Origin of the sequence: Microscilla marina ATCC 23134, assembly GCF_000169175.1 — a bacterium.
Taxonomy (GTDB): domain Bacteria; phylum Bacteroidota; class Bacteroidia; order Cytophagales; family Microscillaceae; genus Microscilla; species Microscilla marina.
Window position 1 is genome coordinate 1 of the sequence record NZ_AAWS01000063.1, and the last position, 50,559, is coordinate 50,559.

Here is a 50,559-nt window from a genome sequence, read left to right on the forward strand (position 1 = left end):
TCATTCAGAAATTGATAACAGTCAGGTGCATAAAACTTTCTGAATATATTTAACCCTATCATTCAAAACACCAACCTAAATACTTTTGATTTTAATCCTTGTCTTTAGCTACTATTTTACCTTTGTAATTAACTAAAGCCTAAATAAAGACTTTATACTATCCTCAAATCCCACCTAGCTTGAGAGCAAAAACATCTCATGAAAATCTACGAGTTTGCCCTCAAAATGCGGGACCTGGCAAGTTCCAAAGTTGATAAATTAAACAAGCTTGCCGGAAAAGCCAGGTCTAAGGTAGAGCAACTGGGTGCACAAGCAAGCAAAGCAGCGGGCAAGTTTCAGGAGCGTTTCCCGGTGGCAAGCCGTGCGGTAGCTGCCGTGGGCAACGCCATTTCAAGGGTCATCCGCAAAATGGGCAAGCTTCGTGGGGTCGTAGTTTCGGGAGTGAGCACTGCCTTCAAAGGACTCAAAAAGACCTTGCTTGCCATGGGGGCAGCCGCCACCCTTGCCTTTGGAGTGGCGGTCAAAGAAAGTATGGGCTTCAACGCCCAGATGAGCCGGGTGCAAGCCATTAGTAATGCAAACGCCGAAGAGTTTCAAGTACTGCGTAACAAGGCGCTTGAAATGGGTAAAACGACCCGGTTTAGCGCCAGGGAAGCGGGGCAAGGTTTAGAGTACCTGGGGATGGCGGGCTTTTCGGCAAAGGATGCGGCGAGTGCCTTGGGGGGAGTGCTTGACCTGGCGGCGGCTTCGGGAATGGACTTGGGACGCACCGCCGACATTGCCTCCAATGCCATTTCTGCCTTTGGGCTCAGCGCTGACCAAAGCGACCGGGTAGCCGATGTATTTGCCAAAACGATTACTTCCAGTAATACCAACCTCGAAATGCTCGCCGAAAGTATGAAGTACCTGGCACCTACAGCAAGGGCTTTGGGAGTAAGCCTGGAAGAATCGGCGTCAGCCATTGGTATTTTGGGCGACAATGGTTTGCAGGGTTCGGTAGCCACCACTACCCTGGCTTCGGGTTTCAATCGCCTGGCCAAACCCACCCGTCAAATGCGTACCCTCATGAAAGGCTTAGGCATTGAAATGTTTGATGCCAAGGGCAAGTTCAAAGGCATCGCCGGGATGATTCAGGAACTCAACCGAGTCACGGTCAATATGACCGACAAGCAAAAGCAAGCCACCATTGCCACCCTTTATGGTTCTGAGGCCACCAAAAATATGCTCTCGCTACTCAACGGAGAAAAGAAGCTAAAAATTGATGCGGCCAATGCCACCCAGGTAGCCCTGATGAAGCGACTCCTTGGGGAAAAGCGTTTGCAGGCTGCCCTCAAAAAAGGAGGTGAAATTACCCTCAAAGGAGCTGAAGCCATCAAGGGCTACGACATTGTGCTCAATACCGCAGCGGGCACCGCCAAAAAAATGGCCAAAACGATGGAAGACAACCTGGCGGGGGATGTCACCAAGGCAAAGTCGGCTTTTAGTGGACTAATGATTGAAATTGGTGACCGCTTTGATCCTTTCCTGCGCCAAATGACCCAATCAATGACGGGGGTGCTCAGTGATTTGGGCGAAAACTTTGGACAGTATTACAAAATACTCAGCGATGCTTTTGCTCCCTTGCGTCAAGCCTTTGGGCAGTTCAAACGCGATTTGTTGGGGGCAAAGGGCAGCCTACACGCGTTTGGCAATGCTTCGCTGGGCGTAAAAGAGGTGGTGCAGGGCATTGCCCAGGCAGTCAGCTTTGTCTCTCCTTTTATTGCCACAATGCTTGCTAATATCTCAGGGTTGATTGGTCGCCTGGCCACCACCTTTGCCCCCATGAAAGATCATATTCAGCAGCTGCTTGGTGGGTTACGCACCAACCTGCTGATGGTCAGCCAGGATGTATGGAACATCGCGGGCAACCTGATTGGGGCACTATCGCCTCTCATTGAGGTAGTGCTCAATGTGGCAAATACGATTATGGACAATTTTGGGCATATCTGGAAGACAATTACCGGAGTGGTAAATATGGTGTTGCCTTTTGTCTATCAGCTTGCCGATTCGTTTCGGGCAAACGTAGATGTGGGGGGCTTGCTAGGGAATGTCATGGCAGGAGTTACTGCCGTGATTAATGGTTTGCGCCCGGTGCTTCGGGTGATTTTACGCCTGCTTACCCCACTGGGCAAACTCTTTTTGTGGATTGGAGGCATTTTGCTTAAAGTGGTAGGTACAGCTTTTGAAGGTTTGGGTACCATTGTGGGCAAAGTATTTGGTGGCATTGGCGATTTGTTCAACTGGTTGATTGACAAGTTTAGCTGGGTATTCAACAAAATCAAACAAGGGCTGCGCCTGATTGGGGTGATGTCGAAAGAGGCAGACAGCCTGAGTCAAAAACAAAAAGATCAAGCCCAGCAAGACAAAAAGCCCCAACCCAAGACTCCCGCCGAAGAACAACAGGAAAAGGAAGAAAAAGAGCGTAAAAAACGCCTCAAAAAACTACAGGATGAGATAGACAGGTTCAATGAAGACCGTAAGAAAAAAACGGTAGATACGATGACTGGTGCGGCTTTCAATACCTTGATTAACCCCACCAAAACGCCGGGTAAAACCAAGGCAAGTCCCACTGGTGGCAGCGATGCTACCACCAGTGCGAGTGGCATGAATAAAATCACGGGGGGAGGCAGCAAACAAGTAAACATCAACATTACCATTGGCAACATCATCGGGATGATGTAGACAGTATCAACAACCTGGATGCCAAAGGTCAAGAGGTGCAGCAATCGGCCGATTTGATTGTACAGGAGATTGTGCGCAAGATCAATGGGGCAATGATGGTGCAGGAGGGGTAGGCCAGCTTTAATAGTGAGCTATGCCTGGTACTTTTCACCTGTAACTTTGTTGACAAGAAAAAATAGTATATCAAACAAATCAGCGGTATACAAGTACGTTTGCCGTGAGGTGTGTAATATGTCAATTCTTCGCACGCATTGGTACGGTCACCACCTCTAACTTTGTACCATTGAGTGGTACAAGCAAGCTGATTTTAACTTAATCTATATTGAGTAAGACGGCGCATCCGAGGCGACTTACTCCAGCGGGGCTGAAAGAAACAAATGCATTCCCCACTCTCCGAAAAAGGCAGAGAATGCATTTTATATAATCTGGATGCTTTGCTGAGAGATGTAAAAACTAGACAGACTTATTCATAAAAAAGCTATAGACAAATGACTCGGCTTTCACTTTCTAATAATCAATATTTAGTTTGCTTCGTAACCGCATTATTAAATGCTCGTAGAAAAAAGGAACACATTAAAATGTGCACCAGTGGGGCTTTGCTTGGATAAAAGCATAAATGATATATCAATAAGTATTTAGATGTTTAAAAAATCACTATTTATATCGTTTATGCTTCAAATGTAGCATATTCGAATAAAAAGAACAGCTCTTTTCTGAAAACTCTACAGATTAGGGAAGAGTTGCAAATGTTTTAAATTTAGGGTCAAAAATGCCTACTTTACCTGCTTATTGTGAGTCATTACTAGCTCAGTTGGGTCAAACCCAAGTAAAAAAAACGCTTCCTCTTTGATAGAAAAGCTAATTTCTACGAAGAAGAGTAACCTTTATACTATTTCCGAAGACACAAATGAATACACAAGAAATCACCGTATGTTGGATGGCAGCTTAAAAACAGTTTTGGATAGTGAAAAGCTCAACATTAGCTTGTTGGCGAACAATAGCGAATATTTCAAGGATAAGGACTATGTAGTAGTATTGCATGATCCCAGTGACATTCGCAAAAAATATAGCCAAGAGGCTGACCACCTGTGTAAAGTATTGGACTTGGACAAAAAACTGATTAATGGCTACCGTTCCCTGAGCAGTGCTTGTGTCGACATTCGTGGCAAAAACCTTCGTTTGCTTAGGTGTAGCCCCTACAGCACAACCGACGCTAACTATTTAAAGGTAGAGGAGCTTCGGCTTTATGAAGATAATAAGCTTAAGGATCAAAATAGGGCAAAAGAAATAAAGTTAGCTCTTACTTCGGGGCAAGGTTATAACCTCAAGAGCTTGGTCAAGGATCATACCAGTCAAATTACTGGGCAAATTCGTGCTTCTAATCCCAATGCTGTCATTGTAGATGTATATGACCGAGGTTTCGATGATACGGAGGTATTTGAACATGAAACGGATTTGGGTAACCTGTTTGTAGTTCGCAGCAAGCTCAATAGGGTCTCCAATGAATTACAAGTGTGTAGTAGCGGGAAGGAAAAGAACATCAAACTGAGGCATCAGCAGTTTTTTCAAGGGGATGAAGTTCATTATCAGAAAATGACTTTACAGGGCAAGACCTATCAGGATGCAAAGGGGGTTTTTGAGTGGAACGAAGTAGAAATCAAAGGTAGGATATATAGTGTAGTAAAGATTCGCTTTTTTGACCGTGCTGGACGGAATATTTTTAAAAACCCCATGTTGCTTATCACCAATATGCAGGTTGATCAGCTTCAAATGGCGCAAATGGTGTTTGAGTTATACTGCAAGAGAGCCAAGATTGAAGGGGTATTTAAGTTTTGTAAGGAGGTTTTAGGTTGGGAAGATAACAGGATACCTGACTACAATGTGGTTAAAAACCTTATTTCTCTCATTTACTTTGTCGCAGGCTACTTTTATGAAATAGAGGATCAGCTTACTCAGGATAAAACTATTGAGTGGATTGCACAACTGGGAGGAGGAAAAGGGAAAATAACAAGGCATTTTATATTAAATGGCTTTGCACAACTCATTAACTACAAACTTGCTCAGCGATTTTTTGAACAACAAGACATCTCTCCAGAACAAGTCAATGATGCCCTAAACAGGTTTTCATTTGGTAACGAATAATCTGTAGAGTTTTAAGCTCTTTTACTATTTTGATGTAGCAGATAAGTATTGTATTTTTGATAAACAATTAATTTATACGCTTTTTTAATAGCATTTACGATATGTCTTTTGGTGAAAATGTAGCAGTAGAACGCAAAAAAAAGGACTTTTCACAAGGAGAATTGGCCAAACAAGTGGGAATAACTGCGGTAACAATTGGTCGTTACGAACGCGATGAAATTAAACCTTCAATTGACATTGCGACCAAAATTGCTAATGCTCTCGAGGTATCTTTAGATTATTTGGTAGGCAACTCGGAAACAGTTTTAGATAAACCTCTGATATTCAAAAACTTCCTGAAGAAGAGAAAACCTGTGTAATAAAGATGCTTGATGCTTTTTTGAGAGATTTTAAAACTAGACAAGCTTATTTATAATGATACTGAAGCCATTACAATTCAAAGAAGAGTATGAGTATACCCCATTAGTCATTTTGAACGCCGAAGAAGGGACTTTTAAAATGAAAGGTGATGTTTTGCCTGATGATCAGACTTTTTGTGATTCAATCCTAGATTGGTTGACAGAATACGTTAAAAAACCTAATCCTTTTACTACTTTCCGTTTTTACCTTCATTACATAAATGAAGAGGGGGGAAAATTAATTATCAACATTATAAAAATTTTGAAGGTACTGCCTAATATGACAATTGAATGGTATCACCATGTTGATGATGAAGACTTAAAGGAATATGGAGAAGAACTATCAGAAGAGCTTGACATCCCATTCAAATATTTACCTGTGTCAGAATATTATTAGTGTAGTGAGCGGTGAAGCTTAATTTAACCTCAACTTCACCACTCACTATAACTTACTTAAATTTGTTTGCTGCTATATCTCCTATATATTTTATACCGTAAGTTTGCTCGACTTCCTGCTTGGATAAAATTCTAGTAACTCCATTTTCCTTTTTGATAAACCCAGTGTTTTCAAACCATTTTTTATTTCGTACAATATTAGCTATTTCCATATCAGTGATTCTAGTTTGATGAAATGGATTACCTTTATTTTTTAGTGCTGTATTAATTACTTTGGAACTGTTAGGATTACCATACATGGCATGCATAGCATTGAATATATTGTAATCCTCCAGATTGATGTAAACTTTACCTTTTAGTTTTTTACCATTTACAACTAAATTCCACGTCTTAATTCTTGCTGCTGTTTCACAAGCTTGAACAACATTGTCAAGAAAGTTTCCTGGTAAAACTTTTGGTAAGATAATACCCCACTTTCGCCAAGAAGGATCATGTATAAAAAGCTGGTTCGTAGTTTTCATTACGTCATCAAACTCCTTGGTAATTTCATAGGCTGGTCTCCTACCAAAGACAACCCCAATTTCTTCAACTACTCTTCCTTTCTTCGCTTGCATATCTTGAGCAGCAGTAGTCATCTTATTCTTTCTGTATTCTAAAAGTTCGCTTTTTGATAGATTAGCTTGTTTCTTGTCGAATGTTTTTAACCATCTATTATTTACATCATTCCACCACTCAGGCTTAATTTTAATGCCTTGTTCTCGCATAACACTTGCTTCTACAAAAGCCTTATTTTTCAAAATTTTTAAATTATTTTCTGCGGAAAGTTTATGAGTTTTTAGAAGTTTTACAGTTTCACTCAATCTAGGCAACAAATCAGGTGTATTCCTATACAAACTCAAAATTTGATTCGCTTGTATTTGATCTCCTAATAATTCTCTTAACTCTCGCTTTAAGCTCACTACCAAACGATTACGCGCCCATTTTGCCGCAGACCACCAATTATTTAGTAAGCTTGGATTATCAAAAACTTTTTTTCTAAACGACTGGGGCGATAAACCTTCCATAAAAGCTTTTTCGGCATCTGCACCTAAACTTTGCACCTTTTCATAAACTGCTTTTAAGTTAGGGTGGTCAAGCACCTCGTGAGGAATATCTCGCCAAACATCATTTTTAAGCATTTTTTCATAAATACCCTTGTTTTGGATGACGAGGTCAATGTTTTTGTTTAGATCAAAGATTTTGGCTTCGCTTAAGTCTAACCCCATTTCTTCCAGTTCTTTGATCATTCGCTTAGTTTCTGCCACATTGGGTTGGTAATGTCCTGATTTATTAGTCAAACTTCGTACTTTACCATTCACAACTACAAATTCTCCTGCACCTCTCACGGGGAATTCATCAGCCATTTTGCCGTGTTTCCGTCCGACAATGAGCTTGCCCTCTCTTGTAATGACAAAATCAACCATCACCGTCTGGTCTTTATAAGATACTTGCTTTTTAGGGTTGAAAATATCAAGCAATCCATTTTTTAGTTGATGTTCATAAGGGCGACCCATTTTGGCTTTGGCTCTGGCAAATTCTTTACAAGGGATTAATTCAGGGTTATTAGCTACTCGATGTTTGTTAAACCACTGTTTAATCTCACCTACTACACCTATTCTTGGATTAGGTTGGTTAATTTGATTTTTAAAAGAAGAGTTGGCACGTAACTCCTTAGCAAAAGCTGTAAATTCCACTTCACTAATTTTACTAGTAGTTAGTAAGTCATCTAATTCTTTGTAGGCATTGCTATTAAGTAAACTTTTTACTTTCCACTTGCTGTAGCCGATTTTCTTAACTTCTGCTAAATTATCTGTTATCTTTTGTAATTCCCCAACATTCTTTCTAAGTGCAGTTTCCCCAGCATCATCCAACAACTTCTTCCAAGCTTCAACCAACTCAGGCTTCGCCTCAAACTTAGCCAAAACATCGTCGGAAGCATTTTTAAAGTCATCTAAAAACTTTGACTTGCCATCGCCCAAGGCGTTAATTTTATCCTTGAGTGCCTGGCTGTTGGTACGGGCAAGCAAATCTCCACAACCATTCGAGTTATGTACCAATACCCTGTTTTGCCCCACAAAATAGTTATGATTATCAGCTACGGCAAAGTTGTAAACAGTAACAGAGGTATCAATTTTAATGAGGTGATTCAGGGCTATTTTACGACTCTGAAAGAGGTGCAAACGATCACCTTGGCTCAGGTTACCCGCTTTTACCCACTTACCCTCCAGATAAAATGGATGGTCAGAAGTAGCGTAGATTTGTTCGTTGCTAAACTTAAGCAAAATCAAAGCACTCGCCTTAAGTTCTATAGTAGAAGTTACTTGTTTTAGCTCTTGCTTATTTGTTTGCTCATTATAACTCCATACCCAATCACCTGCCTTGATGTCTTCTATTTTTTTGTAGCCTTTGTTAGTCAGTATAAGGGTGCCTGCTACAAAGCAAGCTTTGCCTTGGCGGTTACAAACCCCATACTCCCCCTTTTCATTTTTGGCAATAAACTTCCCATCCGGGCTATTGTCCATCGACTTGGGGTGCAGTATTTTATCTTGGGTAGTGTTGATCCAACGCTTGACTTTGATCTTTCCTCCCTGCAAAGTAGCGATCACCTTGCCCGAAGCCACTATGTCGTAAGCTTGGGTCGTTTTGCGGTAGACAAAGTTGACTTGCCCCGCCAATTGTCGGCGTAATACCCGGAAGCTGTTTTGCGCCACCGTAAGCGCCGCTTTGCCCCCTTTCACGGCTCCATTGAGCCCTTGCCCCAACTTGGCCAGCTTGCCTCCTTTGGCAAACAAGCCCAGCTCGCCTGCCCCGGTCGCCATCGACAGAATAAAGATGATGTCTTCGCCCAGGAGGTAAAAAGATTTGTGGTTGATTTTGGCCAAAGCATTAAAATGCTTGCCAAACTGCTCGCCGATGAGGTTAAAAAAGCCCTTGTCTTTGAGCGTTTTAAACATTCCATCCATCTGACTGCGTAGTTTAGGGTCAGACACATAGCCCGTAAACATCGCCACCAGCCCTGTAATATCGCCCACCGTTTTGAGGGTGCCATTCCACAACCCACAACTCAGGGCAAAGTAACGGGTGGCCAGCTCGCCCCCGCTAAAATCCATGGCAACAATGGCCAGCACCCAGCGCATGCTTTTTACATAATCTTTGTGTTCCCGGTTCCAATACTTTTCGGGTATCTGCCCTGCTTTTATGCAGTTAGTCAGCATTCGGGTCACATAGTGTACCGCCCCGCATACCTGGGTCAGACTTTTGCCCATCTCGTCTACCCCCCGGCGCATCATATCTTCAAAGAGCCTGCGGACTCCCTGGTCAGCCTTGAGTTTTTGCAGGGCTTCTTCTACTTGCGGGCTGTACCAAAAAGTAGCCGTGTGGTGACGGGCATCGGTGTAATGTACCCAAAACACCATTTCATCGTCCCCCGGATTAAATCGTCCTTTGCGGTTGGCAATGTCAAACAAGGTGCTACGGGAAGTATGGGAGTTGGTGACCACCAACACAATTTTCTTGACAAATTCTGCCCTCATTTTATCGTCTTCGGTGGCTGCCCAGCGAAAACCCTTCGCCTTGAGCCCGGTGTAGTTCCAGACCTCTACCTTGCCCGCCAGCTCCGATTGGGCTTGGGTAGGCACCTGGCTTTGCATGGCTTCTACTTTGGCGGCTTGGTGGGTAATGGTCAGGAGCTTGGGCATTTCGGCGTTCAAGTCAATCTTCGCCGGATTTTTTACCGGGTGGTAATTGCCCAATTGGGCAAGCAAGGCTTCTACCAGCTTTTGGGTGGCTTGTGCCCTTCGTTGGCGCGCTTCGGTGGGGGTAAGCTGGGGCTGTTCCTTGATCACAGCTTTCATATAAGAACGCATTTGGCTGCGCAACACGGGAGCAATGGCGCCATCGGTTTTGCTGAGCGAGGCATTGGGCAATATGCCGTGGATGCCCGCGACCAATACTTCGTTGGGTTTCAAAGCTATTTTTTCGGGGTATACATCGAGGTACATGGCCAGCCCCGCCAGCATTTGGTAGCTAGATTTTTGAAAGGCCGCCGGGGCACTTTTCATGATCCCCTTCAGTACTTGGTATTCTTTTCGGAGGGCGGTTTGGTATTGGGTATATTCATACAAGCGGCGGTCACCCTCCCGTTTCATCCGGGCAATGGTTTGGGCGATGGTTTCATTTTTGGCGGGTTTGGGGGCTTTAAACCCCTGAATGCCCCCCAGGTAGACATACAACTTTACCGCATTGTAGACATAGGGCTTGCCCCCAGCAGCTTGTTCGTTGTATTTTACCAACAAGGCGTTGATCGCTTCTGCCGCCGGGTTGTCAATGGCTTGTTGGTGTACCTTGATCCACTTGGTATTGCCAAACACATAGCGGTTGAGGTGCGACAAACCGTGGGCATTGTTCCAGGCATTTTGGGCAATGATTGTCTTTAATTCTTTAGTGCCTGTGGCTATCCGGCGTTGTATTTCGGGGTCGGTTTCTTTTGCCTGCCCACTCAGGCTTGCCAAAAGCAAACAAAGCAGCAAAGTGTATTTTTTGAGAAAGGTATACAACATAGTATCCAAAGTTTTGTGTTGAATCATCCACATATTTGCTTATTTTTTTAACCCGTTTTCTTCTAAAAACGGAGTGACTACGGCTTGGTTGATAAACTGGGCTACCAGCTCCTTCAAACCGTTAATGATCTCTAATTCGTTTTTACCTGCCTTTTTGAGGCGGCTATATTCCTCCACTATATTTGTTGCTTTGTCTTTGATTTGCTTCACCACCAAGGCCATTTTATCGGCTTTTTGGAGCAATTCTACCAACAACACCAAGCGGATTTTCTTTTGACCATGCTGAACATTCACTACTGCATATTTTTGTCGGGCTTCCAGGTAGACTTTGGTCACCGGATACTGCGAGGTAGCCGATGCTACATTGGTATTTACCACCAGCCAGGCGGTAGAGTCTGCTTGTGGTGTGGGGGCGTTTTCGGGGGCAATGGTAGGGCTTAGCCTGGCTACCTCCCGGTCAATGGTTACACTTAAGCTATCCATTTGTCCGGAAAGTTGCTTTTGCCGGGCATCGTCATCGCCTTTGATTGCCTGAACAATTTTTCTAAACAAATCACTCAATTCTTGCCATAACCTTTCCAGGGCTTCTTTGGCCAGCTTGCCCGCTACTTTAAGAATCTTCCCACCCCCATCCTTCAGTTTTTTGGTGGCTTCAGTTATCTTTCCATCCTTCCAATCTTTCTTCCCGTCCTCAATCGTCTTTTTACCAATTTGGATCGTTTCCAGTAGTTCGGTTTTGTCGGGACCATTGTAGTTTTTTACCCACTGTTCTACCTTTTTGAGTACTTGGTCTATTTTGCCCACCACCTGGTCTAGCTTGTCCAGCCCGCGTTCTATTTCGTCAAATAAATTGTTGATTTCGCCCATAAAGCTCAAATACTGGTCGCGCCACTCGTCGGGTATAATTTGGGTGCCTGCCCCATCAGTGGTCAGCTCTCCGTCGATGAGGCGCTTGTCGGTGTTTATCTTGATGCGGTCGAACCGGGCAAACACCCTGGCTCCCTGAAAAAACTTGATGTGGGTGTAGGCTCGCCCGGCAAACCAACCTCCTCCCAAGGGTTTGACCTCTACCAGGGTAAATTCAAAGTCGGCTGCCATGATCTTATCGCCTACTCGCAAACCTGAGATAGGGCGTTGGTTGCTCAGGTCTACCACCAGGGGCTTGCCGCATTGTACTCCGGTGGGCTTGGGAGTGGGCATCCTGAAATCTACGGTGGCGGTTTCTTCACTGCCAAAGGCGTTACAATCGGCGGTAAGTTTGAACGAATAGGACACTCCAGGTTCCATGTCGTTGATTTGGACGCGGTTGGAGAGGGCACGTTTGGTATGCCACTTGTAGGCATCGCCTTCGCGTTTGAAGTGGACAGTATAGCCTGTGTGGTCGTTTTGAGCATCCCAATCGAGTTGTACCTGGTAGGGGTTGAGGGCTTTTGCCTGAAGGCGGGCGGGCACGGGGCAGGGTTTGCCATAGCGAAACACTCGAATCTGGCTCACCCCATCGTTGATAAACAAGGTTCTGCCTTGGGGGTCGCGCGCCTGGATGCGAATGGCGTACCATTTACCCAAGCCCAACACAGGTTCGGCTTGCATGCCGTAGTTGTAAGCTAGGCTAGTTGTGGTGGCACGAAATATCTCTGGCCCCAGGCAATTGAATATTTCGCCTTGAGATATTCGGCTGGCGGTTGGGTTATTTGCGTTTATATTCGCATATTGGTTCTGACAATTGGGGCGTAGCTCGTTCAATATCAATTCATACTCAGGATTAAAGGGCGTGTTAGCAGGACGAGCCCAGTTGATAGAAATTGGAACATTTCCACTATTCTGGCTGTTTAGGGTAGAGAAATGAATAGGGGTATTTACGATTACTGGTTGCAAAGCAAATACCCGCAACGTTTTCTGCGACAAAATGTCTACATTGGACACCAATACATTAGTCCGGAATCTATCCACGAAAGAAAATGATATTCGGTAAATTCCGTCAGGCACTCTTTTCGTCTTCAAATATTGCTGCCGGGAGTACCCAGAGAATGACAGATTGTTAGCCGAGAAATAATCCGATAATTCCGAGCCGCTCAGGGTCTGGCTAGGTCCCAGGTCGAGCAAGGGTCGGTAACTATCCCTCGTTTGTATGACAATTCCCCGCCCATCGATGCTTTCCAATTTAATTCGCAAGTAACCAGCGTACGAGGTCAAGCCGTTGAGCACCATGGTCAATTGAAGTGAGTGGTTATATCCGAAGTTTGAGAGATAAGGAGAAACTGGCCGGGCTACGGTAGCAATGATCTTTACGCTGTAATTTTGTTGGGCGGTGGTATAACCACTCGCTCCTAAGAGCAAAACTCCCGCAATAATAAGGCACTTGAATAAATGGATGCGCATTACCTTGGTTTGGTTTAAGTAGTTGGTTTTGAGCTTTAGCTTTTTTGTTCTTCGAGTAGCTTAGCCTTTAGCTTTTTTGTTCCTGGCTTTTGGGCTTTGTTGGCCTTTAGCTGTTAGCTTTTAGCCTTTTCTTTATCTTGGCTATCAATTAGATATACCCATCTCAGCGGCTGGTAAGGCTTAAGCAAACGGCACTGGGCTATAGACTAGATATACCCATTTCAGCGGTCGACTTTGGACACTTTTAACAAGAAATATTTTGAAAATGTGGAAAGGCAGGTGTTCTTTCCTCAAAGATAGTTATTTTCAAGCAGGTTTACTCGACTAATTTACGCTTGAAACTTTCGGGGTAAGGTTTAGTTGGTTTTCTTAGTTTTTGGAGGATTCCAGACAAAACCAATGCTGTTGAGTAAATTTATTTTGACTGTAGATAAAGTTCCTTTTTTGAAACAATCCCTTTGGTGATCCACCCAATGACTAAGCATTTTTTGCCTGGGTTGTTTTTTAGATAGCCTAAAATGTCCGTGTTCTTCGTTAAATGCCTTGAGTGCTTCAAAACTTTGTTTCCAGGCTGCCCCCACTGGAATCGCTCTGCTACTTTGCACCCACACAAAACCAAGGCTGTTGAGTAAGTCTACCCGGTTTTGAGGCAGCCGCCCTTTTTTAAAGCGGTCTCTTTGAAAATGTACCCAACGACCTAAAGAATTTGACTGAGTCCTGGTTACGTTGCAATGTCCATGTTCGGTCTTAAACTGCTTGAGTTCTTCAAATCTTTTTGCCCACTGGTCTTTGCGTCTTCCTATGTCTGCTACCTTGCCTTTTCTTGACCACTCAAAACCAAGGCCATTCAGTAGGTCCACCCGATAAGGAAGGATTGTCCCTTTTTTGTAGCGTTGTCTTTGGTGTCCTACCCACCCTGCCAATTTTTTTGTTTGCTCATTGCTATGGGGCACGTTACAATGCCCATGGCTGGCTCGAAATGCCTTAAGTTCTTCAAAACTTTCCATCCAATCTTGCTCATGGGCTTCAGTATAAATAACCTTCCCTTCTCTTGACCATTCAAAATGAAGGCTATCCAGCAAATGTATCCGTTCCTGTGCAAGTTTGCTCTCCTTACGTTCTTTCCTTTGCCTGGTTATCCAACTATTCAGTTTTTTTGTTTGCCCGGTATTTCTGGGGGGATTGCAATGTCCATGTTCCGCCTCGAACGACTTTAATCGCTTAAACATTTCCATCCATTGTTCGTCAAGCCTTTCGTTTCCTTCCCAGCTAAAATTTATGCTGTCAAAGAGCTCTACCTTTTCGGGGGCAAGCTTACCCCTATTGTATTTAAGTCTTTGGTTACTCACCCACTGCCCCAACTTTTTTAATTCTTCGGTATTTCTTACTATCCGAAAATGCCCATGGGTAGCCTGAAATGCCTTTAACTTTTGAAACATGGCAGTCCATTTAGACTCAGCCAAGGCTGCTCCACCCCAATCGAAGCCTATGTTTTCCAACAGTGTTGCCCTCGCTTTAGACAATGTACCCCTTTTATGATAAAGTCTTTGGTTAGACACCCACTCCCCCAACTTCTTCATTTCTTTTGACTCGCTTCGCGGTACATAACAATGCCCCTGTGCCTCCTGAAATAATTTAAGTTGCTCAAACATCTCCATCCACTTTTTTTCATGCTCCCCTAGTGTGGTTCTGGACAAATGACTGTCTCTTACCCACTCAAACCCAATGCTATTGAGCAAGTCAGTACGTTCCTGCGAAAGCGTTTGTTTTTTGAAGCATGTTCTTTGGGTAGAAACCCAGGCATTTAATTTGGTTTGCTCAGGAGGCACCTCACAATGCCCCTGAGTAGCTGTCAGCTGCTTAAGCTCCTCGAAGCAGGCCATCCATTGTTGTTCAAAATGCTTTTGCAGAAAGGGGTGTTCTTTACGAGATACCTCCCAGTCGAAGTTTAATTGATTGAGCAACTCTAACTGTTTAGGACTTAATTTATCTTTGTGTCTGCGTTGATGCCTTACCCAATAACCAAGCGAGCTGGTATTCTGGTCGGTGGTGGTTACCCGGCAATGCCCGTGCAAGGCGTGAAAATCTTCTAAAAGCGCATAAGAAATCATCCAATTACTTTCCCGCGCGCTCCACGAAAAACCGATGGCTTCCAGTCGTTGTCTTCTTTCGGGTGCCAAGCTATTGTCTTTGTATTTATTTCTTTGGGTATTGACCCAAAAACCTAGTTTTTTATTGAATGACTTTGTAACATTGCAATGTCCATGCTTTTTTTTGAAATCTATTAACTCCTCATAATGAACCTCCCAGGCAACCTTAGAAGGTCTTATTGCCCAGGTAAAGCCTAATTGGTTTAACAGCTCTACTCGCCACGAAACCATCTTTTTTTTGTTGCTCCTTTGTTCCTTTACCCAACCAGCAAGTGCTTGATTCTTCTCCCATCCTCTGGGCACCCTACAATCTCCATACATTTTTTTATACGCCTTCAGCTCCAGATAACGCATATACCATTGCTCATCGCGCCAGTCCCAACTATGGGGTTTGTCAAAAGGATAAGTCCATTCTTTGTCTTCCATAAGACCTAAAATACATAATATTTTGGAAATACTCAGATTTTGGGGAGTGTTTTCATCGCTGATTTTAGCTTCAAAAAAAAGCCTGTAACCAAGGCTACAGGCTTTTCTTAAGCTATCTTCAAGTAGTAAAATACCAACTACTTCCTGTTGATCATTTAAAGTAACATAATCTCTCTTTATTTCACCACTACCTTCAACATTTTCTGGCTGGTAGGGGTTTGTACCCGTACTACATACACCCCTTGGGTCATTTCGGGAATGTGGAGCAACCAATGGTAATCGGTTTGCCCACTGCCTTTGATCGGTTGCTTGTAACGCCAACGGTTGCCCGAAGAAATGTTGAAAATCTCTACCGATACCGGGGCGGCTTGCGCCAAAGAAACGGCAATATTTACCTTGCCACCAGTCACTGGGTTAGGCGATACCTGGGCAGTAATTTGTTGGCCTGCTTTGCCTGACTGGGCAAAACGCTTGTCTTCGGCTTTCACCACGGTTACCTGGCGTTCGAACACGTCCTGGCAACCCCCTAGCGAGGCGTACAAACGCACGGTATAAGTGCCTTCTTTGGGCACCAGTAAATGTTGCTTAGGATTGGTCACAGTACTCTCCAGCAAAAATACGTCTTGGTCGAGCCCTTCAATATCCCAAAACAAGGTGGTAGGCGCCGGGCGGCAAATCTCAATGAGCACCACCGTATCGCCCACCACGGCGTCGGAAGGCATCAGAAAATCGGCTTCGAAGGCACTGGCTGAATTTGCCAGTTTGTACTGCCCGCTGCCACTGCAACCTGCCGCAGTGGTCACGGTCAGGAAGTAAGTATCGGCGGTGTTTACGGTTACTTCGCTCGCACTGCTGCTAAAATTCCCACTCGCCGAAGTCCAGGCGTAGGTAGCAATGGTATTGCCCGCCGGAATCGTGGGCTTTAAGGTTACACTCTGCCCGGCACATACGGTGCTGCCAACGCCCAGGTCTACACTGATAGGCAAGGGGTTTTGTAAGATAAAACTCGCCTGTCTGGTACAACCTTTAGCATCGGTCACTGCTACAGTGTAGGTGCCCGCGCTGAGGTTATCAAAAGAAGTGGCTCCCGCAGCCAGTCCGTTGTCCCACTGAATAGTATAAGGGGCAGTACCTCCACTGATCGCAATTGCCAAGCCACCATTGGTGCTGTTGTGGCAAGTAGGGTCTTGGCTCGTTTGGCGGGTAATAAGCAAAGGTTCGGGACCCGGCACGAGCACCCGCTCAAAACGGATACAACCTTTGGCATCCTGGGTTTGGAAATCGTGGTAACCCTTGGCAAGCCCACTGAGCTTGAGGGTAGTGGCGTTTTGCCAGGTAATTTGCCCGGTCTCGTTGCCGTTTACCCAACTTACCTGGACAGGAAAGTTGCCCGCCACGCTAAAAGTAGCTGTGCCATTTTTTGCTTCGGCGCAAGTGACGGGGGTAATGCTTTGGTTGGTAACCCTGGCGGCATCGGCATTGGACAATTGTACCACTTGGGTCACCGAACAACCCAAAGCATCGGTTACAATCATTTCGTAAGCGCCGCCTTCAGCATTCGTTAATTGGGCGGAGGTGCTCCAGGTTTTTAAGGTCCCCAAGGCCTCCTCGTATTTTTTCCAGGTATAACTATAGGGAGTAGTTCCTCCGGTGGCCATCACGGTGGCACTGCCGTTAGGCAAACCACAAGTAGCGGTAGTAATGTTGGTTACGCTTGCCGCTAATTGGGTGGGTTCGGTAATGGTAAAGCTTAAAGTTTGCTGGCAACCTTTGTAGTCAGTTGCCTGAATAGTATAACTGGCTGCTGCCAAACCCCTGAGGGCAATTTGACGGTTACTGGTCCAATGGAACCAATCGGTTTCGGCGTAAGGGGCTCCATTGACCAGGATAGTATAGGGTTGACTACCTGCATCATTGCCTCCTTTGGCTTCAAAAATATAGGTGCCGTTGTAGCCTCCTTTGCAACTCACCTGGGTGATTTTTTGCTGGGTAAGCGTGAGTAATAGTGGTTCTTTAATCGTAACTACAGTACTGATCGTACAGTTTTCGGCGTCACGGGCGTACAGGGTATGGTCTCCTGCGCCAAAGCCACTAAAAGCCGCTGAAGCCTGGAAGTTGGTGCCGTCTTTGGAATAGGTATAGCCACCCCAACCGCCTGCTACAGCGAGGGTCACGCGGCCATCGCTGCCTCCGTGACAAGACACCGAGTCTATAGCAAAAGAAGCTACTTCAAAGGCAAAGGCTACCGAAGGTTCGTCTATGGTAGTAGAAATTTCGTACCAACCTCCGGTCACAAAGTTGTGGCAACCTTGAGCGTCTTTTACCCGGAGCTTGTAGGCTCCCGCCGGACGGTTGCTCAAGGTAACTGTGTTTTCGGTCGCCCCCAAGGTAATCTCAGCGGTTACCGGGCTATTGGCTCCATCTACCCACTGGATCGTATAAGGCTTGACTCCTCCGCCAATGGTGGCGGCAATACTGCCATTACTTTCGCCTTTACAAGTGACCCGCTCAGGAGTGAGCGATACTGTAAGCACGGGAGGTGCCTGTAGTTGAATGGGCAAACTGATGTATTCACAGGTTTTGTCGTCCACTACCCGAATGCTATACACTACGGTGCCCCCCTGGAAATTAGTTGGGCGCAAGCCCGTAAACAAAGCCGAGGTGCCCGTTTGGGTAGCGATTTTGGCGCCGTTTTCGTTGAGTTCTATAGTATAGTTGCCATTGCCTCCGGTCACATTGTCTACCCTGATTTGCCCATCTTCACCATCGGCACAAGTGACGTGGTAGGTAGCAAAACGGAGCACTGGGGTAATCGTGGCGGTTAGAGTAGCCGGAGCGGTCAAGCTGACGCTTCCCAATACCTTGGCTGGTTGGGGACAATTATTTTGACTAATTTCTACGCTGTAGTTCGCCTCAGAAAGCCCAGTAAATACCACCGAATCGCCTACAGTGACCCCGCTAAGCGAGGTGGTACCAAAACCCACAAAAGCCGGGGTATTTACCACTGTTCCGCCTTGCTTGAGCACCAAAGTATAAGCCGTATTAGGGGCAATGGTGTTGCCTGCAGTAACTTTCACCCCCAACTTGCCATCGGTGCCTCCTTTACAGGAAATGGCGTGGGTGCTGCCCGTTTGTGGAATGCCCGCCAGGGTACCCGCTACAGGCACCAGATTAGTCAGGGTTTGAGGAGTGGTAATGTCATAGTTGCCTCCGCTACTGCAAGAGTGCTTCACCTTAAAAGTATAGCCGCCCGCGGGCAAGCCCGTAAAGGTATGTCCGCCCGAAGCGTGGGTAATGCCGTTGGCGGTGGCATGGGCGGCGGCAGCTCCATCTTTGTAGGCTTCTATAGTATAGGTGCCACTCGCGTTGCCTTGGGTAAAACTCACTCGAATGCTGCCCGTGCCACCTTCACAAATAATGGGTGCCGAAACTGTCGAAGTAGCCACCGTAGTGGGCGGATTGGACAAGGTAATGACCCCAGGGTTGGGCAAAGTAACCAAAGTGCTGGCGCCACAACCGGATTCTCTAATTTCAAAATGGTAGCCTGCGGCATCCAACCCCCCAAAGGTATGGGGTCCCGGCGACAAATTGGGGCGGGTTTCCGTTAGGGCACCATTGCGGTATTTGAGAATAGTATATTTGTAAGTACTGGACTGCGCTGCAGCTCCTCCACCTGCGGTGAGTACAATTTGTCCATCGGCCGCACCAATGCAGCTGGGGTTGCGTCTTTGGGCGGTTTGCTCGGTGAGGGTGACCAAGCTGGGGGATTTGACTCTAATAAAATACCTTTCCAGGCAATTTCTAAGTGCAGGACTCTGGCTTCTATCTACTGCCTCTATCATTAAAGTATACTCTCCGGCACCTAATACATCTCCGGGGCTACCAAACGCATCATCAGGGAAAGTACTGGTTTGGGATGGGTTGGGGATATTCCACGCTCCATCCGGGATGGTACCTGACAAAGTCATTTCAGGAGCTAGGCTATAGTAATAATTCCCTGCAATATTTTCATTAAATTTGACAGCAACCTTTGCTTTGAATTCATTCCGACAAACAAGGTGAGTGACTTCAATATTGCCTTTTAATACCCCTCCTATTGTAATTGGTATAATGTCTTTTGTTCTCCAGGTATTGTCTTGGTAGAATATATGGTTGCCCAGGTTATCTTTGTATGCATCGGGTGGCGCAGAAAAGATATAAACGGGCAGTGCCCCACCCGCAGGCGCTACCAACTTGCCATAACGCAAGCCCCTTGCCCGGTACAGCATATTTTGTGCACTCACCACTTTGGGAGCATTGACCACTAAGGAAGGGCTGGTGGTATAAGCCGTCCCTCCGCTGGTGTGGGTAGCATCTGTCCAGGTAGCCCCTCCATCGGTAGATTGTTGCCAATGGTATTGGTCAATTCTGTCGTTGTTGTGCTTAGGAACCCACAGAGTGAAACTGGCACCAGCGCATATCGTACTGTTATCAGTCCGAGGAGTATGCATACTTAAAGGCGTCCACCTAAAGGCAAAGACCCGATTACTACACGAGTTTACCGGGACAGGCACCACGGTTTGGTTATGAAGCACTCCAGCATCGTAATCGGAAAGAGTCGTTATTTCGGCAGCATAAAAACAACCTCCATCTATGATGTTAGGGTCATCGTACGTGTGGTCTTTGGAAACGCCGGGTAATTTGTTTTGCCCATTGAATACTATAGTATAGGTTTCCGGGCTGCCGATGCCACTGGAAAAAACGGTAATGTTACCCGCCAGTTGTGCCTGGGCAGTCAAATGAATGCCCACTGAGAGTATAAAGAATAAAATAAAATGCCTGAATGTAATAGTTGTTATAAGTTTCATGATGGATTAAAATAGGTAATCATTGTATCGTTTGATCAAAGAAGAAAAAGCCAAAGCCAGCACCAAATGCTGGCTTTTTGCTTCTAAATATTTTTATTTGGTAGGGTCAAACTCCCATACCGAAGTCCTTGCGGTTCCTCCTTCTCTGATATAAATTTTATCTCCCACGGCAAAAGCTTCTGAATAGCTTGGAGTACTTACTCGGCTTGCCAAACCTTGTTTTTTCGCCCAAGAATCAGTGGTGGGGGTATACTCCCAAAATACGTAACCATCATCAGATGAGGAAGCAAAATAAGCTTTACCATTTAACACAATCCCACCTAGTGATATATTGGCTGGAAATTCTTTCAATGCAGTCCAGGTGTCTGCTACAGCATTATACTTCCATAGTTTCTTATCAAATGCACTTGCTAAATAAGCCACATCATTGATAACAAACACATTACTCACATTTGTGGTCGGTATAGCATTTTTCTTTGACCAAACCCCTGTATCTATTTCCCACAAGTCAGTTAACCCTCGTACACACACATAGCCTTTTCCTCCTACAGAAAAAGAAAACTTTTTCTTAAGAGAGTTATCTCCTATAAAATCATCAATTTGACTCCATTGATTAGTCGTAGGGTTGTATTGCCAAACATCTTTTTTACTTGTTGTATTTTCATCAATACCTAGACCTACAAAAGCAATTTGATTAATAACAAAAGCAATTGAGGAAGAACGTTTGCCACCAGAATAATTGGCTTTTTGTGTCCAAGTATCACTCGTAGCATTGTATTCCCATAAGTCATTTTTGGTCGTTGTTGCACGATCTTCGCCACGCCCTAAGCAAATATAACCTTTATCACCTATACTAAATCCCACTGAAAACATTCTCTCTCCACCCCCAAAATCTTTCTTCTTTGTCCAAAGTCCGCCTAAGTAAATAAAATCAATGGTAGAAGCGGCATCTAACCCTTTAATGGTTGCGGTAATTTTGTTGGCGCCTTCGGTTACTCCGCTAGGCACTACTACTTTTATTTCGGTTTCGCTTACACTAATAATGATGGCGGCGGCGGTGGTACCAAATTTAATGCTTGTTTCGGCGGTGGTGGCGTTAAAGTTGGTACCCTTGATGGTCACGGTATCGCCTTGACCTGCTTCGGTGGGGGTAAACTCGGTAATAGTGGGGCTGTTAGTAGTGCTAAAGGTTTTATCTTCGCCATACATTGTTCCTTGGGCATCGGTGGCGTAGGCGCGTACGTGGTAGGTTTTGCCCGCGGTGAGCCCAGTCACGGGGTGTTCGAATGCTCCTGCTTCGGTTTTTGCTCCCAGTGAATGTTTGCCCGCCGAGTTGAGGTCGGGGCTGGTGGTTTCGCCCCAGACAAAACCGTGGTCGGTAATGCCTCCTTCGCCCACTGTCGAAATGCTCCCTTTGAGGGTCACCGAAGTAAAATCTACCGAAGTAGGAATAAAAGTGCTCAGGCTGGTTTGGGCAGGCTGTTGAGGGTCTTCCTCTTTTTTCTTACAACCAACGGTGAACAAAAATAAAGCTGACAACAGCCAAGGTAATTGTTTTTGGATTAATCGCATGGAAATTGAATTTACAAATTCGGATTTAAGTGAAAAGCTTTCTAACAATCTATACCCAAATCATAGCGTTGATTTGGATACTTTTTTAATGAAAAAAATAAATATAGAGGCAAATATCGCCATTTGGCTATAGTTTGGACAAGGATGAAGGTCTTTTGTGGAAAGGAAAAAGGGTTAAGAGTTCAAAAATAACTCATTGAGACATAAAATTTAAGCCTTTCTGTGCCATAATATGTCAGGCGTAGGTTTTGCTTTTTTTGTAAAGAAGAGAATGACCTTATTTGGGTTTGTATAAATGGTGCTGCTTTGAAAGTTTACGATTTGTAAATAAGTTTACAAAATGCCAACACCCCATCAAGTACTCAGGCAGCTCATGGGGTGTGTTTATAATGTGTTTTTCACCCCCTCAATCCCCCGAAAAATCTCCACCACCAGTGGTACTACTACCGCGTTTCCGTAGCCTTTGATCGATTCGTTTCGGAGGCGAGGAATGGTAATTCCGTCCACAGGGGCGGGAAACCCATCATCTCCGCCACAAACCGGGGATTGAGTTTGCCAATCGGGGCGGAACCTGTAGTCTTGCCTTGGGGCGGGGTAGGTATATTGCCATTTAGGTTTTTTGCAACGGGCAATAGTTTCATGGCTGCCATCCTGCCCAGATTCAAACTGTAGCTGTTTTTGCCGTCTTTGCTTTGGCGCCGCCCGTTGGGGGTGAGCTGGCAAGGGCTGCCCGGTTCCTGGGTAGTGGGGGTAGGCAGCAGCGAATGAAACATGGCATAGTCTAGTATACTGTTGGGGCGTAGTTTGCCTGCTATTCGGCTTGTCATGGTTTTGGCTCCCATTGCCTTCAGGCGGGCTACTCTTTCGGGATGATCGTACTGCACTACGGTGGGTGTAGGCCAAAAACCAGACCCGGTCTCTTCGGTGGGGCGCTTCGACGGCACAAGCCGGAATAACCATTGGTTGGACGCTATAGCCGAGGGCTTCGAAGTCTTCACATATTCGGTGGATAACGGCTTCGGCTTCCATTGTTCGGTGTATTGTTTCGCCCTTAGCATTGGCCCCGCTTTCCAAGTGAGCAACACGCGGCTGGAGTACCATCGAGGCGATTCCATTAACATTTTCACCCAGCACCCAAGTGGGTCTGATTTCTCGTATAGCGCGAAGCATTTCCGGCCAGAGGTAACGGTCGTCAGCAGCTCCTCTGCGTTTTCCGGCCTGGCTAAACGGTTGGCAGGGAAACCCTCCGGTAAGGAGGTCGATTTGTCCGTAGTGGGGGGTAAAGTCGGTTTGTCTGATGTCTTCATAGTGAATAGTGTCTGGCCAATAGTGGCGGAGAATGGTTTGGCAAAAGGGGTTGTTTTCGACGGTGAAAACATTTGTCCAGCCCATTCTTTGGGCGGCTAAATCGAAGCCGCCTAAACCACTAAAGAGACTAGCGTGTCTCATAAATAAAAGTTGTTTGTATGGTTTACCTTGAATCTTCGGGAAGCTGACTGGTATCAGTAAAAGGAGCCGCTTTGTCCTGATTAAGCCTCAACTCCACCGCTTCGTCTGAAATGCATTCCAAGGTGTAGGGCTTAAACTCAATGCCTCCTTCGGGGTCGCCAAAGCGCGCCGATAGGATGGCAAGTTCCCGGATGCCAAAGGCGCTCAGGAGTTCATTGTTTACCTTGAGACTGCTCCGTTTTTTTATCAGCTTCATCAATTTACGCAGCTCGTCCAGGGGAGCACTGCCTGGCTGCTCACTTACCAAAAAGCCCCGAATGGTCAGCTTAAAATTGTCCAGCCCCATATCCTCTAGTACATTGGTTTCGGCGTTCACCATTTGATTGATCACAATGGACTTAGAGGTACTTACCTCTATGAGCGGCTCCAGGGGAAAAGCGTAGTCATCCAGCTTCAGCGGCATCATAATAGGGGTACTCAACAAGCTTTGTTTTTTGCCCTTGCCCAAAAATGCCGAAGGAGCATAACTATCCAGCAACTTGCCGGGTTTGGTGAGCCCTGGATACACAATAAATCGCCCGAAGGCTCTTTGGTACAATTGATTTAAGTCGTAGGTCATTTAGTCGGGAGTTAGGAGTTGGTAGTCGGGAGCCTCTACAGTTTCAAGAAACAAGCAGCGAGTCACAAGTAATCTTAAACTTGAAACACTTGCCTACTATTCACCAATTTTATAAATGGTTAAAAATCAACGTGCTATAAAATTGGTTAGTTGCCTATAACACAGCCTCAAGCTAATGGCACCGATATTCATCGGCATCTAAGGACTTGAGGCTTTAGAAGCTACCGACTATAGACTCCCGACTAACCCACTTACCGCCGTTTGTTTGCGTTCTTCGTCTCTAATGTATTCCAGCAGGGCAATTTGCCGGGCAAACTCGTCGTCTGAAAGTGAATCTATCTCGGCGCTGCTCAAAGAAAAGTAGTACCGCAAAAAGCCCTCGTGGATGGCTTCCCATTGTTCCATATCCACTTTGTCGCCTTTGATGCGGTACTCGGCTACTTTTTTACCAGCTCAACTATTTTCTGGGTTTTGAGTTCCTGAATGGCAGCCAGCATACCCATATAGGCAAAGTCGTCCTGGCGGAGCTCGTTTAAGTCACCTTCCCTCCAGATCATTTCCAGCAAATGCATTTCGGTGCCAAAAGGTTTGTTGGCGGTGTTGCGTTTTTCGGCTTGTTTGCGTTGCTTGCGGCTAGGCTTTGCCACCTTGCCCACAAAGCCTTTCACCTTCAGTTCGTAGAGATTCTCATCTGCCAAAAAACGGGTTTCTACATCAGGTATTTCTACCCAAGGCTCAAACTCGTTCAATGCCGCCTCATACAAATCTTCGCTCACAAGCCAGGCTTCATTGCCCGCCAACCAACAGCTCTTAAAGAGCAAATCTTCAAAGTCGATGGTGGTTTTGCCTTTGCGAAACTGGGCAATGGCCACCCGCATAATGGGCAAATCGGGACGGCGCAACCAAAGCTTGTGTCCTTCGCCATCGTTGGCGGCCAGCACCTCCCCAAAGGTGGTCTTCCATTGTGCTTCTTCTTCTACAGTAGGTGGGGTGGTACGGTACTTTTGCTCCCCGTGGGTGAAAAATTCGGGGGTGGTGTTTTCTTGTATCTGTGTCATGTTTTTAAAAAAAGATTGTTAAAAAAAATGCTGGGGTTATTACAATTGTTTCGCCTTTCGGCTGATTGTTCAATTGTTAAAATTGTTCGCAAAGCGACTCAGAATGGCTTCGCCCAACCATAAAACCATAAAACAATTTAACAATCAGAGCAGCACAATAATATAACCCTGTTACTGTCTGCTAATTTTCCCAATACTAATGGGCAGTTCTACCTCCATAAAGTCATCGCCTTGTTCCATTGTAAGTTCATACTCAGTTACTTCTACATTATTCAGGATGTGGGTGACTACCAGCCCATTCTCGGCATATACCAGGGTAATATCAAAAGGATCGAGGTCGGTCAGGTCAGCTCCACCGTTCTGGATCGCTGCCTTTTCCAGGGCAATCACTTCCCGAAACAACAACTTGATGCTGCCCTCGTATTCTTTTTTTCCCTTGGCACGGGCAATAGGGTCTTTGCCCCGCCCATGGATGTTTGCCTTGCTTTTTGACACCTTGTACTTAAAGCCCCTAAAGCCGTCTACAATTCGTCCAAACAGGGTGATCGTTACATCTTCCCAACCTATCTCAAAGGGGAGTTGTGAGGAGTTATTCGCCATTTTTTAAATCTTTAAATTGTTTAAGCATCCATACAAAACCACAGAACGAAGTTCAAGTTCTGTGTAGCTAATTATCAGTGGCATATTCGCACTTGCTACTTGAACCTAATCGCTTGTGGCTACTTATGATGATGGATTTACAAACCCCAGGTCAATGGTGATTTTTTGCGCCATTCCTACGGGTTCAATGTCAATTTTTACTTTGAGCTCGGCAGTAGCAATCACATCCTGGTCGGGGTCAATCAAAGGAGTAACCGAAGACACCTCTCCGTTGTTGGTCATTTGCAAATCGAGGGCTTTTTTGATGTCCTGCTCAAACGCTTTTACCTTGGCCACAGGTAGCTTGCCTTGTTCCAGCTGAAAATCGTCCAATAGCTCCTGCACATACACATTGTAGGCAATACGTGCCACTTTATCGGCTACCCTGCCTCTGCTAATGCTGTTGTAGTCGGTGGTGAGCGCAATGGCTACCGGGTCACCGTTGAGGTAATAACCCGCTCGGTTGGCAAAACTGCGGGGCACAATATAGCCGCGTTGGTGCAACAAGTTGAGGTTGCCCTGCCCGTACTGTTCTACCGTTTTTTTTGGCGTGGCAGCCGTGACAATATACGCCTGCTGAATGCCCAAGTCGCCGTCTTTTACCCGCCCAACGCTACGTTGCACGGGTACCCCGGCTACCTTTCCCAGTACCAAACCCAGCCAACTGCCTTCGTAGCTTTCGTCGTGCCAACCCAAACACACTGAGACCCGATTGGCGGTTTGAGTGCGTAAATTACTCACCGCTGAGGCATCCCCTTGAAAGTCGCGCCCTTCTATGATGATCTGCACAGGTTGGTGCAATGTCTGTTGAGCGTTGATAAGTATTTGGGCGTTTGCCAAAGCTGCGAGCACATCGGGGTCTAGTTCTTCTGTTGGGGAAGCATTATACGCCACATCGGGCACCCTGCCCACTCCCAATAGCTTGATGTTGCCCTGCTTTTGGTTGAGCAAATCAGGGGCATAGTTGCCTGCGGTGTCCAGCATTTCTGCCATCGTTACAGTTTTGGGGGCAAGCATCAAATAGAGTTCTGCCCCTTCGCCCGCCTGACGGTAAAAGTCTACACAGTGAGCGTATACTTTCAGCGAATTACTGGTGTCATACTCGGCAGTAATGCCTTTTTTCTGCACATCTTTGATTCCGAAAAAGGGACCAATGACCACCCCCAAGTCAAAACCTGCATCCCCGGAAAGGGGCACGGCAACGCCCGAAAGCAGCATGGCTGCCACTCCGTCGTTGCTAAAGCCCGCCCCGCCGAGTTGCCCATCCAGATAATTGATCGAAACGTCTGGTAAATTACTCATAGTTTTTAGTTGGTTAGTCAATAGTTGGTAGTCGGGAGTCGGGAGACGATAGTTAGTAATGCAGTCTTATTAGATTTGCAAAAGTGATTAAGCTTCAACCTGTGAACTTTATACCCATCTAAAATCAACGTGCTATAAGGTTGGTTAAATGCTTAAAAAACAGCCTCAAGCTAAAAGCTAATGGCTGTAGAAACTCCCGTCTACCAACTCTCAACTCTGGACTAATTCTACTTCTTCGCTTTCACTCCAGCCGTACCACTTTTGCGTACCGTCGTTGTCGCTTTTTTAGCCTCCGCTGCCTTTTCCTCTGCTTTTACCTGCTCTGTGAGATTTGCCGAGATGTCATCCTTATCAGCCTCAACGATGGGCTCACTCTCCACTACTTTTTTAGCAGTGGCTTTCGCCGAAGCTTTTTTTGCCCCAAGGGTTGCTTCTTCCTCTACATCTTCTATCACTCCAAAGGCTTGTTCCTGGCGGCCTTCGGCATATTCGGGGTTTTGAAACCGAAAAATGCGGGCGTGGAACTTATGCGAATGTTTGACGGCCAGGCTTCGCCCGCCAGGGTCATCGGCAAAAATGTTGGTGTCCGAGAGTACCAGCAAGGTTGCCTGATCACGGTAGCGTTGAAAGGCTTCGGGCAACATTTCCCGAAGCTCTTCTTTGTTGTATTGTTTGATTTGTGTCATTGTTTAAGTTTTTTAAAAAAATTGTTGAATTGTTGGGGCTGTTGAATTGTTCGCAAAGCGCAGTAGAATGGCTTCGCCCAACCATAAAACCATAGAGCCATAAAACCATTTAAAATGGAACAATGAGCGTAGCAACAACAATTGATTTTTACCCCACAATTGCCCCTACCGCACGGTTGGCTTTGGGCAACGCCACAAAGTACAGGCGGAAGCCTACTTCGTGTTGGCGCAAACGAGGGTTGTTTTCAGAGCGCTGCCAGTACATTTTTACCTCCCGGTCGCGTGCCTTAAACATCTCCGAGTTTACAAAACCTACGCTGGCAATGCGGTCGGTGCCAGGGTTATACAGACTGCCAAAAGCTTTCTTGATTCCGCTGGTGGCATAATAAGGCAAAGAGGTGTATTCGCCGATCATAAAGCCATACAAACGCAGGGGTTGCCCCTCGCGAATGTTTGCGTATTGGTCACGAAAGCTTTCGTGGGTAGTAATCAAATCCTGGACGTGGGCAGGCGAAAGAATCAACTCTCGGCCTTGTTTGGGTACGTTGGCATCGTCCCAACGGCGTTTGAGGTGAGCCACATCGCCGGGCACCATACGGTTCCGGGTAATCCCATCTTCGCTCACCGCTTCGCCACTGGTCACAATCACCGGAGTGCGCGCGGTATTGCTTGCCGGGGCAAAAGCGTGAATGGCCTTGTCGCCCGTTGCCTCACGCATCGATTCGGTGTGCTTGGTGGTGGTTTCGCCCATTTTATCAATCGAAATGGCGTATAGGGTGTCGTCCGATACCGAGGTGTTTTCGGTGTCAAACTTGTCCAGGCTAATGGCCACATCCGAGTCCACGTCGTTTACTGTGGCAATAGGGTAAGTACTGTTATTGATGAGTACTTTGGGGTCAGCCCCCAATTCGGTGAGGTGAATTACTTTGTTATTGACCAGATCGCTGCGATCTGGAATGCGATTCATAAATGAGGTGTCTTTTCTGAACTTGCGAATTACCTCGCCCGTCCAGATTTCCTTATGAACTCCTGCCATGATTTTTTTTAATATTTAGTGTAAATGTTTTGAAATAATCGGAAGGCTGAAAAATTGAAAAAGCTCCTGACTCCTGACTCCCGACTAAAAAACTAGCTTAAAGCACTGGCTCGGTACCGTATTCTTTGCGGAACAGCTCTTTGTAAAGCACCGGGTTTTCTTCTTTAATGAGCATCAGCTTTTCGGGAAACTGGTTGGAGAGTTCGCTGAAGCTCAACTCCTCAAAACCAGCGTTTGCTCCAGCTTCGTGGCTACTTGTACCCATAGCCTTGATCTTACTGACTAGGTTAGGGTGGGTAGGCATATCGGCAAGCGTATCACGCACCATGTCATAGTTGTCATAGGCGTGGTTAAGCCATTTTTCCTTTTTTACCGGGGCAATTTTCCCTTCTTTGATGGCATTTTCTACCAAGGCAATGGCCTCGTGTTTTTTCATTTCGGCTACCTCATCGTGTAACCTTTTCTTTTCGTTTTCCAGGTTTTCGACATTGGTTTTGTAGCTCTCAATTTTGAGGTCAAGCGATTTAAGGCGTTTGATCTCATTTCTGAGCCCTTCGACATGTCCAAGAATGCCGTCACGTCCCGCATCGGTGGGTAGCCCACAGGCATTGAGCACAGCGGTCAGGTCGCCTTTATAGCCTTGCACCTCGTTCCGGAGCTGCTCGGCTTGTTCAGGGGTTAAATCCATGGTGGTGTTTTGAATTTTAGGTGTTGTTGGTTTGGGTGAAATTTCAAAGGGGTACTCATTGAAAATATCAAAGAGGCTTGCCGCATCGTTGCCGGCCGCTGCCAAAGATGGCGCCATGCTTTTCTTTCTGGGGTGCTCAAATACCTCATCCACAAAGCCCTGGCGTTTTGCTTCGGCTGCACTTAACCAGGTAGTTTGGTTCATCATGAGCGATAAATCTTCTACCTTTTGTCCGGTGCGGGTAGCCAGCAGGGTGAGCAACATTTCTTTGACCTGCATCAAGGTCTCGTGTTGCTCTATCCCGCCATTTTGAGTACCATTTTTACCCCCAATAAAAGGGTTGTGAAGCATTAGTTTGGCAAAATTGCACATGCCCACTTTTTTGCCGCATACCGCAATCAGCCCCGCAATGCTGAGGGCAAGCCCGTCTACATAAGTATCAATGCGCACATTAGGCGTACTTTGGTTGATGTTGAGAATGGCGGCACAAATAGACAAGCCGTCAGTGATTTTGCCCCCCGGTGAGTTGATGCGCACATTGATGCGGCGAAAGCGTTTCGTTAACCGAAACAGTTCTTCGGCAAAGCGTCGTCCGGAGATACCTTTGCCTTCTTCATCTACCCCGATTTTGTCATACAGCAAAATATGAGCAACCTCTCCTGCGGCGTTCTGAATGTTAAAATATTTGTATTCTTCCATGCAGTTTTGTCTAGCTCAGTGCAGTAGCCGTATCGGTGTCAATGTTGTATGTAATCGGTTTCCAAGGGGCATCTCCATCTTCCTGGGCAGCAAGCGCGGCAAACTGTGAAGTACTCACCGCAGCGAGTTGTACTGCCCCACCCGTGGCATCGGTCACGGTGGTCAGTAGCCCAGAAGCCAAGGTGCGCATATCGGGGTTACTGCCCGTGGCGTTGGTGCCATTTTTCAAGTCCAGTATTTCGGCGCGACTGCCCACCACGTGGCAATCACCTGTGTATCTTAAAGCCATTGATTTTTTCTCCTTGTTTGGTTTGAGCGGCTATTAAGCAAGGAATGGAGAGATAAAAAAAACGGGGTTTATGAGAGTGTGGATTTGGGGGATGGAATGGAGTTTTATAAGAATTTTACTGGATATAGTTTTTTATTTAACTCGATATTTTATTGAATAACTCCCAGTCAACATTATCGCCCGAACTTATTTGAATTGATGCACTTAATAGGTAGTTAAAATAGTCAGTGTAAAACTGAACTATTTCCTTGTTTTTTATCGCTATTGTAGGGTGTTTATAACTAGTTTTATAACCACCTCCAAGGCATACTTCCTCTTCATCAATTATCATTACAGAAATAGTTCGGATGTTTGTTAGCTCTATTTTATCAAGGTAATAAATAAGGTGGTTTAGATGCTCATATTTTTGTAAGTCAGACCTAATCCAATCTTGTATATTGGGGTTGTCAGATTTGCAGTAAATTCTATGAAATGTCTTTTTAGATTTTAGAAATCCCTCAATGATATTATTATAACTTCGTTTTTCATATGACTGATCTGTAGATGATGATGGAAATGAATTAAGGTGTATTACCTTTATAACTTTAGCTTGGTTTACCCGAAAGTTTAAATAATCATCAAATTGTTCCCCAGAGTCGAACGCTTTGAATTGATAGCCTAATTGTATCTGATCTTTAATTGATTGAGTTTTTTTTATTATTTCGTCAAATTCAGATTTTTTGTAGTCTTCAAGTAATTCTATTTTTTTTATAACCTTCTCAAAGTCTGAGGAAAGGTTTATTCTAATAATAAGTATTTCAAAGCACACTATCACAATAAATGCTGGTATCAAAAAAGATTCAACTACTTGTGCAAACTTTGGAAAAAAAGGTTTACTTATTAATACAACTAACCCACCAACTACGATGGCTAATATAACCTTGTTATTATAAAGCTTTTCAATATTATTCATCATGCTATTATTCTCTGCTACTAAAGATAAAAACCTTTTCAAAACAAAACAAGGTGGAAAGCCTAAATATAAAAGAATAGAGGCTTTCGCCCCTTGTTACTCCACAAATAACTCTATCGCCAAGTCATACGCCTGGGTGATGTAGCCCCGGCTTTCTATCCAGGCAATGGGGGTTTTATCGGCTCTTTGGGCAAGGTGGTACACTTGCAGTTGATAACGCACGGAAAACTGGCGGTAAAAAGTAGCATACACTTCCTGGGGTGGTATTCCTTTGGCGAGCGCATAAGACTTGATGATGTGGTCAAAGGCACGGCGGGTATCCACAAAAAGTGCTTGTGAAGGGTCTTTGTTGATTGCCGCTAAATAAGCCTTCGCATCTGCTCGTTCTTGTTCCAAATCGCTGATCCGTTCCTCGTGATCGATCAGGGTTTCTACGCTTTCTTTGAGGATTTGAAGTTTGTTCTTGCCTTTGGTAAGCGCCTTCAATCGTTTTTCGCATTCCAAAAAATACAACCTTACTTCGCGCCCTTTTTCGGTTTGGGCAAGCATGGCAAAAGACTTGGCGCAGTCGATGGTTAGAGTGATCTGCTCTACTTGCCGCTTTACTTTTCGCTTACCTTCTTTTCGAACCTCCACCACGTTGTGGAGGTTGAAGTCTACATCTTTTGTAAAATTATTTTCCAGCGTCCTTTTTGCTGAGTCTTTTCTGGCAAAGCCACACCATTGCCAAAAGGCATCAAAGTCTACCGGAAAGGCCTGGTGGCTTTGTAGGTAAAGGGTAATCTCGTTCATTAAGTCTTCCATTAGTTTTTAATTTGATTTGTGTTGATTGATCAGTTGTTTTACTTCGTTGCCCAAGGCAGTAATTCTATAAATTTCGCTGCCAAACATTTGCAGGCGTTGGGCTTTGCGCCATAAGTCTTGCAGTTGCCCGTGAACCACGGCCAGCGTGTGGGCGGGGTAATCTTTGAACTGTTCCCGCTGAGCTTCGAGTGCCGATAATTGGTGGCATACGCCAGTGGTTTGACGGGTAAGGCTCATCAGGTTGGGCTGAGGTTGGGCGCGGGTGCCTGTGCCCTGGCTTGCTTTCTTTTTAGTGGTCAGCCACTCCTGGTATTGTTCGCCCGTTTTGGCAAACACCAAACCCTGCCAGCCATTGGCAATCGACTTCCCGATGAGTTCCAGGGCAAAGGCTTCTTCAAACCCCGCCAGCTTATCCAAAATACCTTGTACACTGAGTGCCGATTTGTAGGGCTTTTTGATCTCCGTGCGGTACCTCAGCCAATCGTCCCAGGCCTGCTTGAAAGTATCCGAAGCAAAAGGCAGCTTGACTTCTAAGGCAAGGCTTGTTTTTTTAGGCGTTGGCTTTTTGACTACCTTAACTTCTGCCGTTTTAGGCGTCTGTTTCTTTTTGGGTGGTATAGTCGCTTTTTCTTTTTTAAGCAACCCTTTCTCTTCTATAGAGATATTGTTAGTTGACTCATTACTGATACTACTATGTGGACAAATTGGCATGGTTGCTGGCTCTTTTTGGCATGGTTGTGCGGTTTGAACCTCGCCAAATTGTCCTTGAACCATGCCAGTTTGTCCCTCAACCTTGCCAATTTGTCGAGGTTCCAGCCGGGCAAAATTGACCCGAAGCTGGCGGTGGTGTCCGTTAAATCCTGACAAAATCAGGTAGTTATCTTTGACAAGCTCCGAAATATACCTGGCCGCCGAACGCTTGCTAATATTAAGGGTAGCCGCAAAATGCTCGTTAGAGGCAATGCAGCCCAAAGGCTTTTGTTGCAGCAAAGAAATTTCTACGAGCAGGTTTTTTGCCACCGGGTTGAGGTGCTTGTCCAGCCAGATGCTGGCGGGGTAAAAGAAACCTTCAAAAGTGGGAAGGTGGGCAGGATTCAGTTCTTTAATTGTAGTTGCTTTTTTTGTCAGGGTAGTTTGTTCGCTTGTTTTCATGGGAGTATAGATAAGTAAGTTGTTGTTGTTGTTGTGTTAAAAAAAACTCCCCGACAAGGTTGCTTGTCAGGGAGAAGGTAAATGGCCTTATACCACTGCCATGGCATACACTTGCCGGAGCTCATTCAGGTACTGACCCAGACTGCTGCGTTCGTGGTGTTCACAAGGAATCAAGTAAGGAATCAAGCCTTCCAGTTCACCGCTGTATTGCCAGTAACCCAGGAGCATTTCGGCTTCGTCGTGGGTAAGCTCATCGCCCCAGCCCTCCAGGTGCATGGCTTCCATATACGCCCTTCGCTCATAAAAAGAAGTGCCCGCCCCGGCAAAATCTGCCACTGACCAAATACCAGGCGTGGGTTCAAAGTCCATGCGCCAAACGGTGCCGTGGTGCACATAATAAAGCGTGTTGCCATGCCGCCCCACATAATGGTACTGCGCGTGACGCAAACGGTGGTAAGGGTAGAGTATCCCGTTAAAACTCAGGTGATTGAGCACAGACTTTTGCCAGTGTTCTACGATGCATGACTGGCGATGAGGGTCATAGCTTTGTACCTGCCCTACACCCAATGCCGGATAAGTGACATCCTCTACCCACAAACCCAACATCTGGTTTGGGTTTCTTGTGTAAATTGTTGAGTTTTGCATATTGTTTCTACTTTATAGGAACCCCGTGTTGAGTGCTTTCGGTCTCCAAACTAAAAGGCACTTTGGCGGGGCTTTTTTATTTGTAATTGTGTAGTGCAAGTATAAACAATCATAGTGGGGAATCGTAGGGAAACGAGGAGAAAGAGTGGGTGGTTTTTTGGGCGGCTAAGATGTTTTTGAATATTTTTGTTTATCAGTGATTTATAACTTTACAAAACAATCAAATATGACAGTTTCTGAAACAATCAAAAACGCCTTTAACCAACTCAAAACCTGGCAAAAAGCATTAGTTGTACTTGTGATATTTAGCCTTATTGTGTCACCGTTTATCCCAGAAGAAGAGAAAAACAAGGAGGATGAAGCTACCCGCAAGTGGAATGAAAGAAAGCAAGAGGTTACTCGACAAGTAAAAAAAGAAGAAAAACCTATGGAGAAGGCACCTGAAAAATCAACCGTTTCTGAAAAAGAAGAAACAGTGGTTCCCCTGGAGAAACCAGCTGGGTTTTCTATTATTAATCAAACCTCTATGGCAAATTACAAGCATACAATCAACATTCGTCTGGAAAAAAAGCGAACCAAAGAAGAACTTGAAAAGATTGCAAAATATTTGAAGGCTCAGGTTAAGCAAAAGTTTGAACGGGTACTGATGCTTTATTATTTGCCTGATATGCTACCAGGTGAAGGGGCTTGGGCAACCACTCACTATGAAGGAGAGAGTTTGAGTGTGAGAATCATGGATTTTATGGCAAATTAGACTGTAAATGCCAAGCTTTTTTAAGCCTGATTCATACAAAACTGAGTCAGGCTTAAAGTCAAAAGGTTATGAGTAGTAATGAATGTTATGAATAAAGTAGCTTTTTACACCTCAATTGAAACAAATAATGGTAAGTAAAGCCTGCTTTACCACTCAACAACTCAAGAAATGAAAAATCAAGACTTTATATATTTAGACAATAACGCAACTACCCCAGTAGACCCTAGAGTTTTAGAGGCAATGATGCCCTATCTTACCCGAAATTTTGCGAATGCTGCCAGTAGGCATCAACCAGGGTTAGATGCCAACCAAGCGGTAAACCAAGCCAGAGAACAAATAGCCAAACTCATAGGATCAAAACCAAGCGAGATTATCTTTACTTCAGGTGCTACCGAAGGGATTAACCTTGCCGTAAAAGGGATGGTAGAAACACAAAAGTCAAAAGGTAAACATATCATTACATTAGCGACTGAGCATAAGGCGATGCTGGATACTTATGAGTTTTTGGCTAGTAAAGGCTTTGAGGTAGAATATTTGCCTGTTCAGTCTGACGGTAGGCTAGACCTTACCTTGCTAAAAAAGGCAGTAAGAGAAGATACTGTATTAGTGTCAGTGATGCTGGCAAACAACGAAACAGGGGTGATACAACCACTCAAAGAAATATCAGCCATTGTGCATGAGGCTGGGGCTTTTTTTATGACTGATGCTACCCAAGCATTCGGCAAGTTACCTGTGAATGTAAATGATTTAGGCATCGATTTAATGACTTTCTCTGGTCATAAGATATATGCACCTAAAGGTATTGGGGGCATATATTTTAGAAGCCGGAGGCCTTTTCGAGTAAAATTAGAAGCTATTATTCATGGGGGTGGGCACGAGAAAGGTATGCGAAGTGGTACGCTCAATGTACCAGGCATCATAGCTTTGGGCAAAGCTGCAGAAGTTGCTCTTCAAGACATGGAAAAAGATGCGAAGCAAGTTCAAGAACTCAGAGACTATTTAGAACAAAATCTACTACAGATAGAAGATACTACTATTAATGGTAATACTACACACCGACTTTATAATACTAGTAACATTTTTTTTCAAGGAGTAGATAGTGATGCCTTGATTGCTAATTTAGATAGTTTGGCTTTCTCCAGTGGCTCTGCCTGTACCTCAGCGTCTGTTGAACCATCACATGTGTTGATAGCCTTGGGACTTTCAGCACAAGATGCTTATTGTTGTATGCGTTTTAGCTTGGGGAGATTCACCACTAAAGAAGAGATAAATAAAGCCATTGAGTTGCTCAAGGAAGCTATTGAAAACTTGAGAGCTCTACGGCTTTTATAAATTCTTGAGATAGTTTGCCTTTTCAGGAATGACATAACGTACTCCACCAGCAGGGTTTTCTACATCATCTTTATACCTTGGAATAAGATGGATATGTACATGAAAAATAGTTTGTCCTGCTGCTTCACCCACGTTAATGCCTATGTTGAACCCGTCAGGCTGGTATTCTTCTGCCAATATTTGTTTCATTTCTTTTGCCAATGCCCAGCAGTCATTCATTTCTTCTTTGGTGAGCTCAAAAAAGTTAGCTACGTGTCTATTTGGTATAATGAGTGTGTGCCCTGGTGAAACAGGATACTTGTCATAAATAGCAAATACATTTTGCTGAGATTTTATGGTGCTCAAATTAGCTTGACAGAAAGGACAATTATTTTTTTCCATAATTGTGCAACGATCTTACGATGTTGTTTGTTTTAGTAGTAATTTTGTCTTTTCGATGCTATTTTGTTAATAATGTTAAAATTGTTAACTTTAGTGAGCAAAAACGATTCTACAAAAATGAATATAAAAGAGCAAGTTGAACAAATAAAAAAAGAGATACTTGAGCAGTATCGTGAGGAGGATAATAACCGTCCCTGGATTATAGGGTTTAGCGGAGGGAAGGATTCTACTATGCTATTGCAATTGGTGTGGAAAACGATTCAAGATAATGTACCGCAAGATTTGCGCACACGCCCCATCCATGTAATTTGTAACAACACTTTGGTCGAAAACCCAAAAATTTTAAGTTTTGTAGAGAGAACACTTGAAAAAATTAGGGAAGCAAGCATTGCCCAAGGCATGCCAATGACTGTAGAACAAACTACTCCAAAGCTCGAAAGTAGTTTTTGGGTAAACCTCATTGGCAAAGGGTATCCTGCCCCAAACACTATCTTTCGTTGGTGTACCGAACGCCTCAAAATTAACCCTACTACCCAATATATTAAGGATAAGATAAGTAATTATGGAGAGGTTATCATCCTACTGGGTACCCGATCGGACGAAAGTTCACAAAGAGCCAAAAATATTAAGCGTCATGAAATAAAAGGGCAACGCCTAAGAACTCACTCTTTGGCAAATGCCTATGCTTTTACTCCCATCAAAGATGTACTCACTAAGGATGTTTGGACTTATTTGCAAGCAGTAAACCCACCTTGGGAAGGTGATAACAAAGAGTTGATTACCTTATACATGAGTTCTAGTGGTGGTGATTGTCCTATTATTACCGATATCTCAACTCCTTCTTGTGGCAACAGTCGTTTTGGTTGTTGGGTTTGTACTGTGGTAAAAAGAGACAAATCTATGGAGGGCTTAATTGAAAGTGGAGAGGATTGGATGGTACCACTGGTGGAAATTCGTGATTTCTTATCAAAAACAGTAGATCGGGATCACCCAGAATATGATCTGGAGAAATACCGAATGCCCATTAGAAGAAATAATCAAGAGGGACCAGGTCCCTACTGGCCAAGATGGAGAAAATACATTTTAGAGGAGGTTCTTAAGGCTCAAAGAGAAATCCAAGAAGATCAGCCTGAGATGGTGCTGATAACCCATCAGGAGTTGGCTGCCATTCAAGTAACCTGGCATAGAGATTTTATTTTTGAATTTAATGTTTCTGATATATACAATGACGTTTTCAATCGGCAAATCAGTTTCAACCAAGGAGATGAAAACATAAAAAAAGAAAAGAAATTGCTACAAGAAGTTTGTGACAATGAAGGGGAGTTTAAATTGATTAACAACTTGCTAAAGGCGCAAAAGAATAAAGTACTTCTGGTAAATAAAAGAGGGCTTCAAAATGACCTCGAACATATTATAGAAGAACATGTTTACCCCACCAAAACCGCTGTAGAAGGTTATCAGGATGGAGAGGTTAATTTTGATAAAAAAGAGGGCGACAATGGTCAAATGAAACTAGACATATAAGAATGAATATCCAAAAAATAAAGCTATATAACTTTAAAATTTACGCGGGAGACCAACAACTTACTTTTGATTATAAAAGCCAAAGCCATCGCAATGTATTTGTGGTAGCTGGAAGCAACGGTTATGGTAAAACTACCTTACTTACTTCATTGGTTTGGTGCTTGTATGGCAAGCTCATGCAAGAAGTAGATGATATTTTTAAACGCCAAATCATTGAGGCAGGAGGATACCATAAATATTTGTTGGCAAGCATGAACCGCTTGGCTTATGCCAATGATGAGCGTTTATATTCGGTGCAAATCACATTTAATGATATTGATATACCAGGGGTTTCTTGCAGTAATATAGATATCATTAGGAGCTATAGTTATGGGGCTGTTGAGGATAAATTACAAATACTGATTGATGGGCAAGAAAATGAATTAATCAAGGATATTGGTACAGAGATTTTTATCCACGATTTTATTTTACCTAAAGAAATAGCCAAGTTCTTCTTCTTTGATGCTGAAAAAATAGTTTCACTGGCTGAAATGAAGTCCATTGATGATAAGAGAAAGTTGAGTAAAGCTTATTCCGAAGTATTGGGGATTAATAAATACGAAACACTCAAAAGTAACCTTCAGGATTTAAGACTTCGTTTTCGTAGAGATTCGGCAAGTGATGATGAAAAACAGAAGTTTGAAACAACGGCTAAACAGATTGAAGAAGCAGAGAAGCTAATTGAATATAATGATGAACAAGTTATTAAGCTCAAAGAAGAGAAGTTGATTAGCCAAACTCAGATAGATCAAATACAAGAGCGTTTAATTCGCCAAGGAAGTGGGTTGTCAGTTGATCAGATCAAAGATTTGCGTAAACGTAAAGCACAGCTTAAGGGAGAGGGAGAGCAAATAAAAAATGAGTTTAAAGATTTGATGGAGTTGGCGCCTTTTGCTATCTCATTCAAACTATTGAATGAAGTGTTGGAACAAGGGGTAAAAGAACTAAAACAGTCTAAAGCCTCTGTACAGGATTCAGCTACCCAAGACAACTTCAAAAAGTTGCTAAAAGACTTCAAGTCACTCAAAAACAAAGATATTCACAAAGCCACGCATGAATATTACCTAAAAAGCCTTCAACAATTAATAGATAAACACTTTAAACCTGACGAACAACAAGCAACTGATGAAGTAAAAGTATTGCATGGTTTTTCAGAAGATGAGTTGTATACACTAAGGGCAATCATTGATAACTTAAAAACTTCTTATAAAAAACAGCTTCAAGCTTTAAAGCAACGTGTTAAACGCAACCGTCAGGATGTGGCTCAAGTAACCGGGCAATTGAGTGATGCAGAGAGTAAAGAAAAGGATGTGTTGATTCAAAAGCATAGAGACGAAAAAAACCTGTTAGAACAACGGGTGATTGAAATAGAAGATAAAATAGAGGCACTCATCAGTGAAAGTAGTAAAAGAGAAAGTACACTGAATAGTCAAAAAAGTTTATATGAAAGCCTTACGAGAAAAATAGAAGTGGGCGAAAAGTATAAAGGTAAAGATAAACAAACCGCAAAGTTAATTGAACACTTGAATGCATTTATTGTAAAGATGAAGCACAAAAAGCATGAGTCATTGGAGCAACATATTTTACAGGGATTAAGAACCTTGATGCATAAAAAAGACTTTGTGGAGCGAGTGAAAGTAGAACTAGACAATGATATTATAGATATACATTTGTATAATAACCGTGGTGAAGAAATAGAAAAAACGACTTTATCAAAAGGGGAACAGCAACTCTATGCTACTGCTATTTTAAAATCTTTGGTTGAAGAATCAAACATTGATTTTCCGGTGTTTATCGATAGTCCAATGCAAAAACTGGATGTGGCTCACTCTCAGAATATCATCGCAGAATTCTATCCAACGATCTCTAAGCAAGTAGTTATTTTACCATTGCTTAATAAAGAGATGACAGAAACTGAGTATAATTTACTAAAAGAGCATATAAACAATACTCACTTGATAGTAAATGAAGATGATGAGAAATCTTCGTTTATGCCTGTGAAGCCAAATAAATTATTTGAAACAGCCCAAAAACTAGTTACCCAAAATGTTTAGTAGTCTTAAAACTTCTGAAGCCAATAAAACACGTATTACAGAACTCACTAGTAAACTAAGTTTAGGGGCAGAGAATGCCATTGCCCGGATTGCACTAGGTCACTCTCTGGCACAGAGTAAAAAGCTTGACTTAAAAAATATTGCTGATGCCAAAGGTAAAGAATACAGCAAGCGAATTTTACTAGGTGAACATGAAGCGTATTATACAGCCCTTATTTGCCAAAAATATCAGCTTTATAAAACAGATAAAGACATCCCGAAATACCTTAAGCTTCATATAGATCATGGGTTAGAGCTGATTCATAGTAGCATTAGTTCTAACCCAAACCTGGATGGCATTGATTTTTTGATTAGTGAGGTGAGTTTGGGGTTGGGTTAAAATCCTCTGGTTTCCATATATAAAGGAAGGTATTTGTAATACTTTAGATATGCTTCTTTTACTGATTTAGGAATAAATCTAATGTCTTTGTCATTTAAAAAATCATCTTGTGATGAAGCTGGAAGTTTCTTATTCATTAAGTCAATTTCTCTATTAGTGACTATTGGTGGTTCTATGTTGGTTAAGTTTTTACATTTACTCACAAATTCAAAATTAAATCTAGCCTCTTCATCTAGCTTCTTTAATTTTTGTTTAGATGTTAGAAGGCCGCCAAATGTGAGCATAGGGGCTTTGTCTTGATGACGAAAGTAAAATAGTTGCTGAAATACTTGTTTTTCGGTATCTAGTTTTACTCCGTTTAGATTTGATAAGGTTTGGTTTATTTTATTATGAAACATTTGTCTTAATAGTTCGCATCGCTTAAGTTTTGTGAAGTCTTTTTGACTTATTTCTGGAGGGTACAGGTTTTCAAAGTGTTGTTTGAAGTTATTTAACTTTTTCTGTGTTTCTTCCTTACTATCTTGTCCATGGAAATATTTAGGTAATGAACAATTACAGGTTAGAATAAAGAAACTGTCATTACAAACCTTCTTTAATATTTCAGAAATATCATCAAACATGTAAGTTTCTAATGAGCCATCATAATCTAACCAAACAATACTTTTTTTGTCACCCAGTGTTAGGCGAGGTATAACATCTGTTGTAGCTCCCATTTCAAGCTTTATGCATTTAAATGGTATGTTGAATTGAAACCTATTTTCAAATTCTTCACTATTCTCTTCGATTTCTTCAGTATATTCTACTGCTTCAATACTTATCATGTCATCTATACCCAACTCTTTATGGAATAGTTTAAAATCTGTGTAAAAAATAGATCCCAAGCCTATATATCTATAAGTTTTAAGGCGAGAAGGTGTAATTACTTGCTTTATTATAGATAGAATAATATCGCGTTCTATGGATTTCCCTGAGCGTAACCTATAATTAAAAACCTCATAACTATTTTTTCCCATTACTCAACCTCCATTTTATAAAAATAATCGAATGTTTCTTCTCCAACTTCCCTATTAGAACTAATATTTAATGCTTTTTTTACTGTGTCTATTTTATCCTTTTCTTTCTTGTAGCTGATATTAGCAAATCTACTGGAGGCTTTAGCTGATTGTATTTCTGGGTATCTAAATGTTTCTTTGAAATCTTCTACTTTAAGGTTGTTTACATTGACTTTCTCTGTATCAGTTTTTATTTCTTCTCTATCCTCGTCTGTTTTTAGCTTTTTCAAAAAGCTTATGACTTGCTTCATCATTGAAATCATTTCTTCTTTTACTCTTTTGTATATATTAGAATTAGCATCAATACCAGTTTTTGTAGTGGTAATAGGCAGGAGAGTGGAATCATCTGCTTGAAATGATACTATGCCTCGAAACATTGCATATATATGATGGAACTTGACTGTATCAGATTCATCATATATTCTTCCTTCCCAACCTGTAAGGTTCGTTTTATCTTTTTCTAATATAAGGCGATCATTACAGTAAATATACCACCCTGCTTTTTCAGGGCTGGCCTCCCCAATACCAGCAAATATTTGAACAGTTACTTGATCTCCTGCTAGTTTTAAAGACTTAGCTATAGGTTGAATTTTTTCAGATTTCAAGATTTCCACTTCTTCTGATTGTAGAGTTGTATTGTTAACTATTATTGTTAGACCTTGGTTAATAATATAACTGAGGGTTCTTGTTATATCAGCATTCAATTGATTAATAAAATGTGTTAGATTAAACTCGCTGGCTATATTACTATGGAGATTATCAATCTTAATATAGGTACCATCTTCTGTGAGTTTACCTGGTTTATCTCCTCTATTTACAGGTGTGTATTCAAACTCCCAACTTTCCTCTTTTACCCATTGCTTAACATTTACTTCTATCAAAAAGTGATCTTCACCATGCTTTGACTCTATGGTGAAGTTGTTCCCAATTTTAAATAATGCCCTTTTCATCCCAACACCAAATCGCCCTATTGAGTGGTTTACTGTTTGTGCATCACTTGGTCTACCAAATCTAAAAGCTTGATTTAAAGCTATATCCAAAGCGATGCCTCCACAGTTATCTTGAATTTCAAAATAATTTTGGTTTATGGTTAATGTTACTTTATATTCATTGAAACCTTCTTCTAACTTGGTATTTCTTGCTCCATCGATTGAATTGTCAATCAAATCAATGATTGCTCTCTCAAGTTTAATATCCCGTGTGAGCATATCAATGAAAAATTCTTTTGTTGGATTGGCATTGATTATTTCCATATTACTAGTTTTTTATCATCAACTCCCAAAAAGCTCTATCTTTCATAAATATAGGTTCTGAACCAGCGAGGTTCACTACACTATAATGCTTTTCGAGGTTTTTAATTTCGCTTATTAATCGTTCCTTTGCGCCTTTTTCAAGGTTAAAAAGGCTGTCAATCTCTTTAATTTTGATGTCAGTTACCTTATGAATAATCCAGGTGAGAATGTAATTAGAGTATTCATTATCACCAGTGGAAAAATGATTCAAAAACTGTGTAGATAAGATAGTTCCTACGCCAAACTCTCTTCCTTCCTTCAATATTTTGCGTAGTGAATCGAAATTTTTACTTAAGAAATTGTCAGCTTCGTCTACCAATATCATTTTGGTTACTTCCCTTAAGTTGCCCTCAATGGTACTATGCCCGTTTTTTTGCATCTGAGAGTAAAAAACATTCAAGGTTATGGCCACTACCAGATTTTGAATGCCATCATCATACCCAGAGAGGTTAATTACTGTAACTCCTTCTATCAGGTCAAATAAAGACTTTGTTTTTGAAGCATCTGGCTCAAAAATCTCAAAATCATATAGTTTTTTTAATGCAGCGTAAAGGCTGTCTTGGTTTACATCTTCATCGTTGAGGTATATTTCACAAATATCGGCTAGAGAAGGGGGGAGTTTATTCCAGGTAGCTTTATTGGCTTTATGTATACCCTTGGCATCATACGACTGCATAATTACATCTTGTAATTTTTGCGATTGCTTAATACCAAGGTTAAAAGCAGTCGTAATGGTTTCCTTAAGGTTACTGGCAATATGTAAGGGGAGTAGAGGACGACTGTTCTCACTAACGTCAATTGCCAACGGATTATAAGGCAATTGAAAAAGGTCAAATACTTTGGCGTTGGTTGCTTGTACAAAATCATCTTTGATGTAATCCCCCTTGTAGTCAAATATGAGCATGCCAATAGGGGTTTCATTGACATTATAAGTTGAGTTTTGAACCAGTTGAGTAATCAATGATTTTGTAAACTGAGTTTTACCAGTTCCCATAGTACCTATAATCCCTGTATTGGTATGCATTACTTTATCGGTAGAGGTAGGGTACCAGCGTACTTCTTGTTGGTAATTTACTTCGTGCCCAAACAAGATGTTTAAGGGCTTTTCTTCATTAATCACAAGGTGAGTATCAGATGAGTGACCATTGGCTTTTACTTCTACTTGTGCTGATTCAGAGTTTGGGGGCAGGTCTGAGACTGTTTGCGTTACTTGATATTTTTGGTGGAGCATTTGATGTTTGAACTCTCCGTTTTGGTACCTATCCTTTATTTGTTCTGTAGCTTCCAAAAGATAGTTGTACCCATCAGACTCTAGCAACTCCATCAACAGGCCTTCACCTTGTTCGCTTACTTTACGTACAAATACGTCTGCCTTGAATGAAACCACTGCGTACTCCCCAATAAAGTCTTTGAGTTTATTGGTAATCGTAAAATCATCGTTTAAAAGTCGGTAGCGATAATCTTCTAAAACTTTCTGCCAATCGTTGTTTTTTTCAGGCCAAACACCATAAATCTTCATTTTTTCGGCACTAACCAGTACCATTTTAGCAAAGAAGTTACGGTAAAATTTATGTTGAAAAGTATCTCCCTTTAAGGTAGTGTATATACCTTCTTTAGTGTGGCGGGCTTGTGCTACAGCTTTGCCTATTACATTCTGATAGTTTTTGCCCACTTTCACTTCAATAGGGTATAAGTGAAATAAGAGTTTTCCTCCTACTTCTTCTAAGCCTACCATAAGTAAGTCATCGCTATGTTTTCCTTCTAAGCCAAGGTTTTTAGCTGAAAATATGCCCTCTTTTTGCTTTAAGCCTGCTCCCCCTGATACACGTAGTACCTCTTCTAGTGATATGGGTACCCAGATGATGTTTTCATGATATAAAAAGCCTAAACCTACTTTAACCGCAGATAGAATACTCATTTTTTCACGGTCAAAATGTGAATACTCTGAGTGCGAAATCAGTTGTAATAACCAGTCTCCATTCAGGGCGTTGAACATGTTGATGATGTCAAGTGTCTGAGCAGTTTGAACCTCGATATTAGGTTTACTATTTAGAAACTCCTCAATTACAAATTGGTACTGTTTTGCTTTACGGGTTACAGTAATTGCATCATAGCCACTGGTATTGCTGTACTGATCGCTGTAATGAATAATTACAATGTCTTTGTTCCCTTTAAAGTAGTTAAGGTCAACCTTTGGGTCAATAAATGTAATCCATTGTGAGTGATTGTAGAGTTGTTCCAGGTCTTTTTTAGACTCTTCACTGATGATCGTACATATTGCCTGCTCTACATTAAAAGGGTTGTCAGATTTAGCAACATCGATAAGCGCGTTGTAATACACTGCCAATTCTTCAAGCAGGTCAAGTTGCTTTAGTGATAGATTCATAGAACCAAACCCAGTGCGGTAACTGCCATTGGTAAAAACAGAAGGAATGTCGTTTACCAATCCATGTAGCGAGAGTCCGGTAGCTACGTCAGTAGCCGTGTTATGGGCTACTCTCATTTCCTTGGGCTTAAACTGATAAAAAGAAAGGTGAGCGTATTCTACGCCCTTATCTAGTTTTTTGGTATAGAAGTGTACATTTTGCCTAAATACATTGAGTATATCTTCTGGATCATAACGCTCTGTTCTTAGGGTAATACCAAACTCATCTTGAATGGCATCCACATCATCATGAAAAGAAAACTCTTCGAATTTGGTAATATAATCGTCGGAGCCGTATATATATACATCAATAGGAAAAACTGTCGATTGTTGAATGACAGATTTGTAATAGTTAAAAATACCTTGAAATGCTTCTTTACAATCACCCAGGTTAATCAAATTTATTTTTAGTGGAGCGTGGGTGCCTTTAATAAAGAGATAGTGAAAGTGAGCAATAAATTCATTTATTTTGTCTTTAATAAGGTTGGCTGCGTAGCGTTTAGAGGCAGAAGAAGTATCTACTTGCGCACTGTGGTAATACAACCACTCCTGAGAATGGGTCTGTTCTATTGGTGCATATAGTTCAATACTTCTACCTTCACCTTGCCCGTAGATGTAAGGTACAATACCCAGTGGGGTTAATTTACCCGCAATTTCTTTGGGTAACTCCAGCGTATCCAACTCTTCATACAAGGCTAGTTGATAAACTAAGTTGATCGGGTTTAACGGAGTATATTTAAATCTTTCCTGGCCATGTAGCTCTTTAATCACTCCAATGTTTTCCAGGTTCTGTTGTTGTTTGGTAAGCGGAGCACCTTTGGTAATACTTTTAAGCTCTTTGAGATAGCAGTGTAGAAAGTCTTTGATAAGTTGGCGTAGCGTATCATTCCAAAAAGTCAAACTAGGCAAAAGCTTGTTATCTTGGTAATATTTAACAATCAAGTGAAAATGCTCAGCCACAGATGGGGCAATATCTAAGTGTTGTTTACTGATATGTTCACTACTTTGCTCTTGCCAATAGCATCCCCCTAAACTTATCAGTTTTGCTTCCAGCTTCAGGCTTTGCCGGAAATCATCTCGAACAGTATATTCATTATTCTTTTGCTTGAGCTTTATAACATCTTTGTTGTTTTTAACCTCATGAGAGTATTTAAAACTATCTTTTTTCACTCGCTTTTGTTGCCATACTTCCAGACCTGTAATACCTCTGAGCTCTTCGTAATCCACCCTGGTGCGAAATGGAATGCTCGTGTTTTTATAGTTTAGAGTAAAGTTTACAAAGCTTTCATCATAATTTGAATCAGGCTTCAACTCTAACCGAGTGTCTTCATACAAATGATAGGTTCCGTCAGCTATCAAACCCTCTGAGTCTATACCTTCCTGATCTTCGTTAAAGGTTAAAACGTCATCAATATTATCTGTCCTGATCTCAATAAACTGTCCATTAGCTTTTATGTTTATTACATAATTCGTTTTGATGCTTTTGAGTAACTGTTCTGGCAGGGGGAGTATAAAAACACGAAATTCAAAATTGGTTTTGTCATTGCTTACTTTGTCAACATGAGTGTAAGTAACCTTACAATAGGCAGTATCCTGGGCATCTTTTGGAGCAAGCTTTAGGTTAATCTTATCTTTTGTATTGGCATACTCTACACTTAGATTACTATCAATAGGACAGCTTATATCACTTTTTTTAGGATTTACATTAAACTGGCAGGTAAGCTCAATGGGGTCTTTAGGAGTGCTTGCATCAGGCAAGTGGTTAAATATAATGATATTGCGCTGACGTTGTTTGGCCTTGGTATTTCCTTCTGGCTTTTCCCAGATTATTAATTGATTCTTGAGTGTGGTTTCAATATACTCTGGCTTATCCCCTTTCTTTTTCTGTTCTTCCCATTCATGTACCTGTTCAAAGTTTGCCGAAAACCAAGGTTGTTCCTGAGAACCATCTTTTTGTTTTTTCTCCCCAGTTTTACTCAAGGCATTTACCCCAGCAGATGCAAAGTGTTTCTCCAGATCGTCCGATGGGTTTCCGTATTTGTGTGTCTGGTCTACTGTATCAAAGAGCCTTCGGTTTGACTGAATCCTTTTGTTGATATTTTTTTCTTCTTTGATAGAATGCAGCTCGTTGTCTTTAAATAAGCCCAGAGATTTATATTGAGTGTCAGAAATTTCCTGAGCTGCAAATATTTCTAAGAATACCCGAAAATCAAACAGGGAATGATTATCTTCAAATAAATCAGACTTTTGTTGCTCTAAGGTGTTCAAGAGTATTTTTCGTTCATGGCCTTTTAGAAACTTTTCTTCTTTGATTTTTTCCTTGATAGTTTCCTTGATTACATCTATGTGTAAAGGCATTCCTTCCTTCAACAGACTTTCGGTTCCTCCGGTAAGGCTGTCTAGTTGGGTATTATGAATAAACAGAATGGCCGTATCAGTGAAGATTCCTTCGTTTTTACTGACTTCATTCCTGAGCTTGGTTAGGAAGTCTTCCGTAGTTTCAGCATTGTTACAAGCTACAATGAGTTTGATGTTATCAATTGGCAGGTAATGAACTTTGTAAGATGCCTCAGTATAATCAAATGCCTCTAAGTCAAAAGCTTCAAATTGTCCCTGTACTTGTTCAGGTTTTTCGAAGTAAATATTATATCTATCGCCTGGTGCTAATCCTTTGGTCTTAAAGTGTTCCAGTACTGCACTTGTAATGTATTGATGAATTAAGTCCTTGTTCATAGCTTCTTATTGTATGGTCTTTACATATTGGGCATCCCCACTGTCACTTTTTTTCTCCAAAAGATTGATTTTTTCAAACAACTTAACAATTTCTTTTTGACTGCTTGGGTCAAAAAAAAGTCCTCGCTTATTATATTCAACCCATAGATTTTTAAGCCTTATTTTTGGATGTTTTCCCAGACAAAGTTTAGTAATAAACAACAAAGTGTGTTGGTCAAGGCTTAAGGACTGCCCCAAACGCCCACGGTTGCGAACAAAGTTCAGCTTACAAAATTCTGTGATCCAAGCTTGATACCTACTATAAGGACTATCCCTTTCACTATGGATAAATTGATAGTCAATGGCTGTCCATAACTTATGGAGGTGATGGTGTACAGGTGCATCAGCCAGGCTATAACGAGGCTGGTATGTTTGTTCAAAATCTGCCCAACTGCTCCCTGGTCTAAAAGGTTTATCCATATGGGCTTCCATTTTTTGTTGATAGAATTGGGTGATTTCTTCAAGCTTCTGGGTAAGTTCTGTTTGTTCAGCGGAATCAAGTGCTTCTATTTTAACTTTTATCTGCTGAAAGTTGCCTTTAAAAAATGATTCCCCTTTGTATTCAATATAACTAATAAGCTCAAAGAAATTTACAAAGGAAAAGATATTACGAGCCTTGCTTTCAAATAAACTCCAGCCATTTTGATGGCTTATTCTAGACTTAGATAAGGTTTCCCATTCCAAAGTAAAAAATATACTTTGATTAAAGTCATCAAAAAAATGATTTAGGCTGAGCGTGAGCTGCTTTAAATAGTTAAAGTAGTAATACTTAATGAGCAAAGGAAAATAAGCAATGAAAAAACTTTTATCTTCCAACATAAAGGCTAAATCCTGGCGGAACATCTCTGTAATTTCAGGTACAAAATTCTGATAAATATCAAAGCCTTTATGGTTATTTTTATTGGATTTTACTTCGGGTAAACTGCTCAGTATAAGTTGGTAATAAATATTGCTTACCGATTTTTGACTCGTTTTTTTTGAGGCTTTACTTTTTAATTTTTCATCAAAAAATATAGTGTAAAAAAACAAGCTTATATTTTCAAGAATCCCAGTTGGTTTTTGAAAGTTGATGTATGAAAAAATACGTTCATCGAATATAAACAGGTTACCCTGAGTATCAAAAGCCACTTTATTAAGTATAGTTTCTATTTGTGGCTTATCTTCAGCCTTTACTTGTGATTTAGTTAAAACCTTGTCGATGATTTCTTCTTTATATAGTAGCTTTTTATCGGGCTTTTCTTGATTATGGATCATCCGATAACACTCACTAGCAATGCCCTGAAAAGCCGTAAGGTCTTTTTTAACACTGTTTTTTTCTCCTCTAATTTTACTATCGTTGGTTACAAAAGGAAGTAGCTTGAAATTTTTGTTAGTAGTGTGCCTAAACTCTTTCTTTCCTTTTCTGTCTTTCAGATAGTTATTCTCTAATTCTTTAGTTTTTATTTCAAAGTCCATAGCTATATTTTTTCAAATTGGTACTTACCAAAATCGTCTTTGCTTAAACGATAACCATTCTTTGATTTACCATTATTTTCATGGAATATGAGTGGCGTGTTTTGACTGTTTAGACCAATGATTTTATCTACGATATGCACAAAGTTGATATGATTACTCTTATCAAGCTTGTTAGGGCGGTATCCTTTGATTACTTTTTGCAAAAGTTGGTACAATTCATAATCTATTGATATCTCTAAGCTTTCTTCTGGGTTGCCCTCTACGCCATAGTATAGGGTAATTATGTCTTTAAATTTTTTGAGGTTTTTTTGAGGAACTGAAATATCACGAGGGTGAACCTTTGGTTTAAGCTTAAGACGCTGACTTATCTTATATGTATCTTGTTTATGACCAATAAATACATTGACCATGTCTGCTTGAAAAGCATTGCCGTTCCACCTATAAATAGCTTCTTTTATGTCTTTATATAGTTGTTGGTAGGGAGCACTTTCTGGGGTAGCCTCACTATTAAAGTAATAAAGGCTTTGTAAGTATTTTTGATATATTTGATTTCCCAATACCTCATTTTGCTGATTGGTCTTGAAGTAATGCCAACGAGTAAAAAGATTAATAAGTAGCGTGTAATTACTTTTTTTGTGCGTTTTATCTTGAAACCCCTCAGTTAAAAATCTATGAAAAAAAGAGTTTTCCTTAGGCAAGCCTGCCTCTCTTTCAAATGTATCTTTTACTTTGTCTGTTGTAATTAGTTGAATAATGGTTTGATCCAAGTCTTCTTTACGTTCATTTACTGGGTCAAGCAAGTGTAAATGTTTGTAAATGGCTGATAAGTCTGGATGTTCAAACAAGTAGTTGGGATGTATATTATTGATAAACGTTTTTACCTGATAACGTTTTACTTTGGTGTATACCTCGGCTGTGCTCAGTGGGGCAAGCTCTAACGGAACAACTAAGTCGTGTAAAAAATTAAGTAGTGCCCTTACCGATATCAAGTGTTTGTATTGCACAATACATTTGATAAGCAAGTGAGTGAGTTTTTCTTGTACCTGCTTTTCCATCACAAACTCATAATTGAACTTGATAGGACATTTTTCAGCTAGTTCACAGCTCACACAGTGGTTTTGATAACTTGCCCAAACAGGGTTGGTGGGGGTGTTCTGAGTAAGTCGTTTGAACAGAGATAAAATAACCTCAGAGTTGGCTCCTTGCTCGGTCAGTTCATATAGGTGGTAGTCTGCAAAGTTTACATGAGAAAACACATCCGAAACTTTCTTAGTGTCTTTCTCGGTATCAGTATCCAGTATATTATTTTGTTTTACGTATGCTTGTAGTTGTCCAAAGTTGGTTCCTCTTTCGGCAAGAAAGTTTGTCAAAGTCCAGGTTAACCGCCAGATGATTTTATCCATGACTTGGTCTGTAGTTTCATCTTGAAGTTATGCAGTGATTTTCTAGAGTA

34 protein-coding genes are annotated in these 50,559 nt (G+C 42.4%); 9 read left to right on the plus strand and 25 right to left on the minus strand.

What is annotated here, in order from left to right:
• Window positions 1-198: 198 nt before the first annotated feature.
• The 4 genes from M23134_RS39305 to M23134_RS33015 all read left to right on the plus strand — a co-directional run bounded on the left by M23134_RS39305 (window position 199) and on the right by M23134_RS33015 (window position 5,658).
• Window positions 199-2,721 carry a phage tail tape measure protein gene (locus M23134_RS39305; protein WP_002704271.1) on the plus strand — a complete coding sequence of 841 codons (2,523 nt, stop codon included), beginning with the start codon at window positions 199-201 and terminating at the stop codon, window positions 2,719-2,721.
• Window positions 2,722-3,567: 846 nt separating this feature from the next.
• Window positions 3,568-4,863 (plus strand): transposase, encoded by a 1,296-nt coding sequence (locus M23134_RS33005; RefSeq protein ID WP_157558661.1) that lies wholly within the window; start codon window positions 3,568-3,570, stop codon window positions 4,861-4,863.
• A gap of 101 nt (window positions 4,864-4,964) precedes the next feature.
• Window positions 4,965-5,222 (plus strand): helix-turn-helix domain-containing protein, encoded by a 258-nt coding sequence (locus M23134_RS33010; RefSeq protein WP_002704273.1) that lies wholly within the window; start codon window positions 4,965-4,967, stop codon window positions 5,220-5,222.
• A 55-nt stretch (window positions 5,223-5,277) separates the two neighbouring features.
• On the plus strand, window positions 5,278-5,658 hold the full coding sequence (locus M23134_RS33015) for a SiaC family regulatory phosphoprotein (RefSeq protein WP_002704274.1): 381 nt from the start codon (window positions 5,278-5,280) through the stop codon (window positions 5,656-5,658).
• Between the two features lie 52 nt (window positions 5,659-5,710).
• Here the strand turns inward: M23134_RS33015 and M23134_RS39310 are convergent, their stop codons facing one another.
• The 19 genes from M23134_RS39310 to M23134_RS33110 all read right to left on the minus strand — a co-directional run bounded on the left by M23134_RS39310 (window position 5,711) and on the right by M23134_RS33110 (window position 33,647).
• The gene (locus tag M23134_RS39310; protein ID WP_198145128.1) at window positions 5,711-10,282 is read right to left on the minus strand and encodes a polymorphic toxin-type HINT domain-containing protein; all 4,572 of its coding nucleotides are present in this window, start codon (window positions 10,280-10,282) and stop codon (window positions 5,711-5,713) included.
• A gap of 12 nt (window positions 10,283-10,294) precedes the next feature.
• The gene (locus tag M23134_RS33025; protein ID WP_075164102.1) at window positions 10,295-12,634 is read right to left on the minus strand and encodes a fibronectin type III domain-containing protein; all 2,340 of its coding nucleotides are present in this window, start codon (window positions 12,632-12,634) and stop codon (window positions 10,295-10,297) included.
• Between the two features lie 356 nt (window positions 12,635-12,990).
• Window positions 12,991-15,210 (minus strand): helicase associated domain-containing protein, encoded by a 2,220-nt coding sequence (locus tag M23134_RS33030; RefSeq protein ID WP_002704278.1) that lies wholly within the window; start codon window positions 15,208-15,210, stop codon window positions 12,991-12,993.
• Window positions 15,211-15,386: 176 nt separating this feature from the next.
• Window positions 15,387-20,057, minus strand: coding sequence for a T9SS type A sorting domain-containing protein (locus M23134_RS33035; protein WP_045114829.1), 4,671 nt, complete (start codon window positions 20,055-20,057; stop codon window positions 15,387-15,389).
• A gap of 93 nt (window positions 20,058-20,150) precedes the next feature.
• Window positions 20,151-21,629, minus strand: coding sequence for an IPT/TIG domain-containing protein (locus M23134_RS33040; RefSeq protein WP_002704284.1), 1,479 nt, complete (start codon window positions 21,627-21,629; stop codon window positions 20,151-20,153).
• Window positions 21,630-22,013: 384 nt separating this feature from the next.
• A complete protein-coding gene (locus M23134_RS33045; RefSeq protein ID WP_002704286.1) occupies window positions 22,014-23,078 on the minus strand; it encodes a DNA cytosine methyltransferase in 1,065 nt (354 codons plus the stop codon).
• A 22-nt stretch (window positions 23,079-23,100) separates the two neighbouring features.
• Window positions 23,101-23,697: a DUF6046 domain-containing protein gene (locus M23134_RS33050; RefSeq protein ID WP_002704287.1), complete on the minus strand. Its 597-nt coding sequence runs from the start codon at window positions 23,695-23,697 to the stop codon at window positions 23,101-23,103.
• 228 nt (window positions 23,698-23,925) lie between these two features.
• On the minus strand, window positions 23,926-24,102 hold the full coding sequence (locus M23134_RS41920; protein ID WP_002704288.1) for a hypothetical protein: 177 nt from the start codon (window positions 24,100-24,102) through the stop codon (window positions 23,926-23,928).
• Window positions 24,103-24,134: 32 nt separating this feature from the next.
• Window positions 24,135-24,755 (minus strand): hypothetical protein, encoded by a 621-nt coding sequence (locus M23134_RS33055; RefSeq protein WP_002704290.1) that lies wholly within the window; start codon window positions 24,753-24,755, stop codon window positions 24,135-24,137.
• Window positions 24,756-24,926: 171 nt separating this feature from the next.
• A complete protein-coding gene (locus tag M23134_RS33060) occupies window positions 24,927-25,355 on the minus strand; it encodes a hypothetical protein (protein WP_002694114.1) in 429 nt (142 codons plus the stop codon).
• Window positions 25,356-25,478: 123 nt separating this feature from the next.
• Window positions 25,479-26,696, minus strand: a complete 1,218-nt coding sequence (locus M23134_RS33065) for a DUF2586 family protein (RefSeq protein ID WP_045114830.1) — start codon at window positions 26,694-26,696, stop codon at window positions 25,479-25,481.
• 227 nt (window positions 26,697-26,923) lie between these two features.
• The gene (locus M23134_RS33070) at window positions 26,924-27,382 is read right to left on the minus strand and encodes a hypothetical protein (protein ID WP_002704292.1); all 459 of its coding nucleotides are present in this window, start codon (window positions 27,380-27,382) and stop codon (window positions 26,924-26,926) included.
• A gap of 148 nt (window positions 27,383-27,530) precedes the next feature.
• Window positions 27,531-28,418 (minus strand): hypothetical protein, encoded by an 888-nt coding sequence (locus M23134_RS33075; RefSeq protein WP_002704294.1) that lies wholly within the window; start codon window positions 28,416-28,418, stop codon window positions 27,531-27,533.
• 97 nt (window positions 28,419-28,515) lie between these two features.
• Window positions 28,516-29,805 carry a head maturation protease, ClpP-related gene (locus M23134_RS33080; RefSeq protein ID WP_002704296.1) on the minus strand — a complete coding sequence of 430 codons (1,290 nt, stop codon included), beginning with the start codon at window positions 29,803-29,805 and terminating at the stop codon, window positions 28,516-28,518.
• 10 nt (window positions 29,806-29,815) lie between these two features.
• Window positions 29,816-30,094: a hypothetical protein gene (locus M23134_RS33085; RefSeq protein ID WP_002704298.1), complete on the minus strand. Its 279-nt coding sequence runs from the start codon at window positions 30,092-30,094 to the stop codon at window positions 29,816-29,818.
• Between the two features lie 136 nt (window positions 30,095-30,230).
• Window positions 30,231-31,049, minus strand: a complete 819-nt coding sequence (locus M23134_RS33090) for a hypothetical protein (RefSeq protein WP_002704300.1) — start codon at window positions 31,047-31,049, stop codon at window positions 30,231-30,233.
• Window positions 31,050-31,142: 93 nt separating this feature from the next.
• Entirely contained in the window at window positions 31,143-31,850 is a 708-nt protein-coding gene (locus M23134_RS39315) for a hypothetical protein (RefSeq protein WP_002704302.1), read from the minus strand.
• Window positions 31,851-31,856: 6 nt separating this feature from the next.
• A complete protein-coding gene (locus M23134_RS33105; RefSeq protein WP_002704304.1) occupies window positions 31,857-33,002 on the minus strand; it encodes a helix-turn-helix domain-containing protein in 1,146 nt (381 codons plus the stop codon).
• Window positions 33,003-33,089: 87 nt separating this feature from the next.
• Window positions 33,090-33,647: a hypothetical protein gene (locus tag M23134_RS33110; RefSeq protein ID WP_002704305.1), complete on the minus strand. Its 558-nt coding sequence runs from the start codon at window positions 33,645-33,647 to the stop codon at window positions 33,090-33,092.
• Between the two features lie 226 nt (window positions 33,648-33,873).
• Between M23134_RS33110 and M23134_RS33115 the strand changes: the two genes are divergently transcribed.
• Both M23134_RS33115 and M23134_RS33120 read left to right on the plus strand, forming a co-directional pair.
• Window positions 33,874-34,401, plus strand: coding sequence for a hypothetical protein (locus tag M23134_RS33115; RefSeq protein WP_002704307.1), 528 nt, complete (start codon window positions 33,874-33,876; stop codon window positions 34,399-34,401).
• Between the two features lie 168 nt (window positions 34,402-34,569).
• Entirely contained in the window at window positions 34,570-35,733 is a 1,164-nt protein-coding gene (locus tag M23134_RS33120) for a cysteine desulfurase family protein (RefSeq protein ID WP_002704309.1), read from the plus strand.
• Here the strand turns inward: M23134_RS33120 and M23134_RS33125 are convergent.
• Window positions 35,728-36,114 (minus strand): HIT family protein, encoded by a 387-nt coding sequence (locus tag M23134_RS33125; protein WP_002704310.1) that lies wholly within the window; start codon window positions 36,112-36,114, stop codon window positions 35,728-35,730. The genes M23134_RS33120 and M23134_RS33125 overlap by 6 nt on opposite strands.
• Window positions 36,115-36,231: 117 nt before the next feature.
• Here M23134_RS33125 and dndC point away from each other — a divergent pair, with 117 nt between their 5' ends.
• The 3 genes from dndC to M23134_RS33140 are packed head-to-tail and all read left to right on the plus strand — an operon-like array spanning window position 36,232 to window position 40,110.
• Window positions 36,232-37,638: a DNA phosphorothioation system sulfurtransferase DndC gene (dndC, locus tag M23134_RS33130; protein WP_053337438.1), complete on the plus strand. Its 1,407-nt coding sequence runs from the start codon at window positions 36,232-36,234 to the stop codon at window positions 37,636-37,638.
• 2 nt (window positions 37,639-37,640) lie between these two features.
• Window positions 37,641-39,731, plus strand: a complete 2,091-nt coding sequence (gene dndD / locus M23134_RS33135; RefSeq protein ID WP_002704313.1) for a DNA sulfur modification protein DndD — start codon at window positions 37,641-37,643, stop codon at window positions 39,729-39,731.
• The gene (locus M23134_RS33140) at window positions 39,724-40,110 is read left to right on the plus strand and encodes a DndE family protein (protein ID WP_002704315.1); all 387 of its coding nucleotides are present in this window, start codon (window positions 39,724-39,726) and stop codon (window positions 40,108-40,110) included. The genes dndD and M23134_RS33140 overlap by 8 nt, the downstream gene beginning before the upstream one ends.
• Here M23134_RS33140 and M23134_RS39320 read toward each other — a convergent pair.
• From M23134_RS39320 to dptF, 5 genes are read right to left on the minus strand one after another with little or no spacing between them, the layout of a single operon-like run.
• Window positions 40,107-41,123, minus strand: coding sequence for an O-methyltransferase (locus M23134_RS39320; RefSeq protein ID WP_002704316.1), 1,017 nt, complete (start codon window positions 41,121-41,123; stop codon window positions 40,107-40,109). The two genes, M23134_RS33140 and M23134_RS39320, sit on opposite strands and share 4 nt — an antisense overlap.
• Window positions 41,123-42,415 (minus strand): ATP-binding protein, encoded by a 1,293-nt coding sequence (locus tag M23134_RS33150; protein ID WP_002704318.1) that lies wholly within the window; start codon window positions 42,413-42,415, stop codon window positions 41,123-41,125. Before M23134_RS33150 ends, M23134_RS39320 begins: the two co-directional genes overlap by 1 nt.
• A gap of 4 nt (window positions 42,416-42,419) precedes the next feature.
• Entirely contained in the window at window positions 42,420-47,612 is a 5,193-nt protein-coding gene (gene dptH, locus M23134_RS33155) for a DNA phosphorothioation-dependent restriction protein DptH (RefSeq protein WP_002704320.1), read from the minus strand.
• A 6-nt stretch (window positions 47,613-47,618) separates the two neighbouring features.
• Entirely contained in the window at window positions 47,619-49,106 is a 1,488-nt protein-coding gene (gene dptG / locus M23134_RS33160; RefSeq protein ID WP_002704322.1) for a DNA phosphorothioation-dependent restriction protein DptG, read from the minus strand.
• A 2-nt stretch (window positions 49,107-49,108) separates the two neighbouring features.
• Window positions 49,109-50,509, minus strand: a complete 1,401-nt coding sequence (gene dptF / locus M23134_RS33165) for a DNA phosphorothioation-dependent restriction protein DptF (protein WP_002704324.1) — start codon at window positions 50,507-50,509, stop codon at window positions 49,109-49,111.
• Window positions 50,510-50,559: the final 50 nt, after the last annotated feature.

Excerpts from the sequence above, each read along its gene's own strand:
- M23134_RS39305 (WP_002704271.1), top strand. The coding sequence starts at position 199 with ATGAAAATCTACGAGTTTGCCCTCAAAATGCGGGACCTGGCAAGTTCC.
- M23134_RS33010 (WP_002704273.1), top strand. The coding sequence starts at position 4,965 with ATGTCTTTTGGTGAAAATGTAGCAGTAGAACGCAAAAAAAAGGACTTT.
- M23134_RS33015 (WP_002704274.1), top strand. The coding sequence starts at position 5,278 with ATGATACTGAAGCCATTACAATTCAAAGAAGAGTATGAGTATACCCCA.
- M23134_RS39310 (WP_198145128.1), bottom strand. The coding sequence starts at position 10,282 with ATGATTCAACACAAAACTTTGGATACTATGTTGTATACCTTTCTCAAA.
- M23134_RS33025 (WP_075164102.1), bottom strand. The coding sequence starts at position 12,634 with ATGCGCATCCATTTATTCAAGTGCCTTATTATTGCGGGAGTTTTGCTC.
- M23134_RS33030 (WP_002704278.1), bottom strand. The coding sequence starts at position 15,210 with ATGGAAGACAAAGAATGGACTTATCCTTTTGACAAACCCCATAGTTGG.
- M23134_RS33035 (WP_045114829.1), bottom strand. The coding sequence starts at position 20,057 with ATGAAACTTATAACAACTATTACATTCAGGCATTTTATTTTATTCTTT.
- M23134_RS33040 (WP_002704284.1), bottom strand. The coding sequence starts at position 21,629 with ATGCGATTAATCCAAAAACAATTACCTTGGCTGTTGTCAGCTTTATTT.
- M23134_RS33045 (WP_002704286.1), bottom strand. The coding sequence starts at position 23,078 with ATGAGACACGCTAGTCTCTTTAGTGGTTTAGGCGGCTTCGATTTAGCC.
- M23134_RS33050 (WP_002704287.1), bottom strand. The coding sequence starts at position 23,697 with ATGACCTACGACTTAAATCAATTGTACCAAAGAGCCTTCGGGCGATTT.
- M23134_RS41920 (WP_002704288.1), bottom strand. The coding sequence starts at position 24,102 with ATGGAACAATGGGAAGCCATCCACGAGGGCTTTTTGCGGTACTACTTT.
- M23134_RS33055 (WP_002704290.1), bottom strand. The coding sequence starts at position 24,755 with ATGACACAGATACAAGAAAACACCACCCCCGAATTTTTCACCCACGGG.
- M23134_RS33060 (WP_002694114.1), bottom strand. The coding sequence starts at position 25,355 with ATGGCGAATAACTCCTCACAACTCCCCTTTGAGATAGGTTGGGAAGAT.
- M23134_RS33065 (WP_045114830.1), bottom strand. The coding sequence starts at position 26,696 with ATGAGTAATTTACCAGACGTTTCGATCAATTATCTGGATGGGCAACTC.
- M23134_RS33070 (WP_002704292.1), bottom strand. The coding sequence starts at position 27,382 with ATGACACAAATCAAACAATACAACAAAGAAGAGCTTCGGGAAATGTTG.
- M23134_RS33075 (WP_002704294.1), bottom strand. The coding sequence starts at position 28,418 with ATGGCAGGAGTTCATAAGGAAATCTGGACGGGCGAGGTAATTCGCAAG.
- M23134_RS33080 (WP_002704296.1), bottom strand. The coding sequence starts at position 29,805 with ATGGAAGAATACAAATATTTTAACATTCAGAACGCCGCAGGAGAGGTT.
- M23134_RS33085 (WP_002704298.1), bottom strand. The coding sequence starts at position 30,094 with ATGGCTTTAAGATACACAGGTGATTGCCACGTGGTGGGCAGTCGCGCC.
- M23134_RS33090 (WP_002704300.1), bottom strand. The coding sequence starts at position 31,049 with ATGATGAATAATATTGAAAAGCTTTATAATAACAAGGTTATATTAGCC.
- M23134_RS39315 (WP_002704302.1), bottom strand. The coding sequence starts at position 31,850 with ATGGAAGACTTAATGAACGAGATTACCCTTTACCTACAAAGCCACCAG.
- M23134_RS33105 (WP_002704304.1), bottom strand. The coding sequence starts at position 33,002 with ATGAAAACAAGCGAACAAACTACCCTGACAAAAAAAGCAACTACAATT.
- M23134_RS33110 (WP_002704305.1), bottom strand. The coding sequence starts at position 33,647 with ATGCAAAACTCAACAATTTACACAAGAAACCCAAACCAGATGTTGGGT.
- M23134_RS33115 (WP_002704307.1), top strand. The coding sequence starts at position 33,874 with ATGACAGTTTCTGAAACAATCAAAAACGCCTTTAACCAACTCAAAACC.
- M23134_RS33120 (WP_002704309.1), top strand. The coding sequence starts at position 34,570 with ATGAAAAATCAAGACTTTATATATTTAGACAATAACGCAACTACCCCA.
- M23134_RS33125 (WP_002704310.1), bottom strand. The coding sequence starts at position 36,114 with ATGGAAAAAAATAATTGTCCTTTCTGTCAAGCTAATTTGAGCACCATA.
- dndC (WP_053337438.1), top strand. The coding sequence starts at position 36,232 with ATGAATATAAAAGAGCAAGTTGAACAAATAAAAAAAGAGATACTTGAG.
- dndD (WP_002704313.1), top strand. The coding sequence starts at position 37,641 with ATGAATATCCAAAAAATAAAGCTATATAACTTTAAAATTTACGCGGGA.
- M23134_RS33140 (WP_002704315.1), top strand. The coding sequence starts at position 39,724 with ATGTTTAGTAGTCTTAAAACTTCTGAAGCCAATAAAACACGTATTACA.
- M23134_RS39320 (WP_002704316.1), bottom strand. The coding sequence starts at position 41,123 with ATGGGAAAAAATAGTTATGAGGTTTTTAATTATAGGTTACGCTCAGGG.
- M23134_RS33150 (WP_002704318.1), bottom strand. The coding sequence starts at position 42,415 with ATGGAAATAATCAATGCCAATCCAACAAAAGAATTTTTCATTGATATG.
- dptH (WP_002704320.1), bottom strand. The coding sequence starts at position 47,612 with ATGAACAAGGACTTAATTCATCAATACATTACAAGTGCAGTACTGGAA.
- dptG (WP_002704322.1), bottom strand. The coding sequence starts at position 49,106 with ATGGACTTTGAAATAAAAACTAAAGAATTAGAGAATAACTATCTGAAA.
- dptF (WP_002704324.1), bottom strand. The coding sequence starts at position 50,509 with ATGGATAAAATCATCTGGCGGTTAACCTGGACTTTGACAAACTTTCTT.